This is a genomic window from Streptomyces sp. NPDC060064, from assembly GCF_042736455.1.
In the GTDB taxonomy this organism is placed as follows: Bacteria; Actinomycetota; Actinomycetes; order Streptomycetales; family Streptomycetaceae; genus Streptomyces.
Window position 1 is genome coordinate 1 of the sequence record NZ_JBHWWF010000050.1, and the last position, 43,506, is coordinate 43,506.

The following is a 43,506-nucleotide window of genomic DNA, read 5'->3' on the forward strand; positions in this document are numbered from 1 at the left end:
GCGAACCGCGAACCGCGAACCGCGAACCGCGAACCGCGAACCGCGAACCGCGAACCGCGAACCGCGAACCGCGAACCGCGAACCGCGAACCGCGAACCGCGAGCACGCAGCGGGCCGCACCCGTGTCGTCCGGGTGGGGAGGGGCCGTGCAGGGTCGTCCCCGCAGGGGATTGGCGGCAAAACCGGGGGCACGCACCAAGAGCCTGTACGCCGCCGACCCCGAGGAGTCGAGCCCGGAGGGGCACCGGAGCCCGCACCCGACAAGACCCCGCACCCCAGGCCCGAGCAACACGTGCCCCGGGCCCGGGCCACAAGAACCCGTCGCCCGCCGGAGGCTACCCGCAGCCGCAGGATCGGCGGATCACCAAGCCCGACGGGAACTGCTTCACCCGTTCCCGGCGAGAACCCGCCACCCGCAACCCGTCGTCCAGCACCAGATCCACCGCCGCCCGCGCCATCGCCGGGCGGTCCGAGGAGATCGTCGTCAGCGGCGGGTCCGTCAGCGCCGCCTCCTTGACGTCGTCGAAGCCCGCCACCGCCAGCTCGCCCGGCACATCTATCCGCAGCTCCCGCGCCGCCCGCAGCACACCGAACGCCTGGTCGTCCGTCGAGCAGAAGATCGCCGGCGGCCTCTCCGGGCCCGCCAGCAGCTTCAACGCCACCTGATACGCGTCGTAGCGGTTGTACGGCGCCTGGAACAGCCGTCCCTCCACCGACCGGCCCGACTCCAGCATGGCCCGGCGCCAGCCCTCGACGTGGTCCGCCACCGGGTCGCCGACCGCCGGGGTCGACTCGACGCCGCCGAGGCAGGCGACGTACGGGTGCCCGTGCTCCAGCAGATGCCGCGTCGCCAGCTGCGCGCCGCCGATGTCGTCCGTGACGACGGCCACGTCGTCGATGGCCTCCGGGCGCTCGTGCAGCAGCACCACCCGCGCGTCCCACGCCTCGATCTCCGCGGCCGCCCGTTCGCTCGGGCCCTGGCTGACCAGGATCAGCCCGGAGACCCGCATCCCGAGGAAGGCCCGCAGATAGTGGACCTCGCGCTCGTCGCGGTAGTCGGAGTTGCCGACGAGCACCATTTTTCCGCGGTCCGCCGCGGCCTGTTCGACCGCGTGCGCCATCTCCGCGAAGAACGGCTGCCGCGCGTCCGGCACGATCATGCCTATCAGGTCGGTCCGCCGCGAGGCCATCGCCTGGGCAACCCGATCGGGCCGGTACCCCAGCTCCTTGATCGCTGCGAGTACCCGCTCGCGCGTGGCCGGGGCGACCGGCCGGGGTCCGTTGTTGATGACGTAGCTGACGACCGCGGTCGAAGTCCCCGCCAGTCGCGCCACATCGTCCCGCGTCACCTTGGCCACGCGCGGCAGTCTACGCGGGGTGACCTACCTCTGGGCAGGGCGTACGCCCGCTTCCTGCGGCTCGGCCGTGTCCTCCGTATGAGCGAGGGAGTCCGCCGCCCGTGCCGCGGCCTTCGCAGCGGTCTGCGCCGCCGCCTTCGCCTTCGCCTCCTCGGCCGCGCGTTCGACCTTCTCCGGCGTGACAAAGCGGTAGCCGACGTTGCGTACGGTCCCGATCAGCGACTCGTGCTCCGGGCCGAGCTTCGCGCGCAGCCGCCGTACATGGACGTCGACCGTCCGCGTACCGCCGAAGTAGTCGTAGCCCCAGACCTCCTGGAGCAGCTGGGCCCGGGTGAAGACCCGCCCAGGGTGCTGCGCGAGGTACTTGAGCAGCTCGAACTCCTTGAAGGTCAGGTCCAGGACCCGCCCCTTCAGCTTTGCGCTGTACGTCGCCTCGTCGACCGACAGATCACCGTTGCGGATCTCCATCGGGCTGTCGTCCGAGGTGATCTGCTGGCGGCCCATCGCGAGCCGCAGCCGGGCCTCGACCTCGGCCGGACCCGCTGTGTCCAGCAGTACGTCGTCGATGCCCCAGTCCGCGGTGACGGCCGCGAGACCGCCCTCCGTCACGACGAGGATCAGCGGGCAGCCAGGTCCGGTGGACCGCAGCAGCTGGCACAGCGACCGCACCTGCGGCAGGTCGCGGCGGCCGTCGATCAGGATGACGTCGGCACCCGGGGTGTCGACGAGGGCCGGGCCTTCGGCGGGGGCGACCCGCACGTTGTGCAGCAGCAGTCCGAGGGCGGGGAGCACCTCCGTCGACGGCTGGAGGGCATTGGTCAGAAGCAGAAGTGAGCTCATCGCGCCCCACCTGCCCGGATCGTCCTACGGTCGTGCACGGTTCGCTGGCCCATAACGTCGGTTCCTCCTCGGTCCCTGCGAGGACGTTGCGGCACTGCTTCGAACGTGGCGGCCCCCGCGCCCCGGGGCCCGCCGTTCACCTGCCTGTAACAACGGGCAGAAAACACAAAAGGATCCGGGGGCATCGTTGCCCGGATCCTCTTCCCAGCAGAATAGCCCACATGAGCTCCGTGGCAGAGGGTCCTTTCCGCAGATCAATTGTTTCCTCGCTCACGTCGGCACCCCTCAGGACGATGCTCCGCACGGACGACCGGGTACGTATCGAGGCGGTGTACGAGCCGTGTACGGCCGGTTCCGCCGCCACCGCGATTGTCGTCGCACACGGCTTCACGGGGTCCGTGGACCGGCCTGCCGTGCGGCGCGCTGCACAGGTGTTCGCGCAGCGTGCGGCCGTGGTCACGTTCTCTTTCCGCGGGCACGGCGGCTCGGGCGGCCGCTCCACGGTCGGCGACCGTGAGGTGCTGGATCTCGCGGCGGCGGTCGAGTGGGCACGTTCCTTCGGTCATACGCGTGTGGTGACCGTCGGTTTCTCGATGGGCGGCTCGGTGGTGCTCCGGCACGCCGCGATGCACGGGGGGCGCAAAGAAGCGCATACCGACGCGGTCGCCGCCGTCAGCGCCCCCGCGCGCTGGTACTACCGCGGTACGGCACCGATGCGGCGGCTGCACTGGGTGGTCAGCAGGCCGCTCGGCCGTGTCGTCGGCCGCTTCGGTCTCGGCACCCGTATCCATCCCGAGGAGTGGAATCCCGTACCGCTCTCCCCGGTCGAGTCCGTGCCGCTCATCGCCCCGACGCCGCTGCTGATCGTGCACGGCGACCGCGACCCGTACTTCCCGCTGGACCATCCGCGCATGCTCGCCGCCGCAGCCGGCGAGGGGCAGGCCGAGCTGTGGCTGGAGCCGGGCATGGGCCACGCCGAGAACGCCGCGGACGAGGTGCTGCTCGGCCGCCTCGCGGACTGGCTGGCCGGCGAGTAGCCCATCATGGAAGCCGACGAAAGGAGTGCCGACATGGCAGCGGGAACCATCCGCTACTGGGCCGCGGCCAAGGCGGCGGCCGGCATCGCGGAGGAGCCGTACGCCGCGGGAACGCTCGCGGAGGCGCTGACCGCGGTGCGCGAACGGCACCCCGGTGAGCTGACGCGGGTACTGCAGCGGTGTTCGTTCCTCGTCGACGGTGCCCCCGTCGGGACCCGCGGCCATGAGACCGTACGGCTTGCCGAGGGCGGCACGGTCGAGGTGCTCCCGCCGTTCGCAGGAGGGTGAACCGCACAACATGAGCAGCGATCAGCAGTATCCGTACGAACAGCAGCAGCCGTACCAGGAGCCGTATCAGCAGCCCTACCAGGACCCCTACCAGCAGCCGTTCCACGACCCCGGCGCGGCACAGACGTGGGAGGCCGAGACCTGGGACACGCAGTACCAGCCGACCGTGCGGCCCGCGCAGTCCGCCGCCGCGGCCGACGCCGTGTATCTGCCGCCGCAGGGCGCGTACCCGCTGCCGCCCGAGGCACCGGTCCCGGCGCCGGAGCCGGCGCCCGCCGCGTACGAGCCGCCGGCCGCCTCCGCCGGCCCGGCTGCGACAGGCACCGCCGCGACCGGCAGTGCCGGGTACAGCGCCCCCACCACCGTCGGGAACGCCCGGATCACCGACGCCCAGCGCGCCCGCGCCGAGGGCCGTTCGCCGATCATCGCGCCGGGCATGCAGCCCGCCGGGCTGACCGCCGTCCTCGGACTGCTGCTCGCCGGCGGCGCGGCCATCGGCTCGTACGCTCTGCTCGTACCGCTCGTGCTGCTGCAGGCCGTCACCGCGGCCGGATGGTTCCGGCTCAACGGCATGTGGCCCGCCCGGCAGGGCATCGCGCTCGCCTTCGCGGGCGGCCTCGCCGCCGACGCCGTACTGCTCGGCGTCGGCCGGGAGAACGCGCCCGCCGCGATCATCGGCACGCTCGGTGTCTGGGTGCTGCTCACCCTCGTGCTGCAGCTGCGCAGCCACGCGGACGCCGACGAGCGGATGTACGGACTGATGGCGACGGTCGCGTCGGCAGCGCTGACGATCCTCGCGGCCGGGCATCTCGCGGCCGCGGACGACGCCGTGGTGGTGGGCGGGATCGCGGTCGCCGTGGCCGTCCTGGTCCGCGCGCTGCCGCTGCCCGGCCTCGCCTCCGTCGTCCTGTCGCTGCTGGCCGCGGCCGGTGCGGGCATCGCGGCCGGCTCTCTGACCGACATCGGCTCCGGGGGTGCGCTGCTGGGTCTCGCCGCGGGTGTCTGCGCGCTGGTCGGCCTGCGGGTGGCGAGCTACGACTACCCGTCCCGCTTCGTCCATATGACGGCGGGCGTGGCCCTGCCGCTGACCGCCGCTGCCCCTGCGGTCTATCTGATCGGCCGCGCGCTCGTGTGACCCCCAGGAACCCTCGTGTGACCCCCAGGAACCAATGACGGGCGTCACTCGTCGATCATTGGACAGAGGTCGTCGTCCGGATTCGTTTAGGCTCGCGGGCGTCACGGGGGGCCGGACAGACCAAGGTGGGGGACACCGAGCAATGCGCGCACTGCGAATACTGCTGATCATCGCCGTGATCCTCGGCGGCATCTTCGTCGCCGCGGACCGGATCGCCGTGAACCTGGCCGAGTCGGAGGCGGCCGACAAGATCAAGAGCAACCAGGGGCTGAGCTCGACGCCGGAGATCTCCATCAAGGGCTTCCCCTTCCTCACCCAGGTCATGGGCAAGGAACTCGACGAGGTCGACGTCAGCCTCGCCGGCATCACCGCCACCGCGGGCGGCCACTCGGTCAATGTCACCGAGGTCAAGGCCGAGCTGCGCAACGTGAAGATCGACAGCAGCTTCTCCTCCGCCGTCGCGGACCGGGCCGACGGTTCCGCCCGGATCTCCTACGCCGATCTGACGAAGGCCGCGCCCAAGGGCGCCACCGTCAGCTACGCGGGCGCCGACCGGGCAGCCAAGGGCCAGGTCAAGGTCACGGGACCGCTCACCGACCTGCTCGACGGCGCGGGCATCCAGGTGCCGGGCGCCTTCAAGGGCCTGCTCGCGGGCCGCATGGTCACCACGTACAGCACGGTCGTGCTCAAGGGCGGCGACACGGTCCAGCTGCGGGCCGAGTCGCTGCCGAAGCTGCCGGTGCCGGGCTTCGACGAGAAGTTGCGCAAGGCCATCGACTACGACCTGAAGATCGCCGGGATGCCCTCGAGCATCAAGCTGGACAAGGTCCGGGCGGCGGACGGCGGACTGCAGTTCTCGGGCACGGGTAGGAACGTGTCACTGGCGGGCTGAGATTCGGCCCGTCCGGGGCTTGCTGAAATGCAGCCCGTCCGGCGCTTGAGGACGGAAACCTGTCCGGCGCGTGAGGACAGCAGCGGGAAGGGGCGGGGAGGGGCAGGATCCGCCGTCCGCTCGTCACCCCGGCCGCATGGTGAGACGGCCGTGTCCGGTGGGTAGAAGGAAAGAGCGCGCACACGGCCGCGCCGGCCGGGCGGAGACCGGCCACGGGGTAACCCGTCCCGCATAGTGGATGATCGCGTCTCAGTATTCGACACCCCGGTGACATCGCGGCGGATTCGTCCCTACGATCGGACCCATGAAGCGACAGGCGGATCTCACGAAGCGGCGGGCAGTAGATCTGTGCCGCGTCGCCGCCATGCTCTGTCGCACTTTCTGAGCGGGAGCCCGGCTCCCGTATCCCCCGGGCCCTTTGACCGTTGTCAGGGCCACCCCCGTGCACGTACGCCGTTCGTTCCGCGTACCCGCGCACCCCTCTTCGCACCACCCGCCGCACACTGCCCCGGAGGAGAAAGAGCATGAGCCGCAGCGACGTCCTGGTAGACGCCGACTGGGTCGAGGCCCACATCGAGGACCCGAAGGTCGTCATCGTCGAGGTCGACGAGGACACTTCCGCTTACGACAAGAACCACATCAAGAACGCCGTACGGATCGACTGGAAGAGCGACCTCCAGGACCCGGTCCGCCGCGACTTCGTCGACCAGGAGGGCTTCGAGAAGCTCCTGTCGGCGAAGGGCATCGCCAACGACGACACCGTCGTCCTCTACGGCGGCAACAACAACTGGTTCGCCTCGTACGCCTACTGGTACTTCAAGCTCTACGGCCACGACAGCGTCAAGCTCCTCGACGGCGGCCGCAAGAAGTGGGAGCTCGACTCCCGCGACCTGGTCGACGGCTCCGAGGTCCCCAGCCGCCCGGCCACCGAGTACAAGGCCAAGCCCCAGGACACCTCGATCCGCGCCTTCCGCGACGAGGTCATCGCCTCGATCGGCAAGCTGAACCTGGTCGACGTCCGTTCGCCCGACGAGTTCTCGGGCAAGCTCCTCGCCCCGGCCCACCTCCCGCAGGAGCAGTCGCAGAAGGCGGGCCACATCCCGACCTCCCGCAACATTCCGTGGTCGAAGAACGCCAACGACGACGGCACCTTCAAGTCCGACGACGAGCTCAAGGCGCTCTACGAGGACGAGAACGTCGACCTCGCGAAGGACACCATCGCCCTGTGCCGCATCGGTGAGCGTTCCTCGCTCACCTGGTTCGTGCTGCACGAGCTGCTCGAGCAGCCCAACGTCAAGAACTACGACGGCTCGTGGACCGAGTACGGCTCCTTGGTCGGCGTGCCGATCGAGCTCGGCTCCGGCAAGTAAACCCCTCCTCCCGACCCCCGAAGGACGACCCTATGTGTGGAGCAAAGGCCGGCGGCCCCGACGCTTCGACGATCAAGCCCGGTGAGACGACCATCCAGGGCAGCGTGACGCGTGACGGCGAGCCCGTCACCGGATACGTCCGCCTGCTGGACTCGACGGGCGAGTTCACCGCCGAGGTCCCGACCTCGGCGACCGGACAGTTCCGCTTCTACGCGGCCGAGGGCACGTGGACGGTGCGCGCGCTCGTCCCGGGTGGTACGGCGGACCGTACGGTCGTCGCGCAGACCGGTGGCCTCGCCGAGGTCGCGATCGCGGTCTGATTCATCACGTACTGGCCGAAGGGCCGCACCCCAGGGGGTTGGACGCTTCCTGATCGGGGTGCGGCCCTTCGGTCGTCCGCGTCGCCGGTCGTACGCTGGAGGTATGTACGCGCGACGCCGGCGTGGTTACTTCCTGCTGATGGGCGGATGCGTCTTCCTCTTCGTGTCCGCGTGGGCCGTCGTGCGCCTCTGGTCGATCCCCGTCGCCGTCGGCATGTGCGTCGTCGCCATGGTCATCCCGCCGCTCGCCGCGATGTTCGCCAACGCGCGCGGCCCCGAGGACCGCTGGTGGGACGACCCGTCAGGGGACCCGAAGTCCGACGAGTGGTGGGACGAGCTGGACGGCAAGAAGCGCCGGTCGCAGTAAGCCGTGCCGCTGATGGACGAGTTCGCCAGTAATGGACGAGTTCGCTAGTAGACGAGCGCCTGGACGCCGTCCGGCATGATCTCGCTGACGAAGACCTGCGCGCCCGCGATCCGTACGCCGTCGAGCACATCCTTCTCCGCGATGTCCCGACGGACCGCGCACTGCGTGCAGAGCGTGATCTGCCCGGCTGCCTGGATCGACTCGATCAGATCCGGCAGCGGCGCCGCATGCGGCAGTTCGAACTCGGCCGCGCGCCCCGGCAGCGCGAACCACGCGGACTCACCGGTCAGCCAGAGCGAGACCTCCACACCGCTGGCCGCGGCGACGGCCGCCACCGTGAAGGCCTGCGAGCAGCGCTCGGGCGCATCGGCCCCGGCGGTCACCTTGATCACGAGCTTCTTCGCCATGTACCGAACTGTAATGCGCGGGCACACAACGCCGTCCGCCCACACCTCGCAGAGATGCCCGTAGTCCCACCCATTAGGCTGGGACCCGGCCCTTACCGCCCACACCGCACATCCGAGGAGCACCCCGTGCTTGAGGCATTCTTCGAAGCCCTGCTGGTCCTGGTCTGCGTCGGCGTCGCCGCCTTCGCCGGTCTGACCGTGAAGAAGCTGTACCAGGGTCAGCGCTAGTCAGCGCCCCTCGCGCTCGTCACCCCCGTATCTCTACAGATCGCCAGAGCTGCTCATGATCGAGATTCCGTCCGACCTGAACCCGGGCCTCGTCCCCCTCGCCTTCCTCCTCGGTACCTGGGAGGGCGCGGGCGTTTCCGACTTCCCCGGCGCCGAGAAGTGCAACTTCGGCCAGGAAGTCACCTTCAGCCACGACGGCCGGGACTTCCTCGAGTACATCTCGCACACCTGGGTGCTCGACGCCGAAGGCAAGAAGGTCCGCCCGCTGGAGTCCGAGACCGGCTACTGGCGTATCGACTCCGACCGCAAGGTCGAGGTCGTCATGGCACGTGACCAGGGCATCGTCGAGATCTGGTACGGCGAGCTCGCCGACCAGAAGCCGCAGATCGACCTGGTGACGGACGCGGTCGCGCGCACCGGGGCCTCGGGTCCGTACACCGGTGGCAAGCGGCTCTACGGTTATGTGAAGGGCGACCTGATGTGGGTGGGCGAGAAGGCCACTCCGGAGGTCCCGCTGCGCCCGTACATGTCGGCGCATCTGAAGAAGGTCGTCTCCCCGGAGCAGGTCGAGGAGTGGGCCAAGGACCTCGGCGACCTCCCGGACGACGGCATCGCCTTCTTCAAGTAGCCCGCCGGCGCTCGCCACGCCCCGCCGAAGGATCAAGGCCGACAACCGCTCCCCGCGGTTGAAGCGCCTGCCTACACTGGGTGCGTGGTGAGCACCGACTGGAAGAGCGATCTGCGGCAGCGCGGCTACCGGCTGACTCCGCAGCGCCAGCTTGTCCTCGAGGCCGTCGACACGCTCGAGCACGCGACGCCCGACGACATCCTCTCCGAGGTGCGCAAGACCGCCTCCGGCGTGAACATCTCCACCGTCTACCGGACCCTGGAGCTCCTTGAGGAGCTCGGCCTGGTCTCCCACGCCCACCTCGGCCACGGCGCCCCGACGTACCACCTCGCCGACCGGCACCACCACATCCACCTGGTCTGCCGCGACTGTACGAATGTGATCGAGGCGGATGTCTCCGTCGCCGCCGAGTTCACCTCCAAGCTCCGCGAGACCTTCGGTTTCGAGACGGACATGAAGCACTTCGCGATCTTCGGCCGCTGCAAGAAGTGCACCGCTGAGGCCCCGACCACCGAGTCGTAGGCTTAGCGCATGAAGAGCCCCCTGCTGTCCCTGCCCGGTGCGGTCGCCGCCGAAGGCCATGACGAAGGCGTCGCCGCGCACTACGGCGATCTGTTCCGCGAGCAGCGCGCCCTCGCGGACGGCGCCGGCCTTGTCGATCTCTCGCACCGCGGCGTCGTCACCGTCACCGGCGACGACCGCCTGAGCTGGCTGCATCTGCTGCTCACCCAGCATGTGAGCGAGCTCCCGGCCGGCCGGGCGACCGAGGCGCTGATCCTCTCCTCGCACGGCCATATCGAGCATGCGCTGTATCTCGTCGACGACGGCGAGACGGTCTGGGCGCATGTCGAACCGGGCACGCAGCAGGAACTCATCGGGTACCTGGAGTCGATGAAGTTCTTCTACCGGGTCGAAGTCGCCGACCGGACCGAGGAGTTCGCGGTCGTCCACCTGCCCGCGGGTTCCATCGCCGAGGTGCCCGAGGGCGTTGTCGTACGGGAGACTCCGTACGGCCGCGATCTGTTCCTGCCGCGTGCCGACCTCGAAACGTACGCCGCCGCGAACGGCCCGGTCGCCGGGATCCTGGCGTACGAGGCACTGCGCGTCGAGACCCACCGCCCCCGCCTCGGCTTCGAGACCGACCACCGCACCATCCCGCACGAGCTGGGCTGGATCGGCAGCGCGGTCCACCTGCAGAAGGGCTGCTACCGCGGCCAGGAGACCGTCGCGCGCGTCCACAACCTGGGGAAGCCGCCGCGTCGGCTGGTCTTCCTGCACCTCGACGGCAGTGAGGTGCACCTGCCGGGCCACGGCACTCCGGTGCGGCTCGCCGCCGACGGTGAGGAGGGCCGCCAGCTGGGCTTCATCACCACGTCAGCCCGTCATCACGAGCTCGGCCCGATCGCACTGGCGTTGGTCAAGCGCAATGTGCCGATGGACGCGGAGCTGCTGGCGGGCGACACGGCGGCCGCGCAGGAGCTCGTGGTCGAGCCGTAGCTCCTCAGATTTCGATCAGTACGGTGAACGGGCCGTGATTGGTGAGCGAGACGCGCATGTCCGCCCCGAACCGGCCCGTCTCCACCCGTGCCCCCAGCGCCCGCAGCTGCGCCACCACTTCGTCGACCAGTGGTTCGGCCACATCGCCGGGCGCAGCGGCGTTCCAGGTGGGGCGGCGGCCCTTGCGGGCGTCCCCGTAGAGAGTGAACTGCGAAATCACCAGCAACGGCGCGTTCACGTCCGAGCAGGATTTCTCGCCCTCCAGAATGCGGACCGACCAGAGCTTGCGGGCCAGCTGCGCCGCCTTCTCCTTGGTGTCCTCGTGGGTCACTCCCACCAGCACACACAGCCCTTCGCCGACGATTTCGCCGACCGTCTCGCCCGCCACCACGACGCTCGCGCCGTCGACCCTCTGCACCACTGCACGCATACAGACCAACCTATCTGGGGCTGAACGGGTGCAGAGCACCTGCGTCGGGACCTTCGGGAGTGGCACCATGCACGGAGGCGGTGCAGCCGCACCGGTCGAGGGGACGGACATACGCACATGAGCACATCTGGCGCCGGACAGCCGCCCGGTCCCGTATCGCTTCCCACATCGCTGCCCACAGCGATTCCCGCGTCGCCTTCCGTGCCGCGTACCGCACCGTCTTCCGTGCCACCTTCCGTGCCACCCTCGGCGCCGACCCGTACCGGCCGCTCACGTGCCGCGCGACCGCCCCAGCAGCGTTCCGGGGACGTCCTGCCTGAGCCCCCGCAGCACGATCTCGCGGCACTGCGCCTGCCTGAGCTGCGCAATCTCCGCCGCGACTCGCATCGCGACGAAGCGGACCTCAGCTATGTGCGGCGGCTGCTGCAGGGCCGCATCGACATCCTGCGGGCCGAGCTGGCGCGGCGTACGGCCCCACAGGCGCCGGCCGTCCCGGAGACAACCGTCGTGGACCGTCTGTCGAAGATCCTGGCCGACGCCCCTTCGCGGCACCGCTCGTCGGCCCGGCATGTGACGCTCTCCACGCCGCACAGCGAGGAGTACCGGCGGCTGGCCTCGGACATGCTCTCCGAGGTCGAGCTCTCCGACCTCGACGCCCGTACCGACGAGGAACTGCACGCGGCGATGGGCCGGCTGATCCGCTACGAACAGCAGGTTTCGCGCAGCCGTCAGCTGCTGCAGCGCACGGCGGACGATTGCAGTGCCGAGATCGCCCGCAGGTACCGTGAAGGTGAAGCACAAGTAGACGACCTGCTCACCTGAAGCGATCCTTCCGGGAGCTGGCCCACGCCCCGGGAAGGCCCACGATGAGCACCCCCACCACCGCCATACCCCCGGTCCTCGCCGAAGTCGTACGATCCGGCTTTGTCGAGGGCCGTCACCGGGGGTCGCTCGTCGTCCTGGCGGCGGACGGCAGTGTGGAACTCGCGCTCGGAGACCCGGCCGTGCCGGTCTTCCCGCGCTCCAGCAACAAGCCGATGCAGGCGGCGGCGGTACTCCGCGCCGGGCTCGGCCTCTCCGGGGAGCGGCTGGCGCTCGCCGCCGCGAGCCACTCCGGTGAGGGCTTCCACCTCGATCTCGTACGGAAGATGCTCGCCGAGCACACGCTGTCGGCCGATGACCTGCAGACGCCGCCGGACCTGCCGCTGGACCCGGCCGAGGCCGAGGCGTATCTCGCGACGGGCCAGGTCCGTGACAAGGTCACGATGAACTGCTCCGGCAAGCACGCTGCGATGCTGGCGGCCTGCGCACTGAACGGCTGGGACCGGACGAACTACCTGGACCCCGGGCATCCGCTGCAGCAGCTGGTCCACCAGGTGGTCGAGGACGCGTCCGGCGAGCGGGTCACGGCGGTCGGCACGGACGGCTGCGGCGCTCCGCTGATGGCGGTCAGCCTGACCGGACTGGCCCGCGCCTTCCGCCACTTCGTACTCGCCGAGCCGGCTTCGGCCGAGCGCCGGGTCGCGGACGCGATGCGCGCCCACCCCGAGTACGTCGCCGGCACGCGCCGCCCCGACACCTGGCTGATGCGCGAGATGCCGGGCACGCTGTCGAAGATGGGCGCGGAGGCGGTCCAGGCGGTGGCGCTGGCGGACGGCCGTGCGCTGGCCTTCAAGGTGGACGACGGCTCGACCCGCGCGCTGGGCCCGGTGCTGGCCCGTGCCCTGGAACTGCTGGGTGTGGATGCTCCGGTGGTGGCGCGGATCGGGCACGCGCCGCTGCTGGGCGGCGGGGTGGAGGTCGGCGAGATCCGCGCGGCGTTCTGAGCCGCACAGGGCTGAGCGGCGCGGCGTTCTGAGCCCGCAGGGCTGAGCGGCGCGGCGTTCTGAGCCCGCAGGGCGTTCTGAGCCGCACGCATTCGGAGCCGTACGGGGCTGAGCCGCACGGGACTGCCGGAAACCCGGATGCGGGCGGATCGGCGTTCGGCCTAGCGTGAGACGTATGAGTGTCGAAACCCGCACCGTCACCGAGTCCGAATTCGCCGACTGGCTGCGGGCGTTGTCCACCGGGTTCCTGAGGCCGCCGGTGATCTCCGAGAAGGAGGTCGCCGGCCGCCTGGCGCACACCGACCTGTCGCGGGTCCGCGGCGTCTTCGACAACGGCCGCTGTGTCGCGACGTACCGCTCCTTCGCCCAGCAGCTCACCGCGGTGGGCGGCGCCGCGCTCCCGGCGAGCGCGGTCTCCAATGTCACCGTCTCGCCCACGCACCGCCGCCGGGGTCTGCTCAGCCGGATGATGACCGCGGACCTGGCGGAGGCCAAGGAGCGCGGCGACGTCGTATCCACGCTGATCGCCGCGGAGTACCCGATCTACGGTCGGTACGGCTTCGGCCCGGCCGCCTGGATCACCGAGTGGGCGGTCGACGTCCCGCGCACCGGCCTGGATCCGCGCTGGTCGGGCCCGGGCGACGGAGGCCGGATCGACCTGGTCGACGGGACGGACGTACGCAAGCTCGGCCCGGAGCTGCACGCACGGCTCGCGGCCGGGCAGCCGGGCGCGGTGAACCGCGACGAGCGCTGGTGGCAGATCAACACGGGCCAGGCGGAACTGTCGGCCCACCCCTGGACGGAGCCGTTCTACGCGGTCTACCGCGCGGCGAGCGGTGAGGTCGAGGGCCTGCTCGTCTACAAGGCGGACGACATGTGGGGCGATGCCAAGCAGCCCCTGAACACGGCGACGGTGCGCGACATGATCGCGCTGACGCCGGCGGCGGAGCGCGCCCTGTGGCACTACCTGTGCTCGGTGGACTGGATCACCACGGTCAAGTCGGGCTACCGCGCCCCGGACGACCTGCTCCCCCTGCTGCTCCCGGACCCCCGCGCGGCGAGGATCCTGACGCAGGCGGACTTCTTGTGGGTGCGGATCCTGGATGTCGTACGGGCCCTGGAGGCGCGTACGTACGGGACTTCCGCGACCCTGGTTCTGGACATCCGCGATGCGGCGGGCCTGGCGGCCGGCTGCTTCCGCCTGGACGCGTCGCCGGAGGGGGCGGTGTGTGGTCCGTCGACCCGGTCGCCCGATCTGACGCTGGATGTACGGGAGTTGGGTGCGCTGTACCTGGGCGACGAGTCGGCGGTACGACTGGCGGCGCTGGGCCTGGTGGAGGAGGGGACGCCGGGGGCGGCGGGGGTGGCGGACCGGCTGCTGCGGACGTCGAGGCGGCCTTGGTGCCCGGACATCTTCTGACGCCTGCGCTGTGATGTCCGGGCGGGCGCTGTGGTGTCCGGGCGGGCGGCTGAGGCGCGGAGGTCCGTCAGGTGCCGGCCGCCACGACCGGCACCGTCAGCAGGGCGCCGCCGACGCCGGCGCAGGTGGGGTTCTCGGCCTTTACCCCGATGGTCAGCAGGGTGAGTCCGAGCGCCGCGACGTATCCGAACCGCCATTGCACGAACTGTTCGACTACTAAGGTCATCCAAGGCATGGGTCCCCCTCCTTCGGAACGGGGAGCGCCTGTGCCCGCACGCCGTTGTACCCGCTCGGGCGCCCCGTCAGAGTCGGTCAAGCAGTCAAGTTGCAAGCAAATCAGTCTGGTTGACCTGTCTGTTGTCTTCCCGTTCGTCAGGCACCGGCAAACTTGTATGACTATTGGATCGGGCGGTTGACCGGAAATTGGCCGGTCGGCCTGAAGTGGCTCGAACATGTCTTATTCGACGGGCCAATTACGCGTACCCATAGGGCAGTTGTACGGTGGGACGGTGGCAACTGGCGAACCGGCGGGCGAAGAGGGCAGGAAGTACGAGATCGTCGCCGCCCGGCTGAGGGAAGGCATCAGCGGCGGTGCGTACGGAGCGGGCAAGCTGCTGCCTACGCAACGGGAGTTGAGGGACACGTTCCAGGTGTCCCGGGCGACGGTGACCAAGGCTCTGAAACTGCTCATCGACGAGGGCCTGATCGAGTCACGTCAGGGTAGTGGCGCCCGGGTGCTGCCCGCCGGAGGCCGCGCTTCCATGGCCCGGCAGGTCTTCGCGCGGCCCGCCCTGGAGACGCTCCAGCCCCATCTTCAAGCAGCCTTCGATGCCGATGACATCACCATGGACGTCTTCTCCCTCACCTCGGAGACGATGAACCGGCAACTCGGGGCACAGATCACCCGCATCCACGACGGCAGCATCCGGCCGCGGAGCATCTCTCTGCGCCTGATGCTTCCCGACCCCGGCATCAAGCTCGCCTTCCCCGTGTCCTTGCACGACCCGGACGACGAGCGGCCGCGCCAGCGGCACCGCGACACCCTGATCCAGTGTTCCAAGTCGTTGCGCAGTGAATTGCGTACCCTCAAGCGACAGCGGCTCGTTCCGGAGGTGTCGGTCCAGATCAGGACCGTGCGCCTCACGCCGACCAGCAAGATGTATCTCCTGAACAGGGATCTGCTGCTCGAGGGTTACTACACCCTGGAGGGCACGGATCCCGACCCGGTCGAGGGAGAGGAGCAGGAGGGCACAACCCTCAACTCGCTCGGGCTCGGCGCCACGCTCTTTCCGTACTCCAAGCCTGACCAGGCACTGAAGGTGGAGACAGCGCAAACGTTCTTCGACTCCTATTGGGAGCTACTGGCCCAAGATACGGACTTTGGCGACTGATCGTGTTGCTCACCTCCCCTACCCAGCTACGAGATCTGCTCTCCCGTGCCTCCCTCGTCCTGTGGGACTTCGACGGACCCGTCTGTGATCTCTTCGCGCACCCCCGCACGGCCTCGAGCATCGCCGCGACGCTGCGCGAGATCGTCCGCCCCGACGCCGACCTGAGTGCCAGGACCGAGGGGATGACCGATCCCCTCCAAGTGATGCTGCAGGTGCACGCCGTCCGTACGGGCGACCCCGTCGGCCTGGTCGGGACCGTGCGCAAGTGCCTTGAAGAGGCGGAGACCGAAGCCGCCGAGACGGCGGTGCCCACCGCCGCGGCCGAGCCGCTCATGGCGCAGCTGCGCGGCGAGGGCAAGCTGCTTGCCATCGCATCGAACAACTGCGAGGCAGCAATCCGGGCGTATCTCCACCGCCATGGGCTCGAGAAGTACTTCAACGACCGGATCGTCGGCCGGCCCGATGATCTGAGCCTGATGAAACCCGCTCCGCACAGCCTGCGGCAACTCCTCGACAGCACCGGTACGGCCGCCGCGGACAGTGTGATGATCGGCGACTCGCCCGCCGACGCCGAGGCGGCAGCGGCGGCCGGTGTGCCGTTCATCGGATACCACCCGCGCCAGGAGAAACTGCGGCGGCTCGAGGCGGCCGGAGCCACCTGCTTTGCCGCGGATCTGAGCGTCATGCAGGCGGCTGTCGTCGGGTAGGGATGACAGTCGGGTAGGGATGACGGACGGGCCCCGGCCCTATGACGTGTGCACAGTGTCAACCCTCCTTCTCCGCAAGGGGTTTGGTGCTGTCACTACTCTTTGGGTATGAACGTGACCGGCGGCCCGGAACGGTCCGTCAGTGGTGTCTTCGGCCTCGAGAGCGCAGGAGCCGCATGTCCGATGTAGCCCGCAGCGCGTCCGGACGTGTCGTCGACAGCTGGGAGTCGCTGTACCGAGCGGCCGGTGAGGGGGCGCCCCTCACCGGCTACTACCACCGCAACTACTGCGTGGAACTGCCGCACGCGCTCGCCGCGTCGGTCGCGCTGCCTGCCGGTACGCCGGTGAAGGTACGGGCGCCGATCACCGAAGCCGTCCAGTTCAATCTGCGGATCTGGCCCGAGGGGGAGCTGCTCGGCGCCATCGCCGGCCGGGTGGACGGAAGCCCCCGCGTGCTGGCCGACCGGCCCGGTTTCACCGTGCACTCCTTCGCCGAGGGCGATCCACTGTCGGACCTCGTGGGACGTGAGGGGCCGGTGGCACTCCCGTACATCGACTCCCTCGGGGAGCTCTTCCGGCAGACGGCAGCGGTCCCCTCCCGGCTGCTGCCGCCCTGTCCCGAGGGCTGGCCGGCCGACGGCGACTGCGCAGGTTTTCTCCGTACGCTGGTCGACTTCACCGAGAGCGAGGTGAAGGGGCGGCACGGCAAGGATTTCCGGACGCTGTTCGCCGGCCTGAAGGTGCCCGACGATGCCTTTCCACGGCTGATGGAACGCGCCGAGGAGCTGGGGGAGCGGCCGTTCGTACTCCTTCACACCGACGTCCACCGGGGCAACCTCATCGCCGGCGTGGACGGCCGGCTCTCCCTGATCGACTGGGAACTCGCCCTCTTCGGTGACCCCGTCTACGAGATTGCCTCGCACCTCTCGCGGATGCGGTACGTGAAACGGGCCGAGCGGCGGGCTGCGCTGAGGGCCTGGCGCACGGCTGTCGCCCACAGCCGTCCGGCAGCGCTTGCCGGGCACCGCCGCGCACTGCGGATCTATCTCGACTTCGAACGGCTGCAGTCGGTCTACATCGATGTGATCCGGCTGGCCCTGGCCTTCGCCCGCCATCCCGACCGGGCCGCTCTGGAGCGGACCGCGACGGGGATCGAGGCGGTGCTGCGCGCGGGGCGCCGACCGCTCGGGCTGCGGCGGGTGCCGAGCGCCGGGCGGACAGCCCTGGCGCTTGTCGCCTGGCAGCGCGCCAAGGCAGCGGTGGAGAAGGCGGACGGGGCCGGGGCCGACGAGGTGGACGTGGACGAGGTACGGCGGGTGGCGTGAGGGGGGCCAGGGCCGCTTCTCACGTCGTCAGCAGCACCTTCCCCCGCAGCGTCCGGGCCTCGATCGCCGCGTGGGCATCCGCCGCACGCGTCAGCGGGAACGTGCCGCCGATCACCGGGCGCAGCCGGTCCGCGGCCGCATCCTCCAGGGCCTTCGCCGCCAGGCGCACGTACTCCTCGTCCGAGAGCTGTACGTCCCCGATGCCGAGCAGCTTGATCCCACGGCGCTCTGCCTCCGCCGCATCCACCGGGGCGAAGCCGCCCGTCGGCGCCCCGTGCGCCGAGAAGCGCCCGCCGTCCGCCGTCAGCGCGAAGGCGGCCAGGCCAAGAGCGCCGCCGACCCCGTCGAGTACCACGTCCGCGCCGGCCGGGCCCAGCGCCGCGCGGGCCCGGGCGACCCAGTCGTCCCGGGTCGCGTCCACGACCACGTCCGCGCCCAACTCCCGTACCAGGGACGTCTTCCGCTCACCCCGGGCCACTCCGACCACCTCCGCCCCGGCGGCCTTCGCGAGCTGCACCAGCAGCGTGCCCATGCCGCCCGACGCGCCCAGGATCAGCACCCGCTCGCCCGTGCCCAGGCCGGTGGACTCCAAAAGCGCGCCGGCCGTGACGCCGTCGTGGACCAGGGCGGCGGCCTCCTGCAGTCCGAGGCCGTCGGGGACGGGGACCAGCTTGGCCGCGGAGGCCACGGCCTGCTCGGCGTAGCCGCCGGTGAAGCCGAGCGCGGTGATGACACGGCGGCCGGTCCACGCCTTGTCCACCCCCTCGCCGACCGCGCGCACCGTACCGGCGATGCCGCCACCCGGGACGTACGGCGGCTGGACCGCGAAGTGCTCGCCGAAGGCTCCGGACCGCACTTGCGTCTCCACAAAGATCGTGTCCACCGCGGAGACCGTCACGACCACCTCGCCGGGACCCGCCACCGGATCCGGGACCTCCGTCGTGACCAGAACCTCGGGGCCGCCGAATTCCTTCACCTGTGCCACGCGCATGCCGTTCACTCCTCAAATCGATAGCTTGTTGGCAGTCTGGAACCTCAACTGCGATTGAGGTCAACTCCGACTGCGTACGCTTCTCAGTCATGAGCGGTGAGATGGGCCTGCGGGAGCGCAAGAAGCGGCAGACGTACCGGGCGATCTCGGATGCCGCGATCGCGCTCTTCCTGGAGAAGGGCTTCGACCGGGTCTCGGTCGCGGAGATCGCGGCCGCCGCGGATGTCTCCAAGCCGACCCTCTTCCGGTACTTCCCCGCCAAGGAGGACCTGGCGCTGCACCGGTTCGCCGACCACGAGGACGAGGCGGCCCGCGTGGTGGCGGCCCGGCCCGCCGGCGTCTCTCCGCTGGACGCCCTGCACCGGCATTTCCTCGACGGGCTGGAGCGCCGCGACCCGATCACCGGGCTCAGTGGCGAGGAAGGTGTACTCGCCTACCACCGGCTGCTGTACGGGACGCCGAGCCTGGTGGCGCGGCTGTACGCGTACCAGGGCAGGTCGGAGGAGGCGCTGGCCGAAGCCCTCGGTGCCGCCGGTCTCCCGGCCGGGGCAGGCCGTCTCGGCGCGCGCCTGGCCGCCGGTCAGATCGTCGCCGTACAGCGGATCCTCGCCGAGGAGAACTGGCGGCGGATCGAGGCGGGGGAGAGCGCCGAACAGGTCCGACCCGACGCGGTCGCCGCGGCCGGACTGGCCTTCGACCAGCTGCGCAGCGGCCTCGAGTGAATCTCGGTTAAAAATGTAACTCGGTTACGTTATTCTGTATGGAATGACGGCACCCGATGACGCGCTCGCCAGGGAACTGGCTCAGGAACGGACCTTCCACGAGGCCTGCCGCGCCGCCATGACCGGCATGGTCGACGGCGCCGCGCAGCGGGTCGTCACCGGCGAGAACGCCTTCGCCTCCGGTGCCGACGCCGAGGTTCTCGGTTACCAACTGCGCAGCTGGGCCAAGGAGTTGGCCGAGGGACCGGACAGCCCGCTGTTCTTCGGCCGCCTCGACCTCCAGGACGGGCAGCGCTACCACATCGGCCGCCGCCGCATCAGCGAACACCCCTCCGCCCCGCCCCTGGTCGTCGACTGGCGCGCCCCCGTATCGCGCACCTTCTACCAGGCCGGCGCCCGCGACCCGCAGGGCGTCGCCGTACGCCGCCGCTTCGGCTGGGCGCCCTGGAGCAAGGGCGACTCCGCCGATCTGACCAGCTTCGAGGACGAGCACCTGACGGCGGGCGAGTCGGCCGAGAGCGCGATCCTGGCCGGCGAGATCGAGCGCCCGCGGGTCGGCCCGATGCGCGACATCGCCGCCACCATCCAGCCCGAGCAGGACGATCTCGTACGGTCCGGGCTGGCCGATTCCGTCTGCGTCCAGGGCGCCCCGGGCACCGGGAAGACCGCCGTCGGCCTGCACCGTGCCGCGTATCTCCTGTACACCTACCCGCAGCGCATCCAGCGCCGCGGACTGCTGATCCTCGGACCCAACCGCACCTTCCTCTCCTACATCTCCGAGGTGCTGCCCTCGCTCGGCGAATTCGGCATCCGCCAGTCGACGGTCGACGTCGAGATCGCCCGCCACGAGGTGCGGGCCCAGGACGGTGAGGCCGCCGCGGTGGTCAAGCACGACGCCAGGATGGCCGCCGTTCTGCATCGCGCGCTGTACGCGAGGGTGGCGCCGCCGGCCGAGCCGGTGGCCGTCCCCGACGGCTCGTACCGCTGGCGCATCCCGCTCGACGAGCTCGAGCGGATCGTCGCCGAGGTGCGGGCGGAGGCGCCGCCGTACGCCGTCGGCCGCGAACGCGTCCGCACCCGCGCCGTCCGCGCCATCCAGCTCCAGGCGGAGCGCCGGGCCGGACCGGTGAGCAACATCTGGGTGCAGAAGGTCGGCCGGGCCCGCGCGGTCTCCGCCTTCGTCGACACGGTCTGGCCGCGCACGCAGCCGGAGGAGGTGCTGGCCGCGCTGCTCACCGACCCCGTCGACCCGCTCCTCACGGTGGCGGAGCAGGACGCGATCCGCTGGGCCCGGCCTCCGCGTTCGTACAGGTCGGCGAAGTGGTCGGCGGCCGATCTGGTACTCCTCGACGAGCTCGCCGGTCTGATCGAACGTCCCGAGGGCTACGGCCATATCGTCGTCGACGAGGCGCAGGACCTCTCGCCGATGCAGTGCCGGGCGATCGCCCGCCGGGCCGGCTTCGGCTCGCTGACGGTGCTCGGCGACCTCGCACAGGGCACCACGCCGTGGGCGGCCCGGAGCTGGCCCGAGCAGTTGGCGCACCTCGGCAAGGAGCAGGCGGCGGTGGTCCCGCTGACGACGGGGTTCCGGGTACCGGCGGTGATCGTGGGCCTCGCCAACCGGCTGGTCCGCGCACTGGACGTCGACGTGCCGCAGGCCCGGTCGATGCGCGGCGACGGCGAGTTGACGATCCGGCGGGTCGATGACGTCGCCGCCGCGACCGTCGGCGCGGTACGGGCGGCGCTGGCCCACGAGGGCTCGATCGGCGTGATCGCGGACGGGCCGGAGGCGGACCGGCTGCGCGCGGTGCTCGCCACGGCGGGTATCGCGACCGCCACGGCCGACGACCTCACGGCGGACGCGCGCGTCACCGTACTGCCCGCGACGCTCGCCAAGGGCCTGGAGTACGACCATGTCGTCGTCGCCGAGCCCGCGGCGATCGCCGGCGCGGAAGCGCGCGGCCTGCACCGGTTGTACGTGGTGCTGACGCGGGCCGTGTCCCGGCTGGACGTGCTGCACAGCCGCCCGCTGCCGCCGGAGCTCGCGCGGCGGGACTTCTGAAGCACGCCCTACGCGCCCACCGTGCCGTCGATCCCCTCGCGGAGGAAGTCGGCGTGGCCGTTGTGCCGGGCGTACTCATGGATCATGTGCAGCATCACCAGCCGGAGCGACACGTCCTCGCCCCACCTGGCCTGGTAGCCGGTCAGGTCGAGGGACGTGGCCCGCTCCTCGATCCGGCGAGAGTGCTCGACCTCCGTCTGCCAGGCCTCGAAAGCCTCCGAGCGGGTGGACTCGCTCGCCTCGTACGCCACTTGGTAGTCGCCCTCGTCGGACCAGACGAGCGGGATGTCCTCCCCGTTGATCACCCGGCGGAACCAGCTGCGCTCCACCTCGGCCATGTGCCGCACCAGGCCGAGCAGGGAGAGCGTCGAGGGCGGCATGGACCGGCGGCGCAGATCCTCGTCGGAGAGGCCGTCGGCCTTCATGGCGAGGGTGGCGCGGTGGAAGTCGAGGAAGGCACGCAGCGTTTCGCGCTCGCCTCCGGTCAGGGGCGGGCCTATGCGTTCGACGGGCACTGCGGATTTCCTCTCGACGGTACGGAGGTACGGAGGTACGGAGGTACGGAGGTACGGAGGTACGGAGGTCGACGGTACGGCGGTTCGGGCGTACGTCGGTGTGCCGGTTCGGCGATACGGCGGATTGCCGGTACGGCCGTCCTGGCTGATCCTCCCGCATACTCCTGATGCTCCGTTGCCTGATCGCTGGTGCGACGAGAGGAACACCACCGGCGTTCACCGCCCGTAGACGGCCGCGAGTTCGGCCGCCAGTTCCGCGAGCCGCTCCCTGGCCTCCGGCGGGTCCAGGACCTCCACGCGCGCTCCCAGCCCGGCCAGTTGCGCCGCCACGATCTCCGGTGACGGGCCGTCGATCTCGATCTCCAGCCGGCCGTCGGCAAGGGACGACGGGCCGATCCTCAGTCGTCCGCCGAACAGCCCCTGCAGGACCGGCTCGGCACCCCTCTCCGCCCGGCCCCGTACCGTCGCAGCGAGCATGCGGTCCTCCATTCCCGCCGCGAGGGAGCGCCAGGCCGTGGGCAGATCGAAGCCGTCCGGCCGCACGACCGGATCGCCGGTCGGGGTGACCGAGGTGACGCGGCTGAGGCGAAAGGTCCGCAGGCCGTGGGCCGTACCCGCGACGAGATAGCGGACGCCCGCCTTGGACGCGAGGCCGAGCGGATGGACCGTACGCTCGCCCGCGGGCCTGCCGGGGCGTGCGTATCCGAGGCGGATCTGCGTACCTTCCACCACCGCCCTCTGGAGCGCGTCGAGTTGGGGCGCCGCGGCCGTGACGGGGGAGCGCGACCAGTCCGTGTCGTCCGTGACACCGGCGTTCGCAGCGGCCTCCGCTCCCGACCGCAGCGTCGACGGCAGCGCCCGCACCAGCTTGCGCAGCGCGGTCCGCAGCTCGGGCGTGGCCGACGAAGGTCCCGCGACGAGAAACAGCGCCCGGATCTCGTCGGCGGTCAGCCCGGTGAGGTCGGTCCGGGCCCCGCCGACCAGTGACCAGCCGCCGCCGCGGCCGCGCTGCGAGTAGACGGGGATGCCGGAGGTCGCGAGCGCCTCCAGGTCGCGCCGGGCGGTGCGTTCGGACACTTCCAGCTCCGCGGCCACCTCGGCCACGGTCACCCGTCCCCGCGTCTGCAGGAACAGCAGGGTCGCCACCAGACGATCAGCTCTCACAGCAGATCACTCTCCTCCGGAAACTGGCCAGAAGATGGACAGTTTGGTCTTCAGGATGGCATCAGAACCGAAACTTCGGACTGGAAACGGGAGTTGACCATGATCGTCGTAACAGGAGCCACCGGGAACGTCGGACGTTCGCTCGTGCAGGCCCTCACCACCGCCGGCGAGCAGGTGACGGCCGTCTCGCGGCGGCCTTCGGAGGCATCGGCACCGGAAGGCGTACTCCACCGGCAGGCCGACCTGGCCGAACCCGAGCGGCTCAAGCCCGTACTCGACGGAGCCGATGCGCTCTTCCTCCTCGTCTCCGCCGACGGCGAGAACCTGAACCCGCAGGGCATCCTCGACGCCGTGAAGGCGGGCGGGGTACGCCGGGTCGTCCTGCTCTCCTCCCTGGGCGTGGGGACGCGGCCGGAGTCCCTCTCCCACGCCCATCTGCGGGAGTTCGAGCACGCCGTCCAGCAGGCGGGCCCGGACTGGACGGTCCTGCGGCCGGGCGGCTTCGCCTCCAACGCTTTCGCATGGGCGGAGACGGTCCGTTCGCAGCGGACGGTCGCCGCGCCCTTCGCCGACATCGGCCTGCCGGTCATCGACCCGGCGGACATCGCGGAGGTCGCGGCCGCGGCGCTGCGCGACGGGAGTCATGCGGGCCGCACGTACGAACTCACCGGCCCGGCGCCGGTCTCCCCGCGCGAACAGGCGCACGCCATCGAGGACGCGCTGGGGAGTTCCGTACGTTTCGTCGAGCTGAGCCGTGCCGAGGCGCGGGCGCAGATGGTGCAGTTCATGCCGGAGCCCGTGGTGGACGGCACCCTCACCATCCTGGGCGAGCCGACGGCCGCGGAGCAGCGGGTGAGCCCGGACGTCGAGCGGATCCTGGGCCGCGGGCCCAGGACCTTCGCCGAGTGGGCGGTGCGCAACATCGCGGCTTTCAGGTGACCGGCCACCTGCACCGCACAACGGCGTCCGTGGCGGGGGCTATCGGCCGATGGCGTCGAGCTGCGCGACCGCATCGGCCGGGAGTTCGAGGCTCGCTGCGGCGACGTTCTCGCGGAGGTGGGCCACGGACGAAGTGCCGGGGATGAGGACCGTCGTCGCGGATCGCTGCAGCAGCCAGGCGAGGGCAACCTGTTGCGGCGAGGCTTCGAGACGGGCGGCGACGCTGGTGAGGGTCTCGGACTGGAGCGGGCTGATGCCGCCGAGCGGGAAGAACGAAGCGAAGGCGATGTTCTCCGCCGCGCACCGTTCGACCAGGTCGTCGTCCTGCCGGGTGGCGAGGTTGTAGAGGTTCTGCACGGTGACGACCGGGGCGATGGCCTGAGCTTCGGTCAGCTGCGCCGAGGAGACACCGCTGAGCCCGAGGTGGCGGATGAGCCCCTGCTGCCGGAGCTCTGCCAGAGCGCCGAACTGCTCCGCGACGGACTCGTCGGAGGTGCCCTCGAAGGAGTCGATGCGGAGGTTGACGACGTCGAGGGTGTCGAGGCCGAGGTGCTCCAGGTTCTCGCGGACCTGGGCCCTGAGGTCGTCGGGATCCAGCGACGCGTTCCAGGAGCCGTCGTCGCCGCGGCGGGCGCCGACCTTGGTGACGATGTGGAGGTCGGCGGGGTAGGGGTGCAGGGCTTCCTTGATGATCTCGTTCACGACGACGGGGCCGTAGTAGTCGCTGGTGTCGATGTGGGTGACGCCGAGGTCGACCGCCTCGCGGAGCACCGCGATGGCCTGGTCACGGTCCTTGGGCGGCCCGAAGACACCGGGACCGGCCAGTTGCATGGCGCCGTAGCCCATGCGGCTGATGGTGAGGTCGTCCGCGAGCGTGAGGGTACCGGCGGGGGTGGCGCTGGCCATTTTTTCCCTTTCGTCATGGAACGGGAGGCATGACGTTATCCCGGTCCGCCCGCAGTGGGGTCAACGCGTGGCGTAGGTGGCGAGTGCGGGTTCGAGCCGGCCGAAGACGTGGGCGGCTTCGGCGGTGAGGGTGGCGGCGATGTGGTCGTTGTCGTGGCCGGCGAGGGTGAGTTCCTGGATGCGGGTGAACAGGAGGCGGTGGGCGGCGGCGAGTTGGGCGGCAGCGGCGCGGGGGGTGATGTCGTCGGGGGCGGCGTCGGCGGCGGTGGCGAGAGCGTGGGCGAGGGCGTGTTCGCGCTGGTCGTGGAGGTCGCGCAGGCGGGCGGTGAGAGTGGGGCTGTCGGCGATCATGCGGGAGAAGGCCGGTCCGGCGAAGCCCGCGACAGGGTCGCGGCTCTCGAGCGCGGCATCGAAGGCGCGGCGCAGGGCGGTGAGGGCGGATTCACCGTCGGCGCGCTCCACGACGGTGAGGGCGAGGCTGTTGCTGAATGCCTCGTGGTGGTCGAGGGCGAGGTCTTCCTTGCGGGCGAAGTAGTTGGTGACCGTCTTCTTGGCGACGCGGGCGGCGGCGGCGATCTCGGCGATGGTCGTCGCTTCGAAGCCCTGCTGCATGAACAGGCGGGTGGCGTGGTCGGAGATCAGCTGCCGGGTCTCCAGCTTCTTGGCCTCGCGGAGGCCCGTGGGTTCAACACTCATGGGGGCAACTTTACCACCGGAGTAAATTTTCTCTTGACGAACGTTCAGCCCTCTGTATAAGTTTACCTCCGTCGTAAGTTTACGTCTGGGAGGGAACCCGCATGCGCCGCACCATCAGTGCCACCACCGCCGAGATGAACCCCGCCATTGCCGCGTTCCTGGCCGGCCGGCGCGGTGGGACGGGCCCGGCCCCCACCCCCGCACGTTCCCGCGGGGACATGGCGACGGCCGCCCGCGCGATCAAGCCGACCCGCGTCAACGCCCGTGCGCGCCGCACCCCCTGAGCCCCGCCCGCACGTTCCGTTCCACCTGCACGACCAGCCCACACCCCGCCGTCACAGATGGAGCCCCTCATCAACATCACCGCCTCCACCGTGTCCCTGACCGTCGACGACGTCGCCGCCTCCAGCGACTTCTTCACCACCCACTTCGGCTACCACCAGGTCATGGCCGCGGACGGCTTCGCCTCCCTCGCCCGCGAGGACGCCGCCGTCGACCTCGTGCTGCTCCGGCGCGGCACCGAGGTCCTCCCCCCGGAGCAGCGCGACCAGCGCGCCGCCGGCCTGATCGTGGCGTTCACCGTCAGCGCCATCGCCGAACACGAGGAGCGCCTGCGTCAGGCCGGGGCGCCCATCACGATGCCGCTGCGCGAGGAGCCGTGGGGCGAGCGGCTCTTCCAGGTCACCGACCCGAACGGCGTCGTCGTCCAGCTCGTCGAGTGGACGGCCCCCGTCGGCGCCTGACCCGGCGACATCGCGCAAACGGGCCCTGTGACCAGGGTCGACGCAGACCCGAATCAAGCAAGGCGGAGCGTCTCGTTCCGTTGATTGGAGAACCGCATGCCCCGAAGCGCCGCTGCCGCCGACCGCGTCTGGTTCATCACCGGCGCATCCAGCGGCTTGGGCCTCGCTTTCACCCGGGCAGCCCTGGACGCCGGCGATCGCGTCGTCGGCGCCGCCCGGCGGACCGAGACGCTCACTGCCCTCGCCGCCGAGCATCCCGGCCGGTTGGTCGCCCTGCCGCTGGACGTCACCGATCGCGCTGCGGTCTTCGCAGCGGTGGAGCAGGCCGCCGCTGCGTTCGGGCGGCTGGACGTCGTCGTCAACAACGCGGGCATCATGGGCATGGGCACCGTCGAGGAGTTCACCGAGGCCGATGCCCGGGCGTTGCTGGAGACCAACTTCTTCGGCGCGCTGTGGGTCACCCAGGCCGTTCTCCCTCACCTGCGCCGGCAGTCGGGAGGCCACGTTGTGCAGATCTCCAGCGTCGGCGGGGTCATCGGCTTCGCCACCAGCGGGCTGTACAGCGCGAGCAAGTGGGCGCTGGAAGGGATGACCGAGGCGCTGGCACAGGAAGTCGCGCCGTTCGGCGTCAAGGTGAGCATCGTCGAGCCCGGCGGGTACACCACCGGTCTCTACACCGCCATGCGCACCCAGCCCGCCCACGAGGCCTATGCCCCGCTGCACTCCGCCCTCGCCGAAATGTGGCAGGACGCCGAGGACGCCGATCCGGCCGACGCGGCCAAAGCCCTGCTCGCACTGGTCGACAGCGACGAGCCGCCCCTGCGGCTGATCCTCGGCGGCGCGATGTACGACGTCGCCCAGGAGAGCGCCGACCGGCGTAAGGAGGTATGGGCGAGCTGGGAAGGCGTCAGTCGCGCCGCCGGGTGAACCACACCCGGGTGGTGTCGTGGAACACTATTGCAAGCATGTGCTTGCAATAGTTAGCGACGGCAGGGCACTATCGGGGCATGGCATCACTCAACGTCGGCAATCTCGGTGAGTATCTGCGTGAGCAGCGGCGCACAGCGCAGCTCTCGCTGCGGCAGCTCGCCGACGCCGCCGGGGTGTCCAATCCGTATCTGAGTCAGATCGAGCGCGGCCTGCGCAAGCCGAGCGCGGAAGTTCTGCAGCAGGTTGCCAAGGCGCTGCGGATCTCCGCCGAGACGCTGTACGTACGGGCCGGGATCCTTGACGAGCGGGAGCGGGAGGAGCTGGAGACGCGTGCCGTCATCCTCGCCGACCCCTCGATCAATGAGCGGCAGAAGCAAGTGCTGCTGCAGATCTACGAGTCCTTCCGCAAGGAGAACGGGTTCGAGAACACGGACTCCACGGACATCATGGACTCCACGGACACCATGGACACCGCCGCTGAAGGCCCCCGCACGGCCGACGGCAGTGATGCCGACCAACCCTCAAACTGATCTGCGATCCGGGAGGACCACAGTCATGGCCATCACCGATGACCTGCGCAAGACCCTCACCGACCCGACTCCCCTCTACTTCGCGGCCGGTACCGCCGATCTCGCCGTCCAGCAGGCGAAGAAGGTTCCCGCGCTGATCGAGCAGCTCAAGGCCGAGGCTCCGGGCCGTATCGATGCCGTGCGCAACGCGGACCCCAAGGCCGTTCAGGAGAAGGTGACCACCCAGGCCAAGGAGGCCCAGGCCACCGTGCAGGCCAAGGTCACCGAGGTGCTCGAGACCCTTGACACCGATCTGAAGAAGTTCGGCGAGACCGCTCAGGACCTGGCGCTGCGTGGTGTCGGCGTGGCCGCCGAGTACGCGGTCAAGGCCCGTGAGACCTACGAGAAGGTCGCCGAGCAGGGCGAGCAGGTCGTGAGGTCGTGGCGCGGCGAGGCGGCCGATGAGATCGCCGAGATCGCCGTCGCCGTCGAGCCGGACGCCGAGAAGGAGCCCGCGGCCGCAGCCACCGGGACGAAGACCGAGGCGAAGACCGAGGCCAAGAAGCCCGCTCCGGCAGCCGCCCGCAAGGTCCCGGCGCGCAAGACGACGCCGAAGAAGCCCGCGCCGCAGTCCGCCAAGTAACACCGGGCAACACCGGTAGCGCTTACCGGGCAGACGGGCCGGGCACCTTTGGGGTGTCCGGCTCGTTCTCCCCGTACCTCGCTCCCGGTACCTTGGCCGCGAGGCGCTACAAACCACTTATGAGGCGGTGCTCAGCATGTTGCGTGCGGGATTCGACTTCGGGCTCTGGCTGGTGCTCGACCTTGTCTTCCTCGGCACGTCCGTGACCGCGCTGATCATGGCGGCCATGGCCCGCGAGGACGCCTACCGCGCCGCCGACAAGCAGAAGAAGTCCTTCTGGCTGATCATCCTGGGCATCACGGTCGCGGTGAACCTCTTCGTCTCCGTGCTGTTCCTGTCGATCGCCGGACTGATCGCCAGCATCGTCTTCTTCGTGGACGTGCGGCCCGCCCTCAAGCAGGTCTCCGGCGGCGGCGGCCGCCGCGGTGGCGGCTCCAGCAGCGACGGCCCGTACGGTCCGTACAACGGCGGACGGTAGACCCAGTAGCCCGTCGGGCCCGCAGACCCGGTAGCCCGCCGGCCCCGCCTTCGGGTGCGGGCTACCTACGGGCCCCGTGCCTGCTCAGCAGCAGCACCGCCACATCGTCGGTCAGCTCCCCGCCGTTCAGGTCGCGCACCTCCGAGACCGCCGCCTCCAGCAGTGCCTCGCCCTCGAGCCCCGCCGCCAGCTGCCGGTTGATCATCTCGACCATCCCGTCCTGGCCCAGGCGCTGCTTCTCGCCCGGTCCCCGGCGGCCCTCGATCAGCCCGTCCGTGTACATCATCAGGCTCCACGCACCGCCCAGCTCCACCTGACGGCGCGGCCAGCGGGCGCGCGGCAGCAGGCCGAGCGCCGGGCCGTTGTCGTCGTACGGAAGCAGCTTGGCCGTCCGCCCGTGCCGGGCGATCAGCGGCGTCGGGTGGCCCGCCAGGCAGAGGCCGGCCCGCCGCCCGTCCGGGGCGATGTCGACCGTGCAGAGCGTCGCGAAGATCTCCTCGCTCTCCCGCTCGTGCTCCAGCACCTGCTGCATCGTGGAGAGCAGCTCGTCCCCGCACAGGCCCGCGAAGGTCAGCGCCCGCCAGGCGATACGCAGCTCGACGCCGAGCGCCGCCTCGTCCGGGCCGTGGCCGCAGACGTCGCCGATCATCGCGTGGACCGTGCCGTCCGCGGTGCGGACCGTGTCGTAGAAGTCGCCGCCGAGCAGTGCCCGCGAGCGGCCGGGCCGGTAGCGCGCGGCGAACTGCAGATCCGAGCCCTGGAGCAGGGGAGTGGGCAGCAGGCCGCGCTCCAGGCGGGCGTTCTCCTGGGCGCGCAGTCTCGACTCGGCCAGCTTCACCTGGGCCGTGTCGGCGCGTTTGCGCTCGACGGCGTAGCGGATGGCGCGGCTCAGCAGCCGTCCGTCGAGCTCGTCGCGGAAGAGATGGTCCTGTGCCCCCACCCGTACGGCCTCGGCGGCGCGCTCCGCGTCGCCCGAGGTGGTCAGGGCGAGGACGGCGTGGCGCGGCGCGAGGCGCAGAACGTGCTTGAGCGGGGCGAGCTCCTCCTCGCCGTGTCCGGGCAGCGCGAGGTCGACGAGGATGCAGTGGACGTCGTCCGTGAGCAGCCGCTCCGCCTCGGTCAGATTGCGGGCGCTGCGGATACGGACCCGGGTGCCTGCCGCGTCGAGCAGCTGGGGGACGGTGAAGGTGCCCGCCGGGTCGTCCTCGATCACCAGAAGCGTGAGGTCGCCGCCGCCGGAGCTGCCGGCGGCGCCGGTGCTCCCGCGGTCGGTCTCCGCGACGGGGACACCCCTCTGTCGCGGTACGGGTACGGGCATCGTTCCTGGTTCCTTCCCTCCCCCCGAGGGCGCGGTGATGCGACGATCGACGCTTCACCAGACCGGGACCATAGCGGTACCGGGTATCGGAGCGGAATGGTGAAGTGCGAAGAGCCACTGTCATATGCCGCGCATGGGGAGGTACTTGCTCAAGGCGTCATGACGAACATCACGCGATTGTCACTCCGCGGACTTGTTCCTTTACGCGTCACTCGTTCGGGTCGCTTATGCGCGTCACATGTCCGGACGTACCACTCCGAGGATCGCCATCGAACCCGCGCCCGTAATCGTCACATTCCGCCCGGGTCGCGGCGCATGCACGATCGCTCCGTCGCCGATGTACATCCCCACATGGCTCGCGTCCGCGTGGTAGATGATCAGGTCGCCCGGCCGCATGTCCTTGATCTCGATCCGCCGCAGCAGCCGCCACTGCTCCTGCGAGGTGCGCGGGATGCCCTTCCCCGCCGCCGACCACGCCTGTGACGTCAGCCCCGAGCAGTCGTACGACCCCGGGCCCTCCGCTCCCCACACATACGGCTTGCCGATCTGCGCCGTCGCGAACTGGATCGCCTTCTTGCCCTGCGGGCTCGCGCTGCGGCTGATCTCCTTCAGTACGCCCGAGCTCAGCCAGGCCGTCTGGGCCTTGTACTCGGCGTTCTGCTCCAGCTGGAGGAGCCGCTCCCGCTCCTCCTTCTCCAGCTTGTCCTCTATCTTTTTGGCCGCGGCGAGCTGGGCGGTGATCTCCTTCTTGGCCTTGGCCTGCTTGACGCGGTTGGCCTCGAGCTTCTGCCACTGTGCGCTCGCGTCCTTGGTGTACGCCGCCAAGTCGGCCTGCGTCCTGGTCAGTTCGCCAAGGAGGTCCTTGGTGGCCTTCTGGCCCTGCTGGATCCGGCCGGCCCCGTCCAGGAACAGCTGCGGATCGTCGGTGAGCACCAACTGCGCCTCGGGCGGCAGTCCTCCGTCGCGGTACTGGGCGCGGGCGGCGGCACCCGCGCGGTTCTTGAGATCGTCGATCCGGGCCTGTCCCTTGACGATCTCCTGCGCGAGTCTGACGATCTCGGCCGACTGCTTGTCGGCCTGGTCCTTGGCGAGGTTGTACGCGTCGGTCGCTGACGCGGCCTTGCGGTAGAGGGCGTCGATCTCCTGGCGCACCTGCTCCAGCGACTTCCTGGGGGCGTCCTTGGCGGCCGACTTCCTGGGGGCGTCCTTGGCGGCGCCCGACCCGCTCGTCGGCGGTGGCTCGGGGGCCGCGAAGGCCTGGCCGGGTGACGCCAGCACGGTCAGTGCGCAGACCATAGTGATCGCGGCAGTGGCACAGCGGCGTCGGTTCACGACTCCCCCTTCGGACTTCGGGCGCACATCAGAACACGTAAATGTGATTTACCGTCAGTAACTTACGGGCGACGTCGCGATGGTGCCACGACGTCCACAAAATCGACAGGGTCAACGGGTGTTGATCTGCCGACTGGAGGATCAATCCCACTCGTCAGGGACGAACAACGCGCCCTCTGCGTTCCCTCGCGCGGCGCCTGTTCATACGGAATTGGGGGCGAGCGCCGCCCAGTTCACCGTGACTTCCCCCTGCCGCCACCGCCGCGGGCCGTCCGTCAGCGGCCAGTCGGACGCCATGTCCCGTACGGCTCTGATCCAGCGTTGCCGGGCGCCCAGTGAGGCGTACGGAGCGGCCGCCGCCCACGCCCGGTCGAAATCCCGCAGGAAGGCGTGCACCGGCTCGCCCGGCACATTGCGGTGGATCAGCGCCTTCGGCAGCCGTTCCGCCAGATCGGACGGGCGCTGCAGGGAGCCGAGCCGGGTCGCGAAGGTGAGCGTGCGCGGACCTTCCGGGCCGAGCGCGACCCAGACGTGCCGTCGCCCGATCTCGTCGCAGGTGCCCTCGACCAGCAGCCCGCCGGGCGCGAGGCGCGCACGGAGTCGCGCCCAGACGGCGGCGACCTCGCCCTCGTCGTACTGGCGCAGCACATTCGCAGCCCGGATGAGCGCCGGCCGCCGCTCCAGGGGGACCTCGAAGCCGCCGTGCCGGAAGCTGAGCCCCTCGCGCTCGTACGGCTTCGCTGCCGCGACCCGCGCCGGGTCGATCTCGATGCCGACGACCTCGCACCGGGGCTCGGCCGTACGCAGCCGCTGCATCAGCTCGAGCGCGGTCCAGGGGGCGGCGCCGTACCCGAGATCGACGGCGACAGGCGCGTCGTCGCGGCGCAGCGCAGGTCCGTGCGTCGCCGCGATCCAGCGGTCCATGCGCCGCAGCCGGTTGGGGTTGGTCGTCCCGCGGGTCGCGGTGCCGACGGGACGGGTCATAAAAGCGAGGGTATGCGGTCGTGACACGGCCTCCCTACGGTAATGATTTGGCAAAGCGAAAGAGGGCTGGAAATGGAAGCCGGGAGTCCGCTGTTGTGAGGCTTTGGAGGTTGCTATCGCCCCGCAGCTTGCCGCGCCCGCAGCGAGGAGGAACGTCGACGTGAGCCAGTACGTCTCCCGCCTCGGCGGCAGCCTGGCGGCACCGCGTATCCGGTTTCCCGGCGGCCATCGCAAGCCGCGACGGGTCGCCATGCTCAGCGTTCACACCTCCCCGCTGCACCAGCCGGGGACGGGCGACGCGGGCGGCATGAACGTCTACATCGTCGAACTCGCCAAGCGGCTCGCCGCCATCAACATCGAGGTCGAGATCTTCACGCGGGCGACCGCTGGCGGGCTGCCGCCGGTCGTGGAGCTGGCTCCCGGCGTGCTCGTACGGCATATCGACGCGGGGCCCTACGAGGGCCTCGCCAAGGAAGAACTCCCGGCCCAGCTGTGTGCCTTCACACATGGCGTGATGCAGGCCTGGGCCGGTCACCGCCCCGGCCACTACGACCTCGTCCACTCCCACTACTGGCTCTCCGGCCACGTCGGCTGGCTCGCCGCCGAACGGTGGGGCGTCCCGCTCGTCCACGCCATGCACACCATGGCCAAGGTCAAGAACGCCGCGCTCGCCGAGGGGGACACCCCCGAGCCGCCGTCCCGTGTCATCGGCGAGACCCAGATCGTGCGCGCCGCGGACCGGCTGATCGCCAACACCGCGGAGGAGGCCGACGAGCTCGTCCGCTTCTACGACGCCGATCCGGCGAAGGTCGCCGTCGTCCACCCGGGCGTGAACCTGGAACGGTTCCGGCCCGCGGACGGCCGCGCCGCCGCCAGGGCCCGCCTCGGGCTGCCGCAGGACGCGTTCGTCCCGCTCTTCGCGGGCCGCATCCAGCCGCTGAAGGCCCCCGACATACTGCTCCGCGCGGTGGCGCTGCTCCTCGAACGCGACCCGTCCCTGCGCTCCCGGCTCTTCGTACCGATAGTCGGCGGCCCGAGCGGCAGCGGCCTCGCCAAGCCGGAGGGCCTGCAGAAACTGGCCGCCCGCCTCGGCATCGCGGACATCGTCCACTTCCAGCCGCCGGTCGGCCAGGACCGCCTCGCGGACTGGTTCCGGGCCGCGTCCACACTGGTCATGCCCTCGTACAGCGAATCCTTCGGCCTGGTCGCGATCGAGGCCCAGGCGGCCGGCACGCCCGTGGTGGCGGCGGAGGTCGGCGGCCTCCCGGTGGCGGTCCGCGACGAGCTGACCGGCTTCCTGGTCCCGGGCCACGACCCGCAGGACTACGCGGCCGTGCTGCACCGCCTGCTGGACAACCCGGCCCTCTCCGACCGGATGGGCGCGGCGGCGGCCTGCCACGCGAAGTCCTTCGGCTGGGACACGGCGGCGTCGGCGACGGCGGACGTCTACACGGCGGCGATGTACGAACACCGCCGCCGGGTACGCTCGCACCATGGCTGACGTACGGCAGGCTGCGCAGGTCATCGAGCAGACGCTCAAGGACGCGGAACTCGAGTGGGAGAGCCCGGAGCCCGGCTCGTACGTGGTGAAACTCCCTGGCACGCGCAAGCTGTCGACGACGTGCTCGCTGATCGTCGGCAAGCACTCGCTGTCGATCAACGCGTTCGTGATCCGGCACCCGGACGAGAACGACGCGGCGGTCCACCGCTGGCTGCTGGAGCGCAACCTGCGCCTGTACGGGGTGAGTTACGCGATCGACCGCCTCGGCGACATCTACCTGGTGGGCAGGCTCCCGCTCTCCGTGGTCACCCCGGAGGAACTGGACCGCCTCCTGGGCACGGTCCTGGAGGCGGCGGACGGTTCTTTCAACACGCTGCTGGAGCTGGGGTTCGCGAGCGCGATCCGCAAGGAGTACGCGTGGAGGGTTTCGCGGGGGGAGTCGACGAGGAATCTTGAGGCGTTCACAAACCTGACCAAGTAGGAGTGCGGGGGGTGTTTCCCCCGCCCCGCCCCTTCCCGAGTCTGGGGGCTGCGCCCCCAGACCCCCTGCCGGGGGAAGGGGTGTGGGGGGCTGACGCCCCCACACCCCCAGGAGCGGCAGCTCCGCCAGTTGCTCGGTCATGTGGTCGAGGTGGGCCGGGGGCGTTGTCGGTTGCTCTTCGGTGGGTGGTTTCCTCCGGCGAACCGCTGTACCCCCGCGGCGGGGCGCACTCGTGTCGTTCGGGTGGGGAGGGGCCGTGCAGGGTCGTCCCCGTCAGTTGCCCGGTCATGTGGTGAGCGTGGGCCGGGGGCGTTGATGGTTGCTGTCCGTGGGTGGTTTCCTCCGGCGAGCCGCTGTACCCCCGCGGCGGGGCGCACTCGTGTCGTTCGGGTGGGGAGGGGCCGTGCAGGGTCGTCCCCACAGGGGATTGGCGGCAAAACCGGGGTCACGCACCAAGAGCCTGTACGCCGCCGACCCCGAGGAGTCGAGCCCGGAGGGGCACCGGAGCCCGCACCCGACAAGACCCCGCACCCCGCCGGAGGCGTCCCGCACCCGGCAAGACCGGACGCCCCAGGCCCGGGCCACAAGACCCCGCACCCCGGGCCACAAGACCCCGCACCCCGGCCACAAGACCCCGCACGCCCCCTTCCCGCGCGCCGCAGGCCCATGGCATGCTCGCCGCAGACGCTTATATGAACGTCGTTCACATCCGTGGAAGGGGTGGGCTCATGGAGACCGGTCGACGCGCCATCAGCAGACGGAGTCTGCTCGCCAGTGCCACAGCCGTCGCGGCCGCCTGCGCCGCGAGCGGCATCGCCGGCAACCGCACCGCCGCGGCCGCCACCGCGCCCTCCACTTCCTCCCCGCTGTGGGACGAGTTCCGCCGAAACCGCTACAGCCACCCGCAGATCCCCTACGTAGGCCACGCAGGTCAACGAGGCGGAGCCCCCTGTTTCCCCCGCCGCCCCGTCGTCGCCAACGTCCTTGCCTACGGCGCCAAACGGGACGGCTCCGCCGACGCCGCCCCCGCAATCAACCGTGCCGTCGCCGCTGTAGGCGAACGCGGCGGCGGCACGGTCCACATCCCCGCCGGCACCTACCGCATCGACGACCTGATCCGTATCGGCCACAGCAACGTCGTAGTCAAAGGCGCCGGCAGCACCCGCACCAAGCTCTACGCCACCAAGAACCTCACCGAGCTCATCGGCGTGTACGGCAGCCGCTACGGCGGCGACAAGTCGTCGTGGTCCTGGGCCGGCGGCCTCATCTGGCTTTGCCCGAAGGGCCGTTGGGACAGTCTCACCACTGCCATCAAGGCCAAGGCGTGGCCCTTCGAGGGCTGGACCGGCAACAAGCGCGACGAGTGGCGCACCCTCGCCACCGTCCGGCCCGCCAGGCGCGGCGACTGGTGCGTCACCGTCCCCGACGCCTCCCACCTCCGTGGCGGACAGCTCGTCCTCCTCCGCCTCACCGACGACGCCGGCCACACCCTCCTTGAGCACATGGCCGGCGGCGGCGCGGGCCCAGAGGCGTACGTCTGGGACGACAAGACCAAGCTGACCAGTTACGTCCCCTACGAATGGCCCGTACGCATCACGGCCGTCAAGGGGAACAAGGTCACCTTCGAACGGCCGCTGCCCCTCGACGTACGCCCCGAATGGGACCCGCGTATCACCACCCTCGTCACTCCGCTCACCGGCTCCGGCGTCGAAGGCCTGACCCTCGAAGCCATGGAGACCCCGCAGTCCCAGCACCTCCTCGACAAGGGCTACAACGGCGTCACTTTCCAGTGCGCGTACGACTGCTGGGCCGACGACATCACCGTCCGTCATGTCGACAACGGCTTCGGCCTGGTCGCCGCCTCCGCCTGCACCCTGCGCCGCACCCGGGTCGAGGGCCGCGGCTCCCACCATCCGTACTTCTGCCGCGAGGGCTCGCACGACAACCTCATCGAGGACTTCACCATCGCCCGGCGCACCGTCCCGGCCCCCGCCAACACCCAGCTCCACGGCATCAATGTGGAGGGCCTGTCCAGCTACAACGTCTGGTCGCGCGGAAACATGGAAATGGGCACCTTCGACACACACCGCGGTATGCCGTTCGCCAACGTCCGTACCGAGATCACGGTGAACAACAACGGCCGCCATGGCGGCGACGCGTCCGCCGGACCGCTGTACGGCGCCCGGTCCACCCACTGGAACGTCACCGTCACCAACGAGCGCGCGGGGCTGATCAAGATCGACCAGATCGCCCCGTACAGCGCGACCGTCGCCATCAGCGCGGTCCGCGAGTTCGACCAGATCGACGTGCCGGACTTCAGCGGCACGCTGGGCTCGCGCATCGAGGCGTACGGACAGCCGGGCGGGGTGCGTCCGGGCAATCTGTACGAGGCCCAGCGGGCGCTGCGCACCTGACCGGCCCGCACCTCACCGGCCCGCGGCGGCTCCTACGCGACGGACGCAGGCGGGCTGACCACTCCGGCGGCGGGCACGGGCCCGGCGGCATCCGCCGCGCTCTCCCCGCTCTCCGCGTGCTCCCCGCTCTCCTCGGGCAGGTTCCGCATCAGCAGCCAGTAGCCGAGCCCCGCCACCGTCCCCAGCGCCGCGCACATCCCCCACAGCCACTCCGCCCCGTACCGGTCGATGACGAAACCGGACATCAGCGGGGCGATGAGTCCCGCCACCGACCAGGACAGCGTGTGCATGCCCTGGTAGCGACCGCGGCCGTGCAGCGGCGAGAGCCGCACCACAAGTCCGGTCTGGGTCGGCGCGTTGACGATCTCGGCCAGCGTCCAGACGCAGACGGTCAGCGCGTACACGGCGATCGACCCGGCGAAAGCGGTGAGCCCGAAGCCGTACCCCGCGAGCAGCGAGGAAATGATCAGGAGCCGGCGCGGATCGCGGTGCTCGATGAAGCGGGTCACCGGGATCTGCAGGGCCACGATCAGTACGCCGTTGACCGCGATCGCCATGCCGAAGTCGGAGCTGCTGAAGCCGTCCGCGCCCATCGCCAGCGGCAGTCCCACATTCCCCTGCATAAAGATCAGCGCGATCAGGAACGACAGCCCGACGACGCTCATGAACCGCCTGTCGCGCAGCACGGTCCCCAAGCTGACCTCAGGCTCGGCGGGCTTGTCCGCGGTGGCCTTCGCCCGTTCCGGCCGCGACTCCGGCAGCTTGACGAAGACGACGACCGCGCAGATCAGCGTCATCGCGGCCTCGCCGAGGAAGCCGGCGAGATAGCTGTACTCGGCGATGAAACCCGCGCCCGCGGAGGAGACGGCGAATCCGAGGTTGATCGCCCAGTAGTTCAGCGAGAAGGCCCGCACCCGGTCCTCGGGCCGGACGATGTCGGCCATCATCGCCTGCACGGCGGGCCGGGACGCGTTGGACGCCATACCCACCAGGAAGGAGACGGCCGCGATGGCGACCGGGTGCTGCACAAAGCCGAGCAGCGCCACGGACGCGGCAGTCGAGCTCTGTGCGATCAGCAGCGTGGGCCGCCGGCCGAGCCGGTCGGCCATCACACCCGCGCCGAGCGAGGAGACAACACCGCCGAGCCCGTGCAGGGAGGCGACAAGTCCCGCGTACGAGGGTGAATAGCCCCGTTCCAGGGTCAGGTACAGCGTCATGAACGTCGCGACGAAGGCGCCGAGCCGGTTGACCAGAGTGCTTGTCCACAGCCACCAGAACTCACGGGGCAGCCCCGAGACGCTCTCTCTCGCGGCACGTCTCAGACCGGCGACGGACATGCGGATTCCCCCCGGGTGTAAGTGGCTTGGCAGGCATCCGCACGTTACAAGCGCGGCGCTCGGCGCCGCCAGTCAATTGACGCCGACCGTCAACTGTCGCCGGTGTCGTCCGGCTCTTTCGCGTCTATTAGGCTCGGACACATGGCCGACGCACCGTACAAGCTGATCCTCCTCCGCCACGGCGAGAGCGAATGGAACGCGAAGAACCTGTTCACCGGGTGGGTGGACGTCAATCTGACGGAGAAGGGCGAGAAGGAGGCAGTCCGCGGCGGTGAGCTGCTCAAGGACGCCGGCCTGCTCCCCGACGTACTCCACACCTCCCTCCAGAAGCGCGCCATCCGCACCGCGCAGCTCGCGCTGGAGTCCGCGGACCGCCTCTGGATCCCGGTCCACCGTTCCTGGCGGCTGAACGAGCGTCACTACGGCGCGCTGCAGGGCAAGGACAAGGCGCAGACGCTGGCCGAGTTCGGCGAGGAGCAGTTCATGCTCTGGCGCCGCTCGTACGACACCCCGCCGCCGCCCCTCGAGGACGGCTCGGAGTTCTCGCAGAGCGACGACCCGCGTTACGCCACGATCCCGAGCGAGATGCGTCCGCGCACCGAGTGCCTCAAGGACGTCGTCGAGCGCATGCTGCCGTACTGGTACGACGGCATCGTCCCGGACCTGCTGACCGGCCGTACGGTCCTGGTCGCCGCCCACGGCAACAGCCTGCGCGGCCTGGTCAAGCACCTGGACGGCATCTCCGACGCCGACATCACGGGCCTCAACATCCCGACCGGCATCCCGCTCGCCTACGAGCTCGACGCCGACTTCAAGCCGCTCAAGCCGGGCGGCACCTACCTCGACCCGGACGCGGCCGCGGCCGCGATCGAGGCGGTCAAGAATCAGGGCAAGAAGAAGTAAGAATGGCGATCATGCCCCCCACCTGCATTTTTGGCGCGGGTGGGGGGCCTTTGTTCATCTCGGGCCGTCTGTGGGCCGTCAGTGCGGCGGCTCTTGCGACCTGAGTGCCCGAGCGGTGGCCTTCGCGCGGTCCCGACTGCTCGGCACCAGGTGGGCGTCCACGGGCCTGGATGGCTTCAGCGTCGAAACCGCGCGACGATGGAGGGAGAGCGCTCCTGTACAAGCGGACAATGAAGACGCACCTCTTTCGTGATGTGGATCTTCATGTGGGTCATATGCGTCGTCCCGCTCATCCGGAGCAGTTCCTGCTCTGAGCCGTCCCACCACCTCAAGGCCGGTCACCGGGCTCCCGACCCCCGTAAACCGGGAGGGCGTCATGAACACACCATCCGATTCCGCGACGACTCACGGGCCGGCCGATCCCAATGACGTGCTGGCCGATGTGGGCGGCGCATGGACGTGGTTGCTCGGTGTCGCTCTGGTGACCCTGGCGGCGGGGATCATCGTGCTCGTCTGGCCGGACGAGACCTTGCACGTTCTGGCGGTCATCATCGGCCTGTACCTGCTCATCTCGGGCGCGTTCCGCTTCGTGACGGCCTTCTCGCGGGACAGCGAGGGCGGCGGCAGGGTCGCAGCGGTGTTGGTCGCGGTGGTGGCCATCCTGGCCGGTGTGCTGTGCCTGCGGCACCCGCTGCAGACCACCGCGGTGCTGTCGCTCGTGGTCGGTGCCTACTGGCTGGTGTCGGGGCTGCTGGCGGCCTTCGTCGTCGGCAGCGGACGCGATATGCCGCATCGGGGGTTGGCGTTCGCCGTGGCCGTCCTCGGGATCGTTGCCGGCATTGTGGTGCTCGCGTTCCCGGTGGAATCCGCTACCGCGCTGGCCAGACTGCTCGGGCTGTGGCTGGTCCTCATGAGCCTGGGCGAGGTCGCGGTGGCGCTCGCGCTGCGATCCGCAGCGAAGCGTCTCGAGCCCGCGCAGCGGCCCACGGTGTAGTTCGGCAATCGCTCGTCACAGGAGGTACGGCCATGAACAAGGTCGAGGCGAAGGCTACGGCGAGGCGGATGAAGGGCCAGCTCAAAGAGACCGTCGGGCATGTCATGGGCGACAGGCACATGCGGGCCGCAGGTCGCAACGAGAAGGTGAAGGGCAAGATCCAGTTGGCTGTGGAGAGGACGAAGAAGACCCTCAAGCACTGAAGCGCTGCATCCTCCACCCGGAGTTCCAGCCGGTCAGCCCTCTCCGGACAGAAGAAGTAGTACCGAGCGCGTCGGAAAGGGCCCCGTCCATGGACGGGGCCCTTTCGCGTACGCGCGTACGTACCGGGGATCGGCTACCCGCAGCAGCCACCGCACTGGCACGGCCCACCCGACTGGCAGCCGCAGCCACAGCCCGGACCGCAGCCGCAGGCACCGAGGACGGGCAGGAACACCATTTCAACAGGCGTGTCCTGCTGAGAGTCGGTCATGGGGGATTCGGCCATGGGTCCCTCCTCATGGCGTACCAGATGGTCCGCCTCTGCCCATTGCATGCCCGCTGCGACGGGCGCATCAACAGCGCGCGGAGGCACGCCCCCGCCCCCCTGCTGCTGCGGGCGCCCCCCGGCGCGCAGGGCGCGCTAGACGCCCTCGACCTGCGTCGGCGGCTGGAGCTCGTCCGCGTGTTCGCCCGTGACCAGGTACACGACCCGCTTCGCCACCGACACCGCGTGGTCCGCGAAGCGCTCGTAGTAGCGGCCGAGCAGCGTCACATCCACCGCCGTCTCGATGCCGTGCTTCCAGCGGTCGTCCATCAGGTGCTGGAAGAGCGTCCGGTGCAGCAGGTCCATCTCGTCGTCGTCCGTCTCCAGCTGCAGCGCCAGGTCGACGTCCTTGGTGATGATCACCTCCGCCGCCTTGGCCATCAGCCGCTGCGCAAGCTGCCCCATCTCCAGGATGGTGGCGTGCAGGTCGTGCGGCACCGCCGTGTTGGGGAAGCGGAGCCGGGCCAGCTTGGCCACATGCTGGGCAAGGTCGCCCGAGCGCTCCAGGTCCGCGCTCATCCGCAGTGAGGTCACCACTATCCGCAGATCCGTCGCGACCGGCTGCTGCCGGGCCAGCAGGGCGATGGCCCGTGCCTCCAGGTCGTGCTGCAGATCGTCGACCTTCTGGTCGGCGGCGATCACGCTCTCGGCGAGCTTGAGATCGGAGTCGAGCATGGCCGTGGTGGCGCGCCCGATCGCCGACCCGACCAGCCGGGCCATCTCGACCAGGCCCTCGCCGATCGAGTCCAGTTCCTCGTGGTACGCGTCCCGCATGGGTTGTCCCTCTCTTGGTGCGACCGGGGTCCGGGTGGGGCTCGGACCCCCACGCTCCCACGTTCTGTCCGTTACGCGTCCGGCTCCTCCACCGCAAGTGAACCGTCCCTATCCCCATGGTGAACTCTGGGCGACGACTGTTCGAGGTGCCACCCGTTTGGCTGGGAGCATCTCCAGGACCACGCATAACCTGGAGGCATGGACGTGAACGCGGCGGTCGCCGCAGCGGCAGCGATCGCCGGGTTGTGCACCGGTGTCATCGCGATGCTGGCGTTCCGCTGGAGCGAACGCGAACAGAGGAGACCCACCCGCACCTCCCTGCACACTGACGCCGTGCTCCCGCCCGGCGTCGACACTGTCCTGTCCGTGCTCCGCTCCTCCGCGGTCGTCCTCGACGAGAGCGACTCCGTCGTCAAGGCCAGCTCCGCGGCGTACGCCCTCGGTCTGGTCCGCGGTGGAAAGCTCGCCGTCGAGCCGATGCTGCACATGGCCCGCGACACCCGCCGCGACGGCGAGATACGCCAGGTCGAACTGGACCTGCCCCGGCGCGGCACCGGCCGTGGCGAGGCCCTCGCTGTCTCCGCCCGGGTGGCCCCCCTCGGCTCCCGCCTCGTCCTGCTCCTGGTCGAGGATCTCACCGAGGCCCGCCGTATCGAAGCGGTACGTCGCGACTTCGTCGCGAACGTCAGCCATGAGCTCAAGACCCCGGTCGGTGCGCTCTCCCTGCTCTCCGAGGCGGTCATGGACGCCTCGGACGACCCCGAGGCGGTCACCCGCTTCGCCGGCCGGATGCAGATCGAGGCGACCCGGCTCACCAACCTCGTACAGGAGCTCATCGACCTCTCCCGGGTGCAGAACGACAACCCGCTGGAGGACGCCGAGCCGGTACGTGTGGACGAACTGGTCGCCGAGGCCATCGACAGGTCCCGGCAGCCGGCGTCCACCAAACAGATCACCATGGCCGCCGGCGGTACCGCAGACCTGCATATCTGGGGCAACCGCGGCCAGCTCGCCGCCGCACTCGGCAATCTCGTCGAGAACGCGGTCAACTACTCCCCGGCCCGCACTCGCGTCGGTGTATCCGCGCGCCGCGTCGCCGCACCCGGCGGGGATCTCATCGAGATAGCCGTCACCGACCAGGGCATCGGTATCTCCGAGAAGGACCGCGAGCGGGTCTTCGAGCGGTTCTACCGCGTCGACCCCGCCCGCTCCCGGGCCACCGGAGGTACAGGTCTGGGACTGGCCATCGTCAAGCATGTGGCCGCCTCGCACGGCGGGGAGGTCACGGTGTGGAGCTCCGAGGGACAGGGCTCCACCTTCACCCTGCGGCTGCCCGAAGCGGGCGCCGTACGGGACCGTCAAACCACCGGACCGGATCGCGTCGACGAGGACGACGACCGGCCTTACGACACCGATCCGAACGCCGAAATCCCTGCCCCGGAGGTCCTTCCGTGACCCGAGTGCTCGTCGTCGAGGATGAGGAATCATTCAGCGACGCCCTGTCCTACATGCTCCGTAAGGAGGGCTTCGAGGTCGCCATCGCGACCACGGGGCCCGAGGGGCTCGACGAGTTCGAGCGCAATGGCGCCGACCTCGTCCTCCTCGACCTGATGTTGCCCGGCCTGCCGGGCACCGAGGTCTGCCGCCAGCTGCGCGGCCGGTCGAACGTCCCGGTCATCATGGTGACCGCCAAGGACAGTGAGATCGACAAGGTCGTCGGGCTGGAGATAGGAGCCGACGACTATGTCACCAAGCCCTTCTCCTCGCGGGAGCTGGTCGCCCGCATCCGCGCGGTCCTGCGCCGCCGCGGCGAACCGGAGGAGGTCACCCCGGCAGCTCTGGAGGCCGGCCCGGTCCGGATGGACGTGGACCGTCACGTCGTCACGGTCTCGGGCGGCAAGGTGGATCTCCCGCTGAAGGAGTTCGACCTGCTGGAGATGCTGCTGCGCAACGCGGGCCGGGTACTGACCCGTATGCAGCTGATCGACCGCGTCTGGGGTGCGGACTACGTGGGCGACACGAAGACCCTCGACGTTCACGTCAAGCGCCTGCGCGCCAAGATCGAGCCGGACCCCGGTGCGCCGCGGTACCTGGTGACGGTGCGCGGCCTGGGCTACAAGTTCGAGCCGTAAACCGGCAGCAGTACGACGAGGGGCGCCCCGCCGGAATCCTTTCCGG

At 70.2% G+C, this 43,506-nt stretch carries 49 protein-coding genes; 34 read left to right on the top strand and 15 right to left on the bottom strand.

All coding sequences use genetic code 11. The features are described from left to right. Positions 1 to 335: 335 nt before the first annotated feature. Together ACFWDI_RS36550 and ACFWDI_RS36555 are read right to left on the bottom strand one after the other, a co-directional pair. Entirely contained in the window at positions 336 to 1,358 is a 1,023-nt protein-coding gene (locus tag ACFWDI_RS36550) for a LacI family DNA-binding transcriptional regulator (RefSeq protein ID WP_327324514.1), read from the bottom strand. Positions 1,359 to 1,382: 24 nt separating this feature from the next. Continuing rightward, a complete protein-coding gene (locus ACFWDI_RS36555; protein WP_385310869.1) occupies positions 1,383 to 2,198 on the bottom strand; it encodes a response regulator transcription factor in 816 nt (271 codons plus the stop codon). Between the two features lie 221 nt (positions 2,199 to 2,419). On the opposite strand from ACFWDI_RS36555, the gene ACFWDI_RS36560 reads away from it, so the two are divergent. From ACFWDI_RS36560 to ACFWDI_RS36595, 8 genes are all read left to right on the top strand, one after another. Next, positions 2,420 to 3,235 (top strand): alpha/beta hydrolase family protein, encoded by an 816-nt coding sequence (locus ACFWDI_RS36560; RefSeq protein ID WP_385310871.1) that lies wholly within the window; start codon positions 2,420 to 2,422, stop codon positions 3,233 to 3,235. Between the two features lie 33 nt (positions 3,236 to 3,268). Then, positions 3,269 to 3,523: a MoaD/ThiS family protein gene (locus ACFWDI_RS36565; RefSeq protein WP_327324511.1), complete on the top strand. Its 255-nt coding sequence runs from the start codon at positions 3,269 to 3,271 to the stop codon at positions 3,521 to 3,523. After that, entirely contained in the window at positions 3,459 to 4,658 is a 1,200-nt protein-coding gene (locus ACFWDI_RS36570) for a hypothetical protein (protein ID WP_385310872.1), read from the top strand. The genes ACFWDI_RS36565 and ACFWDI_RS36570 overlap by 65 nt, the downstream gene beginning before the upstream one ends. A gap of 142 nt (positions 4,659 to 4,800) precedes the next feature. Next, entirely contained in the window at positions 4,801 to 5,550 is a 750-nt protein-coding gene (locus ACFWDI_RS36575; RefSeq protein ID WP_385310873.1) for a DUF2993 domain-containing protein, read from the top strand. Between the two features lie 304 nt (positions 5,551 to 5,854). Further along, complete coding sequence (locus tag ACFWDI_RS36580) at positions 5,855 to 5,935, top strand: putative leader peptide (protein ID WP_350310325.1); 81 nt, start codon at positions 5,855 to 5,857, stop codon at positions 5,933 to 5,935. A gap of 139 nt (positions 5,936 to 6,074) precedes the next feature. Further along, positions 6,075 to 6,920 (top strand): sulfurtransferase, encoded by an 846-nt coding sequence (locus ACFWDI_RS36585; RefSeq protein WP_385310875.1) that lies wholly within the window; start codon positions 6,075 to 6,077, stop codon positions 6,918 to 6,920. Positions 6,921 to 6,952: 32 nt separating this feature from the next. Next, a complete protein-coding gene (locus tag ACFWDI_RS36590; RefSeq protein ID WP_018101653.1) occupies positions 6,953 to 7,240 on the top strand; it encodes a DUF1416 domain-containing protein in 288 nt (95 codons plus the stop codon). A 103-nt stretch (positions 7,241 to 7,343) separates the two neighbouring features. Continuing rightward, the gene (locus tag ACFWDI_RS36595) at positions 7,344 to 7,607 is read left to right on the top strand and encodes a DUF3099 domain-containing protein (protein WP_327324507.1); all 264 of its coding nucleotides are present in this window, start codon (positions 7,344 to 7,346) and stop codon (positions 7,605 to 7,607) included. Positions 7,608 to 7,651: 44 nt separating this feature from the next. Here the strand turns inward: ACFWDI_RS36595 and ACFWDI_RS36600 are convergent, their stop codons facing one another. Beyond that, entirely contained in the window at positions 7,652 to 8,014 is a 363-nt protein-coding gene (locus ACFWDI_RS36600; RefSeq protein ID WP_362682035.1) for a DsrE family protein, read from the bottom strand. 283 nt (positions 8,015 to 8,297) lie between these two features. Here ACFWDI_RS36600 and ACFWDI_RS36605 point away from each other — a divergent pair, with 283 nt between their 5' ends. From ACFWDI_RS36605 to ACFWDI_RS36615, 3 genes are all read left to right on the top strand, one after another. Then, on the top strand, positions 8,298 to 8,870 hold the full coding sequence (locus ACFWDI_RS36605; RefSeq protein WP_385310878.1) for an FABP family protein: 573 nt from the start codon (positions 8,298 to 8,300) through the stop codon (positions 8,868 to 8,870). A gap of 84 nt (positions 8,871 to 8,954) precedes the next feature. Continuing rightward, positions 8,955 to 9,392, top strand: a complete 438-nt coding sequence (locus ACFWDI_RS36610; protein ID WP_327324501.1) for a transcriptional repressor — start codon at positions 8,955 to 8,957, stop codon at positions 9,390 to 9,392. 9 nt (positions 9,393 to 9,401) lie between these two features. Beyond that, on the top strand, positions 9,402 to 10,367 hold the full coding sequence (locus ACFWDI_RS36615; RefSeq protein ID WP_385310879.1) for a YgfZ/GcvT domain-containing protein: 966 nt from the start codon (positions 9,402 to 9,404) through the stop codon (positions 10,365 to 10,367). A 4-nt stretch (positions 10,368 to 10,371) separates the two neighbouring features. Here the strand turns inward: ACFWDI_RS36615 and dtd are convergent, their stop codons facing one another. Then, on the bottom strand, positions 10,372 to 10,797 hold the full coding sequence (gene dtd / locus ACFWDI_RS36620; RefSeq protein ID WP_327324499.1) for a D-aminoacyl-tRNA deacylase: 426 nt from the start codon (positions 10,795 to 10,797) through the stop codon (positions 10,372 to 10,374). Between the two features lie 117 nt (positions 10,798 to 10,914). Between dtd and ACFWDI_RS36625 the strand changes: the two genes are divergently transcribed. From ACFWDI_RS36625 to ACFWDI_RS36635, 3 genes are all read left to right on the top strand, one after another. Next, positions 10,915 to 11,619: a hypothetical protein gene (locus ACFWDI_RS36625; protein ID WP_385310882.1), complete on the top strand. Its 705-nt coding sequence runs from the start codon at positions 10,915 to 10,917 to the stop codon at positions 11,617 to 11,619. Positions 11,620 to 11,663: 44 nt separating this feature from the next. Beyond that, entirely contained in the window at positions 11,664 to 12,623 is a 960-nt protein-coding gene (locus ACFWDI_RS36630; RefSeq protein WP_385310884.1) for an asparaginase, read from the top strand. Positions 12,624 to 12,798: 175 nt separating this feature from the next. Then, entirely contained in the window at positions 12,799 to 14,043 is a 1,245-nt protein-coding gene (locus tag ACFWDI_RS36635; RefSeq protein ID WP_385310885.1) for a GNAT family N-acetyltransferase, read from the top strand. Between the two features lie 67 nt (positions 14,044 to 14,110). Here the strand turns inward: ACFWDI_RS36635 and ACFWDI_RS36640 are convergent, their stop codons facing one another. Next, the gene (locus tag ACFWDI_RS36640; protein WP_327324496.1) at positions 14,111 to 14,269 is read right to left on the bottom strand and encodes a hypothetical protein; all 159 of its coding nucleotides are present in this window, start codon (positions 14,267 to 14,269) and stop codon (positions 14,111 to 14,113) included. Between the two features lie 283 nt (positions 14,270 to 14,552). Between ACFWDI_RS36640 and ACFWDI_RS36645 the strand changes: the two genes are divergently transcribed. The 3 genes from ACFWDI_RS36645 (at position 14,553) to ACFWDI_RS36655 (ending at position 17,466) form a co-directional block, all read left to right on the top strand. Further along, positions 14,553 to 15,434, top strand: a complete 882-nt coding sequence (locus ACFWDI_RS36645) for a GntR family transcriptional regulator (protein ID WP_385310887.1) — start codon at positions 14,553 to 14,555, stop codon at positions 15,432 to 15,434. Positions 15,435 to 15,439: 5 nt separating this feature from the next. Further along, positions 15,440 to 16,141, top strand: coding sequence for an HAD family hydrolase (locus tag ACFWDI_RS36650; protein ID WP_385310889.1), 702 nt, complete (start codon positions 15,440 to 15,442; stop codon positions 16,139 to 16,141). A 176-nt stretch (positions 16,142 to 16,317) separates the two neighbouring features. Then, entirely contained in the window at positions 16,318 to 17,466 is a 1,149-nt protein-coding gene (locus ACFWDI_RS36655; protein WP_385310891.1) for a phosphotransferase family protein, read from the top strand. 19 nt (positions 17,467 to 17,485) lie between these two features. Here the strand turns inward: ACFWDI_RS36655 and ACFWDI_RS36660 are convergent, their stop codons facing one another. Then, positions 17,486 to 18,457, bottom strand: a complete 972-nt coding sequence (locus tag ACFWDI_RS36660) for a zinc-binding dehydrogenase (RefSeq protein ID WP_385310893.1) — start codon at positions 18,455 to 18,457, stop codon at positions 17,486 to 17,488. Between the two features lie 89 nt (positions 18,458 to 18,546). Here ACFWDI_RS36660 and ACFWDI_RS36665 point away from each other — a divergent pair, with 89 nt between their 5' ends. After that, positions 18,547 to 19,179: a TetR family transcriptional regulator gene (locus ACFWDI_RS36665; protein WP_385310895.1), complete on the top strand. Its 633-nt coding sequence runs from the start codon at positions 18,547 to 18,549 to the stop codon at positions 19,177 to 19,179. Positions 19,180 to 19,222: 43 nt separating this feature from the next. Further along, on the top strand, positions 19,223 to 21,241 hold the full coding sequence (locus ACFWDI_RS36670) for a HelD family protein (RefSeq protein ID WP_385310897.1): 2,019 nt from the start codon (positions 19,223 to 19,225) through the stop codon (positions 21,239 to 21,241). A gap of 8 nt (positions 21,242 to 21,249) precedes the next feature. Here the strand turns inward: ACFWDI_RS36670 and ACFWDI_RS36675 are convergent, their stop codons facing one another. Both ACFWDI_RS36675 and ACFWDI_RS36680 read right to left on the bottom strand, forming a co-directional pair. After that, a complete protein-coding gene (locus ACFWDI_RS36675) occupies positions 21,250 to 21,756 on the bottom strand; it encodes a DinB family protein (protein WP_385310899.1) in 507 nt (168 codons plus the stop codon). Positions 21,757 to 21,972: 216 nt separating this feature from the next. Next, positions 21,973 to 22,920: a helix-turn-helix transcriptional regulator gene (locus tag ACFWDI_RS36680; RefSeq protein WP_385310901.1), complete on the bottom strand. Its 948-nt coding sequence runs from the start codon at positions 22,918 to 22,920 to the stop codon at positions 21,973 to 21,975. 99 nt (positions 22,921 to 23,019) lie between these two features. On the opposite strand from ACFWDI_RS36680, the gene ACFWDI_RS36685 reads away from it, so the two are divergent. After that, the gene (locus ACFWDI_RS36685; protein ID WP_385310903.1) at positions 23,020 to 23,859 is read left to right on the top strand and encodes an NAD(P)H-binding protein; all 840 of its coding nucleotides are present in this window, start codon (positions 23,020 to 23,022) and stop codon (positions 23,857 to 23,859) included. Positions 23,860 to 23,898: 39 nt separating this feature from the next. On the opposite strand, the gene ACFWDI_RS36690 is transcribed toward ACFWDI_RS36685, so the two are convergent. Continuing rightward, on the bottom strand, positions 23,899 to 24,765 hold the full coding sequence (locus ACFWDI_RS36690; protein ID WP_385310905.1) for an oxidoreductase: 867 nt from the start codon (positions 24,763 to 24,765) through the stop codon (positions 23,899 to 23,901). A gap of 60 nt (positions 24,766 to 24,825) precedes the next feature. After that, a complete protein-coding gene (locus ACFWDI_RS36695; protein WP_385310907.1) occupies positions 24,826 to 25,461 on the bottom strand; it encodes a TetR/AcrR family transcriptional regulator in 636 nt (211 codons plus the stop codon). 101 nt (positions 25,462 to 25,562) lie between these two features. Between ACFWDI_RS36695 and ACFWDI_RS36700 the strand changes: the two genes are divergently transcribed. The 6 genes from ACFWDI_RS36700 (at position 25,563) to ACFWDI_RS36725 (ending at position 28,764) form a co-directional block, all read left to right on the top strand. After that, positions 25,563 to 25,745 carry a hypothetical protein gene (locus tag ACFWDI_RS36700; protein ID WP_385310909.1) on the top strand — a complete coding sequence of 61 codons (183 nt, stop codon included), beginning with the start codon at positions 25,563 to 25,565 and terminating at the stop codon, positions 25,743 to 25,745. A 69-nt stretch (positions 25,746 to 25,814) separates the two neighbouring features. Next, the gene (locus tag ACFWDI_RS36705; protein WP_385310936.1) at positions 25,815 to 26,204 is read left to right on the top strand and encodes a VOC family protein; all 390 of its coding nucleotides are present in this window, start codon (positions 25,815 to 25,817) and stop codon (positions 26,202 to 26,204) included. A gap of 96 nt (positions 26,205 to 26,300) precedes the next feature. Further along, positions 26,301 to 27,131, top strand: coding sequence for an SDR family NAD(P)-dependent oxidoreductase (locus tag ACFWDI_RS36710; RefSeq protein ID WP_385310911.1), 831 nt, complete (start codon positions 26,301 to 26,303; stop codon positions 27,129 to 27,131). Positions 27,132 to 27,211: 80 nt separating this feature from the next. Beyond that, complete coding sequence (locus ACFWDI_RS36715; protein WP_326650842.1) at positions 27,212 to 27,664, top strand: helix-turn-helix transcriptional regulator; 453 nt, start codon at positions 27,212 to 27,214, stop codon at positions 27,662 to 27,664. Positions 27,665 to 27,689: 25 nt separating this feature from the next. Next, positions 27,690 to 28,286 (top strand): hypothetical protein, encoded by a 597-nt coding sequence (locus ACFWDI_RS36720; RefSeq protein ID WP_385310913.1) that lies wholly within the window; start codon positions 27,690 to 27,692, stop codon positions 28,284 to 28,286. Positions 28,287 to 28,422: 136 nt separating this feature from the next. After that, complete coding sequence (locus tag ACFWDI_RS36725; RefSeq protein ID WP_362681977.1) at positions 28,423 to 28,764, top strand: DUF2516 family protein; 342 nt, start codon at positions 28,423 to 28,425, stop codon at positions 28,762 to 28,764. 61 nt (positions 28,765 to 28,825) lie between these two features. Here ACFWDI_RS36725 and ACFWDI_RS36730 read toward each other — a convergent pair whose 3' ends face one another. From ACFWDI_RS36730 to ACFWDI_RS36740, 3 genes are all read right to left on the bottom strand, one after another. Further along, positions 28,826 to 30,082: a PP2C family protein-serine/threonine phosphatase gene (locus ACFWDI_RS36730; protein WP_385310915.1), complete on the bottom strand. Its 1,257-nt coding sequence runs from the start codon at positions 30,080 to 30,082 to the stop codon at positions 28,826 to 28,828. A gap of 234 nt (positions 30,083 to 30,316) precedes the next feature. Then, positions 30,317 to 31,414, bottom strand: a complete 1,098-nt coding sequence (locus tag ACFWDI_RS36735) for an NlpC/P60 family protein (RefSeq protein WP_385310917.1) — start codon at positions 31,412 to 31,414, stop codon at positions 30,317 to 30,319. Between the two features lie 201 nt (positions 31,415 to 31,615). Beyond that, positions 31,616 to 32,398 (bottom strand): class I SAM-dependent methyltransferase, encoded by a 783-nt coding sequence (locus ACFWDI_RS36740; protein WP_385310918.1) that lies wholly within the window; start codon positions 32,396 to 32,398, stop codon positions 31,616 to 31,618. Between the two features lie 160 nt (positions 32,399 to 32,558). On the opposite strand from ACFWDI_RS36740, the gene mshA reads away from it, so the two are divergent. From mshA to ACFWDI_RS36755, 3 genes are all read left to right on the top strand, one after another. Continuing rightward, positions 32,559 to 33,899 carry a D-inositol-3-phosphate glycosyltransferase gene (gene mshA, locus ACFWDI_RS36745; RefSeq protein ID WP_385310920.1) on the top strand — a complete coding sequence of 447 codons (1,341 nt, stop codon included), beginning with the start codon at positions 32,559 to 32,561 and terminating at the stop codon, positions 33,897 to 33,899. Continuing rightward, positions 33,892 to 34,380: a YbjN domain-containing protein gene (locus ACFWDI_RS36750; RefSeq protein ID WP_385310922.1), complete on the top strand. Its 489-nt coding sequence runs from the start codon at positions 33,892 to 33,894 to the stop codon at positions 34,378 to 34,380. The genes mshA and ACFWDI_RS36750 overlap by 8 nt, the downstream gene beginning before the upstream one ends. Before the next feature lie 728 nt (positions 34,381 to 35,108). Next, complete coding sequence (locus tag ACFWDI_RS36755) at positions 35,109 to 36,794, top strand: glycosyl hydrolase family 28-related protein (RefSeq protein WP_385310924.1); 1,686 nt, start codon at positions 35,109 to 35,111, stop codon at positions 36,792 to 36,794. Positions 36,795 to 36,826: 32 nt separating this feature from the next. On the opposite strand, the gene ACFWDI_RS36760 is transcribed toward ACFWDI_RS36755, so the two are convergent. Next, a complete protein-coding gene (locus ACFWDI_RS36760) occupies positions 36,827 to 38,131 on the bottom strand; it encodes an MDR family MFS transporter (protein WP_385310926.1) in 1,305 nt (434 codons plus the stop codon). Between the two features lie 141 nt (positions 38,132 to 38,272). Here ACFWDI_RS36760 and ACFWDI_RS36765 point away from each other — a divergent pair, with 141 nt between their 5' ends. The 3 genes from ACFWDI_RS36765 to ACFWDI_RS36775 all read left to right on the top strand — a co-directional run bounded on the left by ACFWDI_RS36765 (position 38,273) and on the right by ACFWDI_RS36775 (position 40,231). Then, the gene (locus ACFWDI_RS36765) at positions 38,273 to 39,034 is read left to right on the top strand and encodes a phosphoglyceromutase (RefSeq protein ID WP_327324464.1); all 762 of its coding nucleotides are present in this window, start codon (positions 38,273 to 38,275) and stop codon (positions 39,032 to 39,034) included. A gap of 376 nt (positions 39,035 to 39,410) precedes the next feature. Continuing rightward, positions 39,411 to 40,028, top strand: coding sequence for an HdeD family acid-resistance protein (locus ACFWDI_RS36770; protein WP_385310928.1), 618 nt, complete (start codon positions 39,411 to 39,413; stop codon positions 40,026 to 40,028). A 32-nt stretch (positions 40,029 to 40,060) separates the two neighbouring features. Beyond that, a complete protein-coding gene (locus ACFWDI_RS36775) occupies positions 40,061 to 40,231 on the top strand; it encodes a CsbD family protein (RefSeq protein ID WP_385310930.1) in 171 nt (56 codons plus the stop codon). A 419-nt stretch (positions 40,232 to 40,650) separates the two neighbouring features. Here the strand turns inward: ACFWDI_RS36775 and phoU are convergent, their stop codons facing one another. Continuing rightward, positions 40,651 to 41,328, bottom strand: a complete 678-nt coding sequence (gene phoU / locus ACFWDI_RS36780; protein WP_385310932.1) for a phosphate signaling complex protein PhoU — start codon at positions 41,326 to 41,328, stop codon at positions 40,651 to 40,653. Between the two features lie 198 nt (positions 41,329 to 41,526). Here phoU and ACFWDI_RS36785 point away from each other — a divergent pair, with 198 nt between their 5' ends. Both ACFWDI_RS36785 and ACFWDI_RS36790 read left to right on the top strand, forming a co-directional pair. Then, on the top strand, positions 41,527 to 42,783 hold the full coding sequence (locus tag ACFWDI_RS36785; protein WP_362681938.1) for an ATP-binding protein: 1,257 nt from the start codon (positions 41,527 to 41,529) through the stop codon (positions 42,781 to 42,783). Then, the gene (locus tag ACFWDI_RS36790) at positions 42,780 to 43,460 is read left to right on the top strand and encodes a response regulator transcription factor (protein ID WP_142217884.1); all 681 of its coding nucleotides are present in this window, start codon (positions 42,780 to 42,782) and stop codon (positions 43,458 to 43,460) included. Before ACFWDI_RS36785 ends, ACFWDI_RS36790 begins: the two co-directional genes overlap by 4 nt. The last annotated feature ends 46 nt before the right edge of the window (positions 43,461 to 43,506 follow it).

Coding starts and splice junctions, on each gene's coding strand:
- ACFWDI_RS36555 (WP_385310869.1), bottom strand. CDS start 2,198: ATGAGCTCACTTCTGCTTCTGACCAATGCCCTCCAGCCGTCGACGGAG.
- ACFWDI_RS36560 (WP_385310871.1), top strand. CDS start 2,420: ATGAGCTCCGTGGCAGAGGGTCCTTTCCGCAGATCAATTGTTTCCTCG.
- ACFWDI_RS36565 (WP_327324511.1), top strand. CDS start 3,269: ATGGCAGCGGGAACCATCCGCTACTGGGCCGCGGCCAAGGCGGCGGCC.
- ACFWDI_RS36570 (WP_385310872.1), top strand. CDS start 3,459: ATGAGACCGTACGGCTTGCCGAGGGCGGCACGGTCGAGGTGCTCCCGC.
- ACFWDI_RS36575 (WP_385310873.1), top strand. CDS start 4,801: ATGCGCGCACTGCGAATACTGCTGATCATCGCCGTGATCCTCGGCGGC.
- ACFWDI_RS36580 (WP_350310325.1), top strand. CDS start 5,855: ATGAAGCGACAGGCGGATCTCACGAAGCGGCGGGCAGTAGATCTGTGC.
- ACFWDI_RS36585 (WP_385310875.1), top strand. CDS start 6,075: ATGAGCCGCAGCGACGTCCTGGTAGACGCCGACTGGGTCGAGGCCCAC.
- ACFWDI_RS36590 (WP_018101653.1), top strand. CDS start 6,953: ATGTGTGGAGCAAAGGCCGGCGGCCCCGACGCTTCGACGATCAAGCCC.
- ACFWDI_RS36595 (WP_327324507.1), top strand. CDS start 7,344: ATGTACGCGCGACGCCGGCGTGGTTACTTCCTGCTGATGGGCGGATGC.
- ACFWDI_RS36600 (WP_362682035.1), bottom strand. CDS start 8,014: ATGGCGAAGAAGCTCGTGATCAAGGTGACCGCCGGGGCCGATGCGCCC.
- ACFWDI_RS36605 (WP_385310878.1), top strand. CDS start 8,298: ATGATCGAGATTCCGTCCGACCTGAACCCGGGCCTCGTCCCCCTCGCC.
- ACFWDI_RS36615 (WP_385310879.1), top strand. CDS start 9,402: ATGAAGAGCCCCCTGCTGTCCCTGCCCGGTGCGGTCGCCGCCGAAGGC.
- dtd (WP_327324499.1), bottom strand. CDS start 10,797: ATGCGTGCAGTGGTGCAGAGGGTCGACGGCGCGAGCGTCGTGGTGGCG.
- ACFWDI_RS36625 (WP_385310882.1), top strand. CDS start 10,915: ATGAGCACATCTGGCGCCGGACAGCCGCCCGGTCCCGTATCGCTTCCC.
- ACFWDI_RS36630 (WP_385310884.1), top strand. CDS start 11,664: ATGAGCACCCCCACCACCGCCATACCCCCGGTCCTCGCCGAAGTCGTA.
- ACFWDI_RS36635 (WP_385310885.1), top strand. CDS start 12,799: ATGAGTGTCGAAACCCGCACCGTCACCGAGTCCGAATTCGCCGACTGG.
- ACFWDI_RS36640 (WP_327324496.1), bottom strand. CDS start 14,269: ATGACCTTAGTAGTCGAACAGTTCGTGCAATGGCGGTTCGGATACGTC.
- ACFWDI_RS36655 (WP_385310891.1), top strand. CDS start 16,318: ATGTCCGATGTAGCCCGCAGCGCGTCCGGACGTGTCGTCGACAGCTGG.
- ACFWDI_RS36660 (WP_385310893.1), bottom strand. CDS start 18,457: ATGCGCGTGGCACAGGTGAAGGAATTCGGCGGCCCCGAGGTTCTGGTC.
- ACFWDI_RS36665 (WP_385310895.1), top strand. CDS start 18,547: ATGAGCGGTGAGATGGGCCTGCGGGAGCGCAAGAAGCGGCAGACGTAC.
- ACFWDI_RS36670 (WP_385310897.1), top strand. CDS start 19,223: ATGACGGCACCCGATGACGCGCTCGCCAGGGAACTGGCTCAGGAACGG.
- ACFWDI_RS36685 (WP_385310903.1), top strand. CDS start 23,020: ATGATCGTCGTAACAGGAGCCACCGGGAACGTCGGACGTTCGCTCGTG.
- ACFWDI_RS36690 (WP_385310905.1), bottom strand. CDS start 24,765: ATGGCCAGCGCCACCCCCGCCGGTACCCTCACGCTCGCGGACGACCTC.
- ACFWDI_RS36695 (WP_385310907.1), bottom strand. CDS start 25,461: ATGAGTGTTGAACCCACGGGCCTCCGCGAGGCCAAGAAGCTGGAGACC.
- ACFWDI_RS36700 (WP_385310909.1), top strand. CDS start 25,563: ATGCGCCGCACCATCAGTGCCACCACCGCCGAGATGAACCCCGCCATT.
- ACFWDI_RS36710 (WP_385310911.1), top strand. CDS start 26,301: ATGCCCCGAAGCGCCGCTGCCGCCGACCGCGTCTGGTTCATCACCGGC.
- ACFWDI_RS36715 (WP_326650842.1), top strand. CDS start 27,212: ATGGCATCACTCAACGTCGGCAATCTCGGTGAGTATCTGCGTGAGCAG.
- ACFWDI_RS36720 (WP_385310913.1), top strand. CDS start 27,690: ATGGCCATCACCGATGACCTGCGCAAGACCCTCACCGACCCGACTCCC.
- ACFWDI_RS36725 (WP_362681977.1), top strand. CDS start 28,423: ATGTTGCGTGCGGGATTCGACTTCGGGCTCTGGCTGGTGCTCGACCTT.
- ACFWDI_RS36730 (WP_385310915.1), bottom strand. CDS start 30,082: ATGCCCGTACCCGTACCGCGACAGAGGGGTGTCCCCGTCGCGGAGACC.
- ACFWDI_RS36740 (WP_385310918.1), bottom strand. CDS start 32,398: ATGACCCGTCCCGTCGGCACCGCGACCCGCGGGACGACCAACCCCAAC.
- ACFWDI_RS36750 (WP_385310922.1), top strand. CDS start 33,892: ATGGCTGACGTACGGCAGGCTGCGCAGGTCATCGAGCAGACGCTCAAG.
- ACFWDI_RS36755 (WP_385310924.1), top strand. CDS start 35,109: ATGGAGACCGGTCGACGCGCCATCAGCAGACGGAGTCTGCTCGCCAGT.
- ACFWDI_RS36760 (WP_385310926.1), bottom strand. CDS start 38,131: ATGTCCGTCGCCGGTCTGAGACGTGCCGCGAGAGAGAGCGTCTCGGGG.
- ACFWDI_RS36765 (WP_327324464.1), top strand. CDS start 38,273: ATGGCCGACGCACCGTACAAGCTGATCCTCCTCCGCCACGGCGAGAGC.
- ACFWDI_RS36770 (WP_385310928.1), top strand. CDS start 39,411: ATGAACACACCATCCGATTCCGCGACGACTCACGGGCCGGCCGATCCC.
- ACFWDI_RS36775 (WP_385310930.1), top strand. CDS start 40,061: ATGAACAAGGTCGAGGCGAAGGCTACGGCGAGGCGGATGAAGGGCCAG.
- phoU (WP_385310932.1), bottom strand. CDS start 41,328: ATGCGGGACGCGTACCACGAGGAACTGGACTCGATCGGCGAGGGCCTG.
- ACFWDI_RS36785 (WP_362681938.1), top strand. CDS start 41,527: ATGGACGTGAACGCGGCGGTCGCCGCAGCGGCAGCGATCGCCGGGTTG.